The organism is Hallella mizrahii (assembly GCF_009695775.1).
GTDB lineage: Bacteria > Bacteroidota > Bacteroidia > Bacteroidales > Bacteroidaceae > Prevotella > Prevotella mizrahii.
Genome location: NZ_VUNG01000015.1, coordinates 1 through 57671, shown reverse-complemented (window position 1 = coordinate 57671; position 57671 = coordinate 1). Strand labels below are relative to the sequence as shown.

43 protein-coding genes and 3 pseudogenes (1 of these 46 running past the window's edge) are annotated in these 57671 nt (G+C 49.8%); 21 read left to right on the top strand and 25 right to left on the bottom strand.

Features of this window, described 5'->3' with window-relative positions; genetic code table 11:
* The 9 genes from FYJ73_RS07385 to FYJ73_RS07345 form a co-directional block, all read right to left on the bottom strand.
* On the bottom strand, positions 1–1491 hold the 5' portion of the coding sequence (locus FYJ73_RS07385; RefSeq protein ID WP_154534074.1) for a relaxase/mobilization nuclease domain-containing protein. 684 nt of this gene lie to the left of the window's left edge; 1491 of the gene's 2175 nt are visible here — the first part of the coding sequence; it begins with the start codon at positions 1489–1491; its stop codon lies beyond the left edge, outside the window.
* Positions 1492–1618: 127 nt separating this feature from the next.
* Positions 1619–2083 carry a plasmid mobilization relaxosome protein MobC gene (gene mobC / locus FYJ73_RS07380; RefSeq protein WP_154534073.1) on the bottom strand — a complete coding sequence of 155 codons (465 nt, stop codon included), beginning with the start codon at positions 2081–2083 and terminating at the stop codon, positions 1619–1621.
* Positions 2080–2340, bottom strand: a complete 261-nt coding sequence (locus tag FYJ73_RS07375; protein ID WP_154534072.1) for a hypothetical protein — start codon at positions 2338–2340, stop codon at positions 2080–2082. Before FYJ73_RS07375 ends, mobC begins: the two co-directional genes overlap by 4 nt.
* A complete protein-coding gene (locus tag FYJ73_RS07370; RefSeq protein WP_154534071.1) occupies positions 2333–3013 on the bottom strand; it encodes a DUF6371 domain-containing protein in 681 nt (226 codons plus the stop codon). Before FYJ73_RS07370 ends, FYJ73_RS07375 begins: the two co-directional genes overlap by 8 nt.
* A gap of 115 nt (positions 3014–3128) precedes the next feature.
* Positions 3129–4097, bottom strand: a complete 969-nt coding sequence (locus FYJ73_RS07365) for an AAA family ATPase (RefSeq protein WP_235899279.1) — start codon at positions 4095–4097, stop codon at positions 3129–3131.
* 5 nt (positions 4098–4102) lie between these two features.
* Entirely contained in the window at positions 4103–4432 is a 330-nt protein-coding gene (locus FYJ73_RS07360) for a helix-turn-helix domain-containing protein (protein WP_154534070.1), read from the bottom strand.
* A 194-nt stretch (positions 4433–4626) separates the two neighbouring features.
* A complete protein-coding gene (locus FYJ73_RS07355; protein WP_154534069.1) occupies positions 4627–5613 on the bottom strand; it encodes a hypothetical protein in 987 nt (328 codons plus the stop codon).
* A gap of 62 nt (positions 5614–5675) precedes the next feature.
* Positions 5676–7361 carry an RNA-binding domain-containing protein gene (locus FYJ73_RS07350; protein ID WP_154534068.1) on the bottom strand — a complete coding sequence of 562 codons (1686 nt, stop codon included), beginning with the start codon at positions 7359–7361 and terminating at the stop codon, positions 5676–5678.
* 47 nt (positions 7362–7408) lie between these two features.
* The gene (locus tag FYJ73_RS07345) at positions 7409–8590 is read right to left on the bottom strand and encodes a site-specific integrase (protein WP_154534067.1); all 1182 of its coding nucleotides are present in this window, start codon (positions 8588–8590) and stop codon (positions 7409–7411) included.
* 1026 nt (positions 8591–9616) lie between these two features.
* Here FYJ73_RS07345 and FYJ73_RS07340 point away from each other — a divergent pair.
* The 6 genes and pseudogenes from FYJ73_RS07340 to FYJ73_RS07315 all read left to right on the top strand — a co-directional run.
* Positions 9617–9838, top strand: a pseudogene (locus FYJ73_RS07340) (helix-turn-helix domain-containing protein); the annotation flags it as partial.
* A 311-nt stretch (positions 9839–10149) separates the two neighbouring features.
* On the top strand, positions 10150–10506 hold the full coding sequence (locus tag FYJ73_RS07335) for a hypothetical protein (protein WP_154534065.1): 357 nt from the start codon (positions 10150–10152) through the stop codon (positions 10504–10506).
* 286 nt (positions 10507–10792) lie between these two features.
* Complete coding sequence (locus FYJ73_RS07330) at positions 10793–12382, top strand: DUF5597 domain-containing protein (RefSeq protein WP_154534064.1); 1590 nt, start codon at positions 10793–10795, stop codon at positions 12380–12382.
* A 380-nt stretch (positions 12383–12762) separates the two neighbouring features.
* Positions 12763–13113, top strand: a pseudogene (locus FYJ73_RS07325) (transposase); the annotation flags it as partial.
* 102 nt (positions 13114–13215) lie between these two features.
* Positions 13216–13473 (top strand): hypothetical protein, encoded by a 258-nt coding sequence (locus tag FYJ73_RS07320; protein ID WP_154534062.1) that lies wholly within the window; start codon positions 13216–13218, stop codon positions 13471–13473.
* Between the two features lie 27 nt (positions 13474–13500).
* Positions 13501–15510: a helix-hairpin-helix domain-containing protein gene (locus FYJ73_RS07315; protein ID WP_235899277.1), complete on the top strand. Its 2010-nt coding sequence runs from the start codon at positions 13501–13503 to the stop codon at positions 15508–15510.
* 53 nt (positions 15511–15563) lie between these two features.
* Here FYJ73_RS07315 and ftsZ read toward each other — a convergent pair whose 3' ends face one another.
* A complete protein-coding gene (gene ftsZ / locus FYJ73_RS07310; protein ID WP_154534061.1) occupies positions 15564–16985 on the bottom strand; it encodes a cell division protein FtsZ in 1422 nt (473 codons plus the stop codon).
* A gap of 137 nt (positions 16986–17122) precedes the next feature.
* Here ftsZ and FYJ73_RS07305 point away from each other — a divergent pair, with 137 nt between their 5' ends.
* A complete protein-coding gene (locus FYJ73_RS07305) occupies positions 17123–17731 on the top strand; it encodes a hypothetical protein (protein WP_154534060.1) in 609 nt (202 codons plus the stop codon).
* A 113-nt stretch (positions 17732–17844) separates the two neighbouring features.
* Here the strand turns inward: FYJ73_RS07305 and FYJ73_RS07300 are convergent, their stop codons facing one another.
* The 7 genes from FYJ73_RS07300 to FYJ73_RS07270 form a co-directional block, all read right to left on the bottom strand.
* Positions 17845–20826, bottom strand: a complete 2982-nt coding sequence (locus FYJ73_RS07300; RefSeq protein ID WP_154534090.1) for an FAD-binding and (Fe-S)-binding domain-containing protein — start codon at positions 20824–20826, stop codon at positions 17845–17847.
* Positions 20827–21069: 243 nt separating this feature from the next.
* A complete protein-coding gene (locus tag FYJ73_RS07295) occupies positions 21070–22683 on the bottom strand; it encodes an energy transducer TonB (protein ID WP_154534059.1) in 1614 nt (537 codons plus the stop codon).
* Between the two features lie 13 nt (positions 22684–22696).
* Positions 22697–23056, bottom strand: a complete 360-nt coding sequence (locus tag FYJ73_RS07290; protein ID WP_154534058.1) for a BlaI/MecI/CopY family transcriptional regulator — start codon at positions 23054–23056, stop codon at positions 22697–22699.
* A 453-nt stretch (positions 23057–23509) separates the two neighbouring features.
* Entirely contained in the window at positions 23510–26500 is a 2991-nt protein-coding gene (locus tag FYJ73_RS07285; protein ID WP_206081724.1) for an alpha-L-rhamnosidase, read from the bottom strand.
* Positions 26501–26806: 306 nt separating this feature from the next.
* The gene (locus FYJ73_RS07280; RefSeq protein WP_154534056.1) at positions 26807–28393 is read right to left on the bottom strand and encodes an ATP-binding protein; all 1587 of its coding nucleotides are present in this window, start codon (positions 28391–28393) and stop codon (positions 26807–26809) included.
* A gap of 297 nt (positions 28394–28690) precedes the next feature.
* The gene (locus FYJ73_RS07275) at positions 28691–29143 is read right to left on the bottom strand and encodes a type II toxin-antitoxin system VapC family toxin (protein WP_206081723.1); all 453 of its coding nucleotides are present in this window, start codon (positions 29141–29143) and stop codon (positions 28691–28693) included.
* Positions 29136–29423, bottom strand: coding sequence for a hypothetical protein (locus tag FYJ73_RS07270; protein WP_154534054.1), 288 nt, complete (start codon positions 29421–29423; stop codon positions 29136–29138). Before FYJ73_RS07270 ends, FYJ73_RS07275 begins: the two co-directional genes overlap by 8 nt.
* 787 nt (positions 29424–30210) lie before the next feature.
* On the opposite strand from FYJ73_RS07270, the gene FYJ73_RS07265 reads away from it, so the two are divergent.
* A complete protein-coding gene (locus FYJ73_RS07265) occupies positions 30211–30738 on the top strand; it encodes a hypothetical protein (RefSeq protein ID WP_154534053.1) in 528 nt (175 codons plus the stop codon).
* A 537-nt stretch (positions 30739–31275) separates the two neighbouring features.
* On the top strand, positions 31276–32922 hold the full coding sequence (locus FYJ73_RS07260; RefSeq protein WP_154534052.1) for a glycoside hydrolase family 43 protein: 1647 nt from the start codon (positions 31276–31278) through the stop codon (positions 32920–32922).
* A 1010-nt stretch (positions 32923–33932) separates the two neighbouring features.
* Here the strand turns inward: FYJ73_RS07260 and FYJ73_RS07255 are convergent.
* Together FYJ73_RS07255 and FYJ73_RS07250 are read right to left on the bottom strand one after the other, a co-directional pair.
* Complete coding sequence (locus FYJ73_RS07255) at positions 33933–35003, bottom strand: FMN-binding protein (protein WP_154534051.1); 1071 nt, start codon at positions 35001–35003, stop codon at positions 33933–33935.
* 118 nt (positions 35004–35121) lie between these two features.
* On the bottom strand, positions 35122–35571 hold the full coding sequence (locus FYJ73_RS07250) for a T9SS type A sorting domain-containing protein (protein ID WP_154534050.1): 450 nt from the start codon (positions 35569–35571) through the stop codon (positions 35122–35124).
* A 279-nt stretch (positions 35572–35850) separates the two neighbouring features.
* Between FYJ73_RS07250 and FYJ73_RS07245 the strand changes: the two genes are divergently transcribed.
* Positions 35851–36891 (top strand): endonuclease, encoded by a 1041-nt coding sequence (locus tag FYJ73_RS07245; RefSeq protein ID WP_154534049.1) that lies wholly within the window; start codon positions 35851–35853, stop codon positions 36889–36891.
* Between the two features lie 4 nt (positions 36892–36895).
* Here FYJ73_RS07245 and FYJ73_RS07240 read toward each other — a convergent pair whose 3' ends face one another.
* Complete coding sequence (locus tag FYJ73_RS07240; RefSeq protein ID WP_154534048.1) at positions 36896–39916, bottom strand: PEP/pyruvate-binding domain-containing protein; 3021 nt, start codon at positions 39914–39916, stop codon at positions 36896–36898.
* Between the two features lie 76 nt (positions 39917–39992).
* Entirely contained in the window at positions 39993–40463 is a 471-nt protein-coding gene (locus FYJ73_RS07235; RefSeq protein WP_154534089.1) for a C-GCAxxG-C-C family protein, read from the bottom strand.
* Positions 40464–40756: 293 nt separating this feature from the next.
* On the opposite strand from FYJ73_RS07235, the gene hemN reads away from it, so the two are divergent.
* From hemN to FYJ73_RS07220, 3 genes are read left to right on the top strand one after another with little or no spacing between them, the layout of a single operon-like run.
* A complete protein-coding gene (hemN, locus tag FYJ73_RS07230; protein WP_154534047.1) occupies positions 40757–42121 on the top strand; it encodes an oxygen-independent coproporphyrinogen III oxidase in 1365 nt (454 codons plus the stop codon).
* A 1-nt stretch (position 42122) separates the two neighbouring features.
* Positions 42123–43484: a protoporphyrinogen oxidase gene (gene hemG / locus FYJ73_RS07225; RefSeq protein ID WP_154534046.1), complete on the top strand. Its 1362-nt coding sequence runs from the start codon at positions 42123–42125 to the stop codon at positions 43482–43484.
* A 1-nt stretch (position 43485) separates the two neighbouring features.
* Positions 43486–44292 (top strand): uroporphyrinogen-III synthase, encoded by an 807-nt coding sequence (locus FYJ73_RS07220; RefSeq protein ID WP_206081722.1) that lies wholly within the window; start codon positions 43486–43488, stop codon positions 44290–44292.
* Here FYJ73_RS07220 and FYJ73_RS07215 read toward each other — a convergent pair.
* Positions 44246–45520 (bottom strand): MFS transporter, encoded by a 1275-nt coding sequence (locus tag FYJ73_RS07215; protein ID WP_235899276.1) that lies wholly within the window; start codon positions 45518–45520, stop codon positions 44246–44248. The two genes, FYJ73_RS07220 and FYJ73_RS07215, sit on opposite strands and share 47 nt — an antisense overlap.
* Positions 45521–45551: 31 nt before the next feature.
* A complete protein-coding gene (locus tag FYJ73_RS07210; RefSeq protein WP_154534044.1) occupies positions 45552–47609 on the bottom strand; it encodes a TonB-dependent receptor in 2058 nt (685 codons plus the stop codon).
* 164 nt (positions 47610–47773) lie between these two features.
* On the opposite strand from FYJ73_RS07210, the gene hemE reads away from it, so the two are divergent.
* From hemE to FYJ73_RS07170, 8 genes are all read left to right on the top strand, one after another.
* Positions 47774–48808, top strand: coding sequence for a uroporphyrinogen decarboxylase (hemE, locus tag FYJ73_RS07205; protein ID WP_154534043.1), 1035 nt, complete (start codon positions 47774–47776; stop codon positions 48806–48808).
* A 106-nt stretch (positions 48809–48914) separates the two neighbouring features.
* Positions 48915–49070, top strand: a complete 156-nt coding sequence (locus tag FYJ73_RS07200) for a hypothetical protein (protein ID WP_154534042.1) — start codon at positions 48915–48917, stop codon at positions 49068–49070.
* A 400-nt stretch (positions 49071–49470) separates the two neighbouring features.
* A complete protein-coding gene (locus tag FYJ73_RS07195) occupies positions 49471–50460 on the top strand; it encodes a hypothetical protein (protein WP_154534041.1) in 990 nt (329 codons plus the stop codon).
* A 143-nt stretch (positions 50461–50603) separates the two neighbouring features.
* Positions 50604–50834, top strand: a complete 231-nt coding sequence (locus FYJ73_RS07190; protein WP_154534040.1) for a hypothetical protein — start codon at positions 50604–50606, stop codon at positions 50832–50834.
* A 398-nt stretch (positions 50835–51232) separates the two neighbouring features.
* Entirely contained in the window at positions 51233–52495 is a 1263-nt protein-coding gene (locus tag FYJ73_RS07185; RefSeq protein WP_154534039.1) for a dicarboxylate/amino acid:cation symporter, read from the top strand.
* 211 nt (positions 52496–52706) lie between these two features.
* Positions 52707–54044, top strand: coding sequence for an NADP-specific glutamate dehydrogenase (gdhA, locus tag FYJ73_RS07180; RefSeq protein WP_154534038.1), 1338 nt, complete (start codon positions 52707–52709; stop codon positions 54042–54044).
* A gap of 195 nt (positions 54045–54239) precedes the next feature.
* On the top strand, positions 54240–55136 hold the full coding sequence (locus tag FYJ73_RS07175) for an Rpn family recombination-promoting nuclease/putative transposase (RefSeq protein WP_154534037.1): 897 nt from the start codon (positions 54240–54242) through the stop codon (positions 55134–55136).
* Positions 55137–55597: 461 nt separating this feature from the next.
* Positions 55598–56542 carry a bile acid:sodium symporter family protein gene (locus FYJ73_RS07170; RefSeq protein WP_154534036.1) on the top strand — a complete coding sequence of 315 codons (945 nt, stop codon included), beginning with the start codon at positions 55598–55600 and terminating at the stop codon, positions 56540–56542.
* A 204-nt stretch (positions 56543–56746) separates the two neighbouring features.
* Here FYJ73_RS07170 and FYJ73_RS07165 read toward each other — a convergent pair whose 3' ends face one another.
* Entirely contained in the window at positions 56747–57424 is a 678-nt protein-coding gene (locus FYJ73_RS07165; protein WP_154534035.1) for a hypothetical protein, read from the bottom strand.
* Positions 57405–57671: pseudogene (locus FYJ73_RS15695) on the bottom strand (metallophosphoesterase); the annotation flags it as partial. The gene FYJ73_RS07165 and the pseudogene FYJ73_RS15695, both read right to left, overlap by 20 nt.

Genomic DNA, 57671 nt, shown 5'->3' with positions numbered 1-57671 from the left:
GAACATAGGGCGGTAAATGTCAAGTGTACTGTCGGAACTGTAGATGGTAGCCTTGACGGTCTCCTTAGGAGTCTCGTTTTCTTTGCTTGCAGGTGCCTGACTGCGGTTGTCGAATGACGGTCGTGTCGCAGTGCGGTTTTGACTTGTCCCCGTATCAGATGCACTCGTCTTTTTGACCCTGTCCGAATCTGAGTCATTGGCTCCAGAGTGTGGGTTTCTGTTGTTCCACAGATCAGCCCATTTCGGAATATCACTTTGCTCAACTCCCATATTTGACCATGTTGGCAACTTGACATTATCTGAAGGCTTAGCCTTAGAAACCGATGACATTTTATCCACACGCTTAGTTGTCTTTCGAATTGCTTTCGATTCCAGTGCAGCCTTCCACTCCGTGATGCCTATGATGTCTGCGAGTTTCATCACCTCACTGCCGTTGAGTGCCACCTTATTATTATGGTCAACGATCCCATAGCCTCGGACCACGCCGTTCTTGTCTTTCTGAAAATGGACAGCTATGCCGAACTTATTGCGGAGCTCGTCGATGAACCATTGCATCTGATACTGTTCCAGCTTGGAGAGCGGTTTGCCTTTGGCATCGGTCAGCTTCTTGACTTCTGGAAGAATCTTGATCTTCTTTCGTTTCATCAACTCCTTCTTGGTCTTGGCATGTTCTTCCTCTTTGCCTTCCGATTTCATTTTTTGGTCATCATCACTATAAGGGGCCTGCTTCAGACTCAACTCTCTGTACTTGATGATGATGGCCTTTAAGCGTTTGGCGGTCTCCTCCCGTCGTGCTATGTCGCGCTTGTCTGTCTTCACCTCGGCAATCCTTGCGTCAATGTCGCTGCACCGGACTCTGATGGCCTCGACACCGCCATGATAGAACGACAGCACACCGCTGTCCTCTTTCGACTCGCTGGTCTTATAGTGGAACCCACGGGCAATGTTCATCAGTTGTCCCTCGGTCGTAAAACTGTACCCGAACATCCGTCTGTTGTCATTCTGCTGGTCCTCGCAGACGACCCGGTTGAGTGCGGCATTGAGTCTGCGGTAGTCGTGATGGTCAGACAACAGCCGCCCTTTTTCGGTTATCCTTGTTGTGAGGATGTGCACGTGGTTGTTCTCTGTGTCATGGTGGAAGTAGATGAAGTACGGCTGACAGCCCATGCCGTATTCACGCATCATGGCGTGGGCTATGCTGACCAGCTGTTCCTTGTTCTTCTCCTGTCCCTTGCAGGATAGGGCAAGATGCAGCTGCCATTGCGTTGAGCGGGTGTTGCCATAGGTCTCGGAGCGGCCTTGCAGATACCGCTCCACCTCTTTGCTGCAGTCAATGCCCACGCCATGAAGCGTGCGCAAGGTATGCAGAAAGTTGCCGTCGATATTGGCATAGCCCGCGAGCTCAGCGACTCCTTCCAGAACCTTCTTCTCGTTGTAATCCGCCCCGGGGAATACGCCACCGTGGACAGACTGTAGTTTCTTGATAATCATAATCTATGTGTTATTGGTTTTGACTATTCGGTGGTCATGTGATGACCATACTGTGGTCAGACAATGACCAAACCATGGTCGGGGGATGACCAAAGTCCGGTCGTGTGATGACCATGCCGTGGTCAGGCTATGGTTGTTGTACTGTGGTAAAATAGTCTTTCACTCTCTTCCAGATGTTGGCGTTGACAGTTCGGGCAGAGTTCATCGCCTTCCGGATAACATCCAAGTTGTCCGCTGCCTGGCGTGTCACCGGTGTCGGACTGGACATTGCCTGCGCGTTGACATGGTAGGCTATCTGGTTGATGTTGTTGCCGATGCGGTTCAACTCCCGGTTCTGGTTGATGTAATCATCATGTACAGCTGCCAGCATTTTAAACGCGTCGTCACTAAGACGTGTAAAACTATTTCTTGAGCTATCGAACTCGACATTGCCACTGGTACCACTGAAGTTGCAGTGATAAAGTGAGTAGCGGAACATGTCGCTCATGTTTCCATCGAAATGTTCGTTGGCGATCTTCTTCGCCAAATCTTTCACTGTGGAGTCCACACGGAACTGTATGAACTCCGTTTTGTTTTTTGTGTTTTTCTTCATGTTATCATCAGGTTGGTTTTATATACAAAGTGATAAAGAGAGCGAGTTTCGAGCGAACTGGATCCCATCCCCTTAAGGGTGGGCAAGTTGCCGTTGTCATGACAAACGGCATAACTTGCCCCATCAATATTCCATTTGACATCTGTCACTTTAGTGATAAAGTGAGGAAACTTGCCTTTCTCTTCTTCCGCGCTTTCATAAGACCGGCAGGTTTCAAAGTATTGATTTTGTTTGTCAGAATTTATTCTATTACGCATTACAGCCTCCTTTCTTATTTATTCTGTTGATAAGATATCCGTTGATGTCTGTCTTTACAAATGACTTGTCTACTTTTACGTCTGCTCCGAACAGCAACTCCCATTCCTGGTCAACGGACTCGTCAGGGAACAGGATGACTTGTCTCCCATGGAGTTTGTCGATCATTTTCTTTGTCAGCTTTCTGCCATATCCCACCGCCAGCCAGTGGAGGGGATAGCCTGCAAGGGCTCCGATCAAGGCAGTCTTCTCCTCACGGACGACAGCAACGGGCATGAAGCTCATCGTATGCTCACCAAAGAACACATCGTCATTCTCATAGTAGTCATAGCAGTACCACGGATAGAGGTGGTCGGTAAGCTTACTGCTTTTCAGCACTGTGCCGTTACTGACATTGAAATGGATGATGCTTCCTCCGGCAATCCGCCCGCTCTTGTCTATCCGCGGCAGGACAGAGCCACGATGTTCGCCGACAGTCTCATTGATCGCACCGAGATGATAACGTTCTATAAGACGGTCAATAGCACTCATCATGTCCTTGTCATAGCCCACAACGGCATCGAGATAGTCGGTCACGGAAGAATAGTGGAGTCCGATGTCCTCTGGTTGTATCTCCTTTATCCCTCGCTGCTCTTTTGGAGCCTTTGTTGCAAGTATGCTTTTGAAATCGTACATGATACCTTCTTCGTTTAGTCCGCCTTATCCACTTTATTCATTTATGCAGCGTGAATCATCTGCATAAAATGAATAATCTGCATAAAATGAATGTGCGGAGTGGTGGAACATAGTGTTATGCCATTTGTGACTTTAGGATTCTCGACACCTTGCTTTGTGAGATATTGAGCCGGTCGGCAATCTGTTGCTGCGTATAGCCCTGCCCGTGGAGTGAAGCGACGCTTGACCTCAGCTCTCCTTGTCCGTTTTCCGTCTCCGTGGCAAGCAGCTCACGTTCCGAACCATAGTCACGGAAGGAGAAGCCGAGGTTTCCTACCTCGTCCTTTGTCCGCTCGTAGAGGGCCACATGGTCGGCATACAGTTCCATCTCACCGTTGCGCCACTTGCATTGCTTGACATAAACGACTGAGTGGTCCTTGCTTGAGACACCGAGCCCGATGGCGTCATCGACAAGTTGGTTCAGCTTTGCCGAGCCCTGTATCGCCTCCAACGACAGGGGTATGGAACCCGAGTAGCGTTTCGGTACATGGTTCAGTACGACGAGCGTCCAGCCATGCTCCTTCTTCAGTGCGTTGAGCGAGGACATTAGCGTTCCGGCTTCCATACCCTTGTCAAGTGACTGCCCAAGTGCGGTGATGTTGTCGATGAACAGCACCTCCGCATGGTTTTCCACGGCGGCACGCTCTATCTCTGTCAGCACGTTGTCCACGGCATTGTCGGTCCTAAGTTCGGCACGGAAGAAGGTTGGCGGGAAGTTTGGCGTGTTATACCGCAGGGCCAGCTGCCTCTCCGACATCTCGAAGTCGAGATACAGTACTCGTTTGCCCTTGTCGGCAATCTCTCGTGCCACCTGCATGGCAAAGATGGTCTTGCCGATGCCCGACTGTCCAAAGATGATGCATAGGTCGCCCTCCAGGACGATGTTGGGATAGAGCACCACTAAGGGCGGCAGCAGCTTCGCCTTTTCCAGATACTCGTTCATCGAGGCCACACGGAAGCTCTTCGTGTTGACGGCGCTCTTCTCCTGCAGCTGCCGGAAGGAGGACATGATGTCATCCATTTCTGCTTTGTTCTGTGTTTCCATAATGCTTAGGGTTTAAGGTTTTTCTTCATCAGATAGTTCATTGCCTCGCGGCTGATCTCGTCGTGGGTCTTCACCCGGTTGCCGAGCAACCAGGCGTCGAACTCGTCGCGCTCGAAGAAGATGAGCTTCCCCGATGGTTTGTAGTGGGGAATCTCACCCTTGCACGTGAGCTTGTAAAGGGTACTCTTGGAGATGCCTGAATAAAGGCAGGCTTCCTCCATATTCATCACTGGTTTGTTGGCCAGCATCTTGCGGGTCAACTCGTCGATCTGCAGCTTGTGCAGCGCAGTCTGTTTCTCAAGGCTTTCCACTTTGCTGATTAGAGTATGTTCCATAGTATAAATGGTTAATAGTTTATTGATAGACGGACACGACTGCCCGCCTTTGCATGTTTTGCGCTGCAAAGTTAAGTAAAGTATTAGAAATAAAAAAGTTAGCATGATTAGCACTATGGTAGCATACTAATCATGCTACCGATGCTAACCATGCTAACCGGCACTTTTTACTATAAAAGATGGGGTCGGATGCATTATTTCAGTCTGTGGAGCTGTCTGATTGTATCGATGTATTGATCCGTGACTTGTGCACCGTCAGGTGGAACCTCCACAGCTTTGTTGGCAGAAACTGAGAGGTTCTGCCGCGTGATGTATTTTTTCTTTGAGAAGGTGACGAGCAGATGATTCTGATAGATAGGTGCCTGCCATTGGGCAGCGATGAGCCTGTAGGCACTGAGGCTCTTGAACAAATAGGCGAATTCCTTGTTCTTGATGAGTACCAAAGATTGGCACTCTGGCTTGCTCACACTGTCGAGGAAGTCTTTCAGGTCTTCTGTCGTAATCTCTTCGTGCTCGGAAGTCTCAATGATGCCAAGCTTATTGATGCATTCCACCAACAGCTCTGTATCCTTGTCGGTAAGGACGGACTCAAAGCTTCGTCTATTGTCCTCAGTCTTTGATGGCTTAGATGTGGGACAGCAATTGCCAGAGGATGGCTTCTCCTTTGTCGTTTCTGACTTTCCCTCACCGATGGGTGCAATCTTGTTCAACTCACATAGCTCCTTGAATTTCTCCAAAGGCAACTCATGACCTTCATAATCCTGCGAGAAATATCTCTCTGCTTCTTCTCTGTGGTCGGTCAGCAACCGATGGACAAAGTTACGGTTGAGGGTATCCGTATGGTGCCTCATGTGTCTCCAATAGCGGTAGTGCTGTCGGTCGGGGTCGTTCTCTTCCATGAAATTTCCTACAAACGTGTCGTAGTCTATCATCTGTGATGCCACGCCCTGCCTATACCTGATATAAGCGTTGTTCATCATAAGGTAAAGGCTGTCCAGATGCTTGCGGCTCAGCCACCATGTTACAAGCAAGGCCACAATGATAATTGGGATTCCTATGTCAATGACCAGAAACAAATGGCTTGGTAACAAAAAGAGAACAAGGAGAACAGCCAGCAAGAATATGATGCAGGCAACGAGCAAAGGTCTCAGGCGCTTCTTGGGTGCGAGGTAGGTTTGCATGGAATAATGTGATTAATAACAAATGTGAGTCTTGGATAATGTGATAATAATATAATGTGAGTCTACTTCTGCTTTATCCGTTGCAGGACGGCCTTGCCGAGATCGGTAAGGTGGAGCGTCTGATTAGGGCTGCGCTTAGATAAGGAATGATCCCAATCTATCAATCCTAACTCAACGAGGAAATTAACATATTTCTTTCTGCTTGTATCGTTATATGGTATGGAAGCCTTTAAAAAGAGCTGCCTTGTTGAGAAATCGTTAACAAGCAATGCATCTAAAAGTCTAATAATTGATGTTGCTGTTGACGCAGCTTTTGACGCAGTTATTGACGCAGCTTTTGACGCAGCTAACTCGGTGTTATACTGCTTGTTAATAGCATTTATCGCCTTAGCTGCGTCATCTTCACCGACCCAGTTGTGACCAAGTTTAGTAACCCAGTCTTTGCCTACGACATTACCACTCTTATCGACAACGAGTTCATCTGTAACAAAGTCTTTGTGGCATGGAATAGAGATTATAAAGTATGTACGGTCAGGATCAGTCTCAATATAAGCATCAGGTGAGCCATTTTTCTTTAGCTCCCGGTGAATTGTCGGCAGGCCGGTTCCTCTGCCTTCGGTCAAGCCAAGCTCATGAAGAAAGTCTCCCAAGCGTCTGTTGCGATAACGACGGACATGCAGACGATTTCCGGAACGCAGCGCGTCAAGACTAAGGCTGCGGTCGGCACCGCCATAACTGATTATCTCTATCTGGTCGGGCATGACAGAGATCTCTACCGGCTCTCGCTCCTGATAGGAGCGATGGTACATGGAGTTGGTAACAGCTTCCTCTAGTGCTTGATACGGATAGTTGTATGTCCGAATAGCCTCCGCCTGCGTCGGCACCTTCTGCACACGCTGTTGTATAACCATCGTGCGCAGGAAGTCCAAAGCCTTTTGTATAATGATATTGACAGGTCCCTTTATAGGATCAATCTCTATGAAGTTGTCGGGATCATCATCCTTGCCCCTCGGATATATAACAATGTCTATCTGTGTGCCGGGGAAGAACTTCTCTGGATGGTACGAGAACATCATCAATGCGACGTTCTTCACTCGTTCACTTTCTATAGGTCCATCTAGCAAGCCCATTTGTTCAAGCACGTCATGAGGCTTGGCATCCTCTATGTCGTCAAGCAACTTGCTTTGTACTTGATTGAGGAACTCGCGGATAAGGAGCATGGAGACATCGCTGATCCTTGCCGTCAGATTTCCACGGTCATCGAATGGCACGCGGTTGGCAAGCTCTATCAGCTCCATTTCATTCTCCCCTTTCGCCTCGATAGTACTGGAGTTATAACGAATGAAGTATTTGGGAGTCTTGTGCTTTGCAGTAATATGCTCAGGAATCTTGTAAGGCCGACGGTCACCTGCCAAAGCCCAGATGACAATGACCTTCTTTCCATCAATGTCCTCAACGGACACCCGTGGCATATAGAATGGCTCGAAAAGGTTGTTGAATCCAACCATTTCTTTCTCTATCCTGTCAATGGTCTCAATAGGAACACCTCTGACAGGGCGGACGGGCCTGCCATTGTCTTCGTCCACACCCACTATAATATAGCCACTGCCGTTGTCCTCAAAGTCATTGGCAAAGGCACAGATGGTTCGGTAGATGGAATCGGGATTCCATCCACCCTTCAGTTCGATGCGATTATTCTCTACTGTGTTGCCGCCGAGCAACTTCTCTATATTTATAGGTATAGCCATAGGATGCTACAAAAGTACGATTATTTTTTCATTTCCCCAACGTTCCTTCAAAGTTTCAGCTCTGGCAGACTGTTGATGGCATCCTCTTTCAGCTTGTCAACGGCACGCGTGTACTTCTCCGTGTGTTTCAGGCCGCTGTGGCCGAGCAGACTGGCAACGGTCTTGATGTTGGCTCCATTGTTGAGGATGTTGACCGCGAAGGAGTGGCGGGCGCAGTGCCAGCTGATGTGTTTGTCTATGCCGGCACGCTTCACCCACCGCCTCACCGACTTACAGCAGCTCTCGTAAGTCGGGAGGTCAAAGATGAGGTCTTCCTTCCCCTTGCCGGAATCCTCGGGCTTACCGACAAGCGTCAGCAGTCCGTCGTTCAGCGGTATTGACACCCAACTGCGTGCGGAGTGACCCTTGGTCTTGTCCTGCTCAAACGACAGTAGTCTGTTGGCATAGTCGATGCTGCCATACCGCAGGTCTTTGACATCACAGAAACGCATGCCCGTATAGAGACAAAAGATGAAAGCGTTGCGGACATTTTCTTTCTCTCTTGGATAATGAGTCTCTATGAGCCGTTGAATCTCCTCCTGCGAGAGAATATCCTTCTTCAGCACCTGGTCGTCAACGATGCACTTGACACCCTCACAGGGATCTTTTGCCATCAGTCCCTGCGAGACACAGAAGCGGACGACCTTCTTGAACCGTTGCAGTATGCTCTTGGCACCCTCGCCGACACTGCGCGTCTGAAGATAGTCGGCAAACTTCACCATCATGTCGTGCGTGATGACATCGGGCTTGATATACTCAGCCATCAACGGATGATAGACTTTCAGAAAATCAACAAACCGGTTGTATGCAATACGCACCATCCGCAAGTCTTTCTTGTTGTAGTTCTCGAGGTAAGCCTGATAGAAGTCGAGGAAGTTTAGCGTCTTGTCCTTTTTCAAGCGGTAGCCCTCCTTGTTCTCTAAAAACTCCTGCTCCCGCTCGAAGCGAATCTTCTTCGCCAACTCAATGGTCTCCTTTACCTTTTGGCGCTCGCCGACTGTTCTTGGACTTGCCAAGACATAAAGCGAAAGCGTTTCCTTTTTGCGGATGGATGTACCGGTGTCGTGGTTATAGCCCATCTGGTACTCCAGATACAGACTATACTCCTTGCCCTGTTTGACGGGCTTTCTCAGAAGGCGGGGATTGCCGGCTTCAATGAGATTCTTGTTCTTGCCTCTTGTCTCTGCCATAGTGATTTTCCGTTGTTTTCCGATTGTTGTATGTTGACGCCGTAAAGGTACGAAGAATCCTCCATTTGGGGTGTTAATAAGGTGTTAATTTTAACACCCTAAGGGCAAAAAACGGAAAATTGGCAAAACATCGGAAAATACAATATAGTAGTAAACAACTGATAATCAATATATTTCTTTTCCTTTCTTATCAGTTAGCTGGTACGGTAACGTACCGAGTCTGGGTACAATATAAATCCCGTAAGTCCTTTTATATAAAGAGCTTATGGGATTTTTCATTCTCTCTTGAGAAACATTTGGGAAACATTTCGGGAAGAAGTCTGCCAAAAAGTGATAAGGATAAGACCCAGGCAGAGTCTTATTGAATAGCGTCTGATAAGAATGATTATTTCACCAACATCTTATAGCTCTTGCCGTCCACCTTTACGATGACCATCTGTAAACCTTTTGCTTCGAAGCTGATCTTGCCCGTATCGAGCAATTAGCTTGTAGTTGAATAGACTCTCACGAGCTCATTCTCCGGCACGTTGCTAAACGACAGCGTTCCGTTGTCCATGTTATGCCGATGTCGCCCTTGAGAACCGACTTGATGCCGGAAGCATTAAGGAGGATAATATTGCCAAAGTCTTCCCAATATTGGGTTCTTATATAGGATTAAAGTGTATTAAAACTAGAATCAGAAGAATTGAAATAGCTATATGCAGCGAGAGAATGTGTCATAGCTAAACAATGGAGTTGCTTCCCAATTGAAGGATTTTGAAATAAAGGTTAAGATGTATTATGCGGCTATGAGATACTGTAATTATTATCCTTTTGTGTAGTAGATGTTTGAAAATCTTGCCGCAAGTTCAAGATAGAACTGCAATTTTCGGTGTCAGATATAGACCTTAATAGTCTATACCTGAAAACACCGAGGGGTTAGGGGGCGAGCAGCCCCCATGCAACGTAAAAATTCAGATAGCAATACAAAAAAACAAGAAAGGGAGACCGCTGTCTCCCAAAGATTACTTACTTTTGTATTGCAATATGTACAAGCAAATAACCTCGGAGCAAAGGTACACAATTTCTATCTTACTCCAACAAGGAATGAAGAAAAAAGACATAGCAACTGTTATAAAGGTCAGTCCGTCCACCATATCGCACGAGCTCAAGCGAAACAGTGGGCGTAGAGGAGGCTATAACTGGGAGACAGCCCAGAAGAATGCTTTCTATCATAAGCATCGTTGCCCTGGCAACCGATCTGTCAGCACTTCTTCCATGAACCTACTAATACCTCTTCGAAGTTCCACTCCGTTGTAATATACTCGGATGAAAAGTTTAGCATGCCCACGCACAGACAAGACAGCAAGGAAGATCATGCCGATGGTGGGGGAACTCCCATTGGGATTAGGGAAAATCCACGGGTGTTTTAGGGATTTACCACGGTAGCGTCATCGCTTTTTAGAGTAACTTTGCAGCGTGATTCGATGAAGAAGATAACGCATGACCATTCCGCAGTAGCGAATCATCGTTCTCCGATCAGATCATGAGAAGTAGAACCATTAAAGAAAATGACAGTTATGAAAAAGATGATTTTCAGCCTTATCGCAGCCATGATGCTGCTTGGCTCAGTGAATAGCAATGCCCAGAACAACGTACGCAATGCCCGTCCCCGTCAGGAGATGAAACAGGAAGTGATGAGAAACACAGACCGCCGCTCGGTGCCTCAGAAGCCCGCCATAATCGTTGACCGCGTTTCCGACCGCACTACCGACCGCGTGTATGTGGTGAAAGACTATCCTCGTCCTGTGCAGGTGGTAGCCGCCCTGCCACCGCATGATCCCCGTCCGCGCCGCGTCGACATCACCTCCAACACCGTAGTGGCTGCAGCCGTGGGGGCAGCCGTGGGAGTACTCGTTAATGCCGTCACCCGATAGCCCCGCCACTTTCATATCTATACAAAGCCGCATGGTCAAGCACCGTGCGGCTTTGTTTCTAAGATTTAAAAGTAAGGAACGAATTGTTATCCTTATTTAAAAAGTTGAATAAGAAGCGCCTTCTACCGAGATTTTATGTGTATTTTTGCTTTGTCGTATTGATCAATTACTGCATTATTCGCGCCACAAAGCTAAAAGATTTTTTCGGCATGACCAATCCAAAGCAACCTTTTGTTGCTCAGAAGGTTGTAAAATACTAAAGACTAATAACAAAATCACTACTGTAATGAACAAACGCAATATTTTCCTTTCGCTAGCTTTAGCTGCCGTTTTGCAAGGACAAGCTGTCGTCAAACTCACTCATAAAGGCTCTGACTACCGGCTGACGGTAAACGATGAGCCAATGCTCATACTGGGAGGAGAACTATCCAACTCTGCCGCCACATCAGTAGCCGATATCGACAGCGTGATGCCAAGGATGCAGAAACTTGGCCTCAACACCGTCTTCGTGCCTGCTTACTGGGAGTTGCTCGAGCCCGTTGAAGGCACATTCGACTTCACGCTCGTAGACGAAATCATCCATCAGGCCCGACAGCACCACCTCAAAGTAGTGCTCCTGTGGTTTGGGGCATGGAAGAACTCCATGAGCTGCTATGCACCGGAGTGGTTCAAAAGAGACACCAAGCGCTTTCCACGAGCCATGACAGCAAACGGGAAACCGCTCGAGATTGCAACAGCTTTCTCGCCGAACGTACTTCAAGCCGACAAAAAAGCATACTCCAAACTGATGGAACATCTCGCAGAGACTGACAGCAAGGAGAATACTGTCATCATGATGCAGGTGGAAAACGAGATCGGGATGCTCGAAGCAGCCCGAGACCACTGCCCGCTTGCCGAGGCGGCATGGAAGAAAGAACACGCCAAGTCGGATGAGGAATTCCAGGCCCATGCCTATGCACGCTACGTGGAACAGATTGCCGGAGCCGGGAAGAAGATCCATCATATACCTGTCTACGTAAACGCTGCGCTCGACAGCCGCAACAGAAAACCGGGCGAATATCCGTCTGCCGGCCCGCTTGCAAAGCTGATAAACATATGGAAAGCTGAGGCACCGAGCATAGACATCTATGCACCAGACATCTACGATACCGGTTTCAAGAAATGGGTGGCACAATACAAGCGCAATGACAACCCTTTCTTCACACCCGAAACACGACTCAGCACCAACAGCGGGGTGCGGGCTCTCTACTGTTTCGGCGAGGTGGATGCCATGAGTTTCTCTTCTTTCGCCATCGACAAGGCTGACAGAGCAACAACGGCACCTGTGACCGCGGCTTACAAAATGATTGATGACCTCAAACCTATACTTCTAAAAAAGGACCTAACGCGCTGGGGGCTCCTCTTCTCTCAGCAGGACAGCGACGTGGAACGCATCATCCGCGACGGTGACAATATCCTGAAGGCTGACCACTACTATACGCTGCCATGGGACCCAAGAGCCAAGAACGGCACCCCTTGGCCGGAAGGAGGCGCTATCGTAGTACGCCTTGCCGCCGATGAATATCTCATCTCGGGCAGCGGAGTAGTGGTAGTATTCCAGACTTCATCTGAGGCGGCTCAAGCCAACGCCCAAGAGGTGCGGGGAGAGGATGGATTCATCGAGCAGGGCAAGGCTGGTAGCAAACCCGCCACTGTACAGAAGAAGTTCCAAGGACAGCGTCTCGGTATCGTATCGTGCGACGAAGTGAGCGTGCGCAAGGATGGAACTCTTTCCTATATCCGCCGCCTCAATGGCGACCAAGACCACCAGGGGCGCCACGTACGTATACCATGCGGCGAATTCAAGACTTTACACGTGAAGCTGTACAGGTATTAAAGTTCCAGTCACTTTAAGGGGGCGCTCCACGCGTGGCGCCCCAAAGACTCGGACACCCCTTGGCATCATTCTTTAAGCACTGTCGATAAGGAAGAAGTCTTACACGATGTCAGTGCTATACTGTTCTGAGGCTTGCGCAGTCATCATCTAAGTATTATTCATATTGACAATCCTTTTCACCTTTTGCAATGTTTTGCGAATCCTTCGCAACGACCATCCACACATCACGTACCGGTATGGATACTGACAGCACAAAAAATCAAAAATACCACAACTTGCTTTTCCCACGTACAGACAAACACGAACGTGGACTTTCACAATACCCACCGACAATTGCTAATAACGTTTTGGGTTTAGCAAATAAATCTTGACCTAAGGTCAACAATTCACCAGAAACCATCTACAAAAGATATTGCAAACACGGTGAGATGGAGCTATGGATAAAAGACGTCAAGTATTTCAAGACTGATCGTTTGTCATGCAACTCATATCGGGCCAACTATTTCCGTCTTTTCCTCTATGCCGCGGCTGTCGTCGTTGCCCACATGATGAAGCTTAAGCTCTTCAATGGCACTGCCATAGAGAACTTCACAATGGACAGCTTTATAAAACGCATCATGCTCAGTGCTGTATATATTGTGGAAAAGAAGACCTTCATACGTGTTAGTTTCTCACCGCATCATCGGCATCTCGAAAAACTGACCGTCGGCCATGAAAGGCTGACTGCTTAACGACACCAGACAATACGATTTCTTATACATGCCTGAACAAGGCATGAGATTCTGCATGCCCATAGGCCAAATTCGGGTGTAATTTAGAAACAGAAGACATCCATGAGCCAATGCTTGGAACATCAAAATGACGGTATCGGTTCGACAAAACTACAGATTCTTATCCAACAGCTTCGTTTTTATAAAAACGATATTCTACCATTTTACGCAGCCGCAAAGACGGCACTACTGGTATCCCTAAGAAAAAAGCAGTTACAAAGAAAAAATATCGCTCTAAAAGAACAAGGTAAGCGTATTTTTCTTATTTTTGCCGATGAAGACCTTGACAACCCGTATCGGCGAGTCATAGAAACCACATAATAAGAAACAATTACCAATACCAAGCCTATGAAAAGACTTGCCCGCATCTTCTTTCTACTGTTACTATGCCTCAATGCGTGCATCTCTATGTACGCACAAGCCGCCGTAGAGTCATGGCAGCAGTATTTCAGCGAGCTCAGCCAACGAGAGGATGCAGAGAACGAAGCGTGGCATGACACATATGAGATGCTCAACGAGCTGGCACGGGAGAAGATGGATCTAAACAGTTGCACACGCGAGGACTTGGAGCGCCTTCCCTTTCTTTCTGGCCAGCAAGTGATGGACATCATGGAGTACCGTGACCACGCCAAACGCTTCGAGAGTCTCGTGGAACTGCGCATGCTTCCCTCGTTTCGCAAACAGGATGCCGACATGCTGGAGCAGTTCGTCACTATCGGGCCGGAAAGGACATCGGACGCACTGCCTCCATTGGACAGCATCCTACACTCTGGACGGCAGGAAGTAGTGGCAACGCTGAAGATTCCTTTTTACGATAGAGAGGGAGATAAAAATGGATTTCTTGGATATAAATACAAACATTGGCTACGCTACACCTTTAATTATCGACAACGCGTCAGACTGGGTTTTGTGGCCTCGCAAGACGCCGGCGAGCCTTTCTTTGCAGGAAAGAACGCGTGCGGATATGACTATTACTCTCTCTATCTTCAACTCCGCAACACAGGCGTCATCCGTAACCTTGTCGTAGGACGCTATCGCCTGCGCTTCGGTATGGGACTAATCATGAACACGTCATTCGGACTTGGCAAACTCAACACGCTGGCCACCTTGGGCGCTTCCACCAACAATATCATCGGACACAGCAGCCGGTCGGAAGCCAACTACCTGCAAGGTGCGGCTGCATCCTTACGCCTCAACCGTCAGCTCACACTAACCGGCTTCGTCTCTTGGAGAAAGATCGACGCTACGCTCAATGACTCCACTGGCACAGTAACCACTATCCTAAAAACCGGCTATCACCGTACACCCAGCGAGATGGCACGAAGACGCAACACTGACGAGACACTCGTGGGCTCCAACCTCAGCTATTTCCATGATGGATTTCATGCGGGCGTCACAGCTTTCGCCACTGCCTTTAACCGTACGTTGGTGCCCAATACTACACAGCCATTCCGCAGATGGTATCCCCAAGGAAAGCACTTTTGGAACGCAAGTGTCGATTACGGATACGTCTCGGCAAAGCTCAACATCGCCGGCGAGACAGCCACAGGTAACTGCGGCACTGTGGCCACCATCAACACGCTCAGCTATTTGCTCACGCCATCACTGTCGGTGATGGCTCTGCAACGCTATTTTCCCTATCAATACTACTCGCTGTTCAGCCAGAGCTATGCCGATGGCAGCACGGTCAACGACGAGAGCGGATTCTATCTTGGCATGCAGTGGGCACCGTCGTCCGCTGCGTGCTTGATGGGATATGTCGACGCCGCTTACTTCGCATGGCCGAAATTCCAGGCATCTGCAGCCTCGCACAGCATCGACGCCCTGCTTCAGTTCAGTGGTAACCGACACGGATGGAGCTATCTGCTCAGAATGCGCATGAGAAAGCGGGAACGCAACGACAGTGAAAACAGCCGTCTGAGTTGGCGGGATGAGTACCGCTCGCGCGCCATGATCGGCTACACAGCGTCTTCCTGGCAATGGAGGATGCAAGGCGATCTCAGCCTTTGCCACCAGCAAACGACCAGCCGGGGATACATGGTCTCGCAATATGCCGCCTGTCACTATGCTTGGTTCCAGGCTTTCCTCAGTGCTAATTACTTCCACACCGATGACTACCTTTCACGTGTCTACAACTATGAGCGTGGACTACTCTACGACTTTTCCTTCCCTATGTTTTCCGGCGAGGGCGTCCGCTATGCCATCGCCGCCCGCGCAGACATCGGTCACAAATTGATGGTTCTGCTGAAGTTGGGCAACACCAACTATTTCCACAATGTATCATCATCCTCCGGGCCGGAGCATGTCAACGGTCACAGTCGCATGGAACTGGAGATGCAGGCAAAGTGGCGGTTCTGATATTACCGAACAATCAACGGCCTACAGCATTTTGCAATGACACAAGATCCGCTTCACTCGTCCATATCGCTGGTCAGTACCGTGAGACCTCTCTTCAAGTGTCCTTTGAGCTTATCAAGGAAAGAGGGAACCTTATGAGGGGCAACGTCTGTAGCATTCGGTGAATTTTCCTTTAGTTTCGCAGGTTCTGCCTCCAGACCATCAGCTTCCTGATCTGTTTCTTTCTTAGTCTCTTTAGTATCCGTCTCTTTACGAGTCATATCGAAAGAGATGGAGGGTGACATCTCTGCATCCCCATGATCTTCTGTCTTGTTTCCATTCAAGGGAGCATCAGGAGTCCGAGGAGTCTTCTCTGTTTCTTTCGGTACGTTCCCGGCTTTCTTCTTCGCTGCGCTTTGGGACAGCAGAGGTTCACGATAGAGTTTAGCAATGATCTGATTGTAATACTCCTCGTCGCTATCTTCATGCTTGTCATCGGGCAAGAAGCGGTTATCGATACCTGTGGCGAGGATAATCACCTTTGCATCTTCGCCAAGGGTGTTGTCGTCACTTGTACCCCAAATCACATCTATATTAGGATTCAAGCCATACATGAAAGCATCTATCTCACGCATCTCACTGACAAACAATGGTTTGTCTTCGCTCGTATAGATATTGAAGAGTATCTTCTTGGCATTGGAGATGTCATTGCCGTAGAGCAATGGCGACTCAAGCGCATTGACAATTGCCTTCTCCACACGTCTCTCACCGCGCGCTCTACCAATAGCCATGATGGCACCACCGCCTTCACGCATCGTTGTTTCCACATCGCGGAAGTCAAGATTAATGCTGCCCTCAATGGTAATCAGCTCCGATATGCTCTTTGCGGCATTGCACAGGATATTGTCCGCAGCTTTGAAAGCATCCTTGATAGAGAGCTCCGAGTCGGCATAGACGTCGCAGATGCTCTCATTATTAATAATAAGTAGCGAATCAACATTCTTCCGCATCTCCTCAACGCCCTTCAAGGCCTTCATGATCTTCCTGTTCTTCTCAAAATAGAACGGTATGGTCACGATGCCTATCGTCAATATTCCCATGCTCTTGGCCACAGAAGCGATGATGGGAGCGGCTCCTGTACCCGTACCGCCACCCATTCCTGCCGTGATGAAGCACATACGGGTGGAATCATTGAACAGTTGCTTCACGCGCTCCTTGGTCTTGATAGCCTCCTGCTTACCCAACTCAGGGTCGGCACCAGCTCCCAATCCGGACTCCCCCAGCAGCAACTTGACGGGGACCGGTGAGTTGGCAAGACTCTGACTATCGGTGTTGCAAACTGCAAAAGACACGTTGGCAATACCTTCGTTGAACATATTGTTGACGGCATTACATCCACCACCACCTACGCCAACCACCTTGATGATCTCCTTTGTGGTGTCTTCCACGGGACCAAAATCCAATGTATCGCGCTTCTTTTGATTATCGTCTTCCATGATATTATTATTTTTGCGCAAAGATAAGGTAAAAACATCAAACTGACAACAGAAAAACCATCGCAAGGCTTGCAGCCTTATTTTTATTCCCGCACACGAACTGCTCAATCATTTTTTTCGTTAACTTTGTAACCACAATGAACAACGACGATGAACGAGCACGGCTGATAGCCCGGCAAATACGTGAGCTGGTGAAGAAGTTGCAAGTCATGGGTAGAGACGACTTACTGCTTCAGGCTATCACTTTGCCTACTCTCGAACAGCTCAGAACGGAGGCCGCACGCGGTACGCTTCGCAGACTTATCGTTAAGCGTGACGGCAGATTCTTCCTTGAGGGCAACAAGAATATAGGCAATGGCAGCAACAATACAGTTGAAGTACAATTGTCACCGGTCCACCGTGCTGTCTACTTGCTGTTCTTGCGACATGAAGAAGGTATTGAGTTTAAGCGGCTCAGTGAATACCACGACGAGCTGCTGTCACTCTATGACCGCATCTGTCCCGAAGGAGATCAAGACAAAAAACGGGAGACCGTGGAACGACTTACCAATCCCCTTGACAATGCCATCAACGAGAAGTGCTCCAGAATAAAGTCTGTCTTCACGTCTCTTATGGACGACTACTCCGCCAGCTACTACATCATCAGCAGCCAGTCAAAACAGTTCGATCCTACATCACCGCGCCGCTGGTTTCGCCGTCTCAAAGTCATCACATTACCAAGGAATCTGGTGGTTTACGAGATGTAGAAGTTAAGAGTAGAAAGGCTTATTTATACTTTGATGTTGAATTGAAGAAATAACAAATCGGGGTGCTGCCTTTTAGCAGCACCCCGATTTGTTATGCTGGATCCATTTATCTTTTAGCTTCTTGGCTCCGTGCACTCGTTGACGAGATACACGATGCTCATGTAAGGGATGCCGGCATGGGCCTCCAGTCCGATCTCGCACGTCCGGCTGTTGGAATAACCGCGCTCGATATGATGCTCCGCTATCTGCCCGTGGAGCGAGCGCAAAGCCCAGTCATTGAGTTCCGGACGAGAGAAACCACGGTCACCGGCAAAGCCGCAACAGCCGATACCTTCGGGCACAAAGACGTTGTCGGTGCACATGCGTGCCACTTTTAACATTGTGTCACTGAGTCCCATCTCACGCGTGGAGCATGTCAGGTGAATGGCTACCGACCGGTGAGTAGGATGGAACGTGAGCCTGTCTTTAAGAAATGTGAGGATAAACTCCGCGGGCTCGTAGAGCTTGACACGGGTGACCATCTTCTTCAGTCGATGGAGACAAGGACTCTGGTCACAGAGCACCGGCCATCGTCCGCCCTCACTGGCCTCGAAGAGGGCCTGCTCGGTCTCAGCAGTCTTTCGGTCAGCAATATCTGTCATGCCCTTGCTTTCCCAGATCTGTCCACAGCAGAGGTTCTTCATATTCTTCGGGAAGATCACCTCGTAGCCGGCTTTGTGCAGCAGGGCGCACGTTTCTTTGACAAGCGGTCGCTTGACGGGAGCACCTTTCGTCAGTCCCATGGTCTGATTGATACAACTCGGCAGATAGACCACCTTCAGCTCAGACGGTTGCTGGTTAAGCATTGCCTGGGACGGGTTACGGATGGCACCCGGCATAGCCGTGGACCACTGCGGGATACCGAGCTGATGAAGTCCACCGCACACTTTCTTCATAGTCGCCGTACCGAGCACGTTCCTACCTAACGAGGCCGCTGTGAGCGCGCCACGCACCACATCTTTCATGGCACCGAGATGGTTGGCACCTATTTGCCCGATAGCCCGTTGCTCCGGATGCTGGTCCATGAAGAGTTGACGCAGCAGATGCGTGAGATCGCCCGTGTTGATCTTCATCGGGCAGGAGGTAGCGCAAAGGCCATCTGTGGCACACGTCTGTTCACCGAGATAGCGATAGGCTTTCTCCATCTCCGCGAGCCGTTTCGGATCCTCACCGGTCTGCCTGAGGCGAAGCATCTCCCGCTGAGAGGCGATACGCATCCTTGAGGAGAGCGTGAAGCCACACGACAGGCAGTTGATCTCACAGAATCCACATTCTATACAGCGGTTTGCTTTCTCAGCGCCTTGCCACATCTCGTCCATCGTTGAAGCCGCCAAATGGTTGTCTCCCTCTTCCTGACGTAGCTTGAGATCGTAGTGAAGTACGGGCAACGGCTTGAGATGCTCGATGAAACAGTCGGGATCATCATTGAAGATGACACCTGGGTTGAGGATATTGTCGGGGTCGAAGATACGCTTCAACTGCTTCATCACGCCATAGGCTTTCTCGCCCCACTCATACTTGACAAACGGTGCCATATTGCGGCCGGTTCCATGCTCTGCTTTTAAGGAACCGTCGTATTTGCCCACGACGAGCTTCACCACGTCCTCCATCATGCTGCGGTAGCGCTCCACCTCTTCCTTTGTGGCGAAACTCTGATTAAGGATGAAGTGATAATTTCCCTCAAAGGCATGGCCATAGATGCAGGCATCCTTGTATCCGTGGCGTGCGATGAGCTGCTGCAAATCCACAGTAGCATGCGGAAGGTCCTGGATATGGAACGCCACATCCTCGATAAGACAGGAAGAACCGACTGGCCGTTGGCCACCCACAGCAGGGAAGATACCGGAGCGGATAGACCAGTACTTTCCATAGACCTTCGGGTCATCGGTAAAGGCGGGCTCGCCATAGAGTTTAAATCTCGAGAGCGTATCCATGACCTCCTGAATATTTGCCTTCAGTCCTTCCGGCGTCAGGGCCTTGGTCTCGGTGAGGACAGCCGTGAGATTGTGGTAGTCGCCTTTGGCTACGCCGTCAATACGACCTGCATCCACATCCTTCTTATAGTTCAGATAGACGGGGTCGTCGACACTCTGCAACGACAGATAGTCGAGCATCTCCGCACTCTTTACCTTGAGATTCTCATAGGTCATCGCCATGTCGTCCTCGTCGGCTTTCAACTGTTTCAAAGCGACGATGGCCTTGCAGCTCTCCTCCATGGTCTGGAAATAAACCATAGCCGAAGCGCGGTAAGGATATTCGTGCAGCGTTCTAATGCGGACACCGGAGAGGAAGGCAAGCGTTCCCTCAGAACCCACTATACTGTGTGCAATGATGTCGAAGGGATCGTCGTAGTCGACAAGCGGCCGGATGTTGAGACCCGTGACGTTTTTGATGGAATACTTATACCTGATGCGCGCCGTGAGGTCAGCATCCTTCCGCACCTCATCACGCAGAGTCTCGATCTTCTTGATAAACTCGGGATGACTTTTCCGGAAAGCCTCACGGCTCTGCTCATCGCCGGTATCGAGAATGGTGCCATCGGTAAGAATGAGGCGGGCACTGAGCAACATGTGATCGCTGTTGGCATGCACGCCACAGTTCATGCCCGAGGCGTTGTTGACCACGATGCCACCGACCATTGCACTGCCCACCGAGGCCGGGTCAGGCGGGAACACACGCCCATAAGGCTTCAAAATCTTGTTCACACGTCCTCCCGTGATACCGGGCTGAAGGGTGATGGCATTCTTGTCATCATCCAAGTGGAACTGCTCCCAACCTTTGCCTGCCACGATGAGTACAGAGTCAGTACAGCTCTGTCCGGAGAGTGACGTGCCGGCAGCGCGGAGGGTAAAAGGAATTGCGTATTTCTTGCATGCCTTGAAGGCTGCCTGCACCTCCTGCTCGTTCTTTGTGCGGACGACGACTTGCGGGGTCATGCGATAGAAGCTGGCATCAGTACCCCAGGCATAAGTACGGAGGCTATCGGTGTATATCTGTCTCTCCGGAATAGCCTGCTTAACCTCGGAAAGAAACTGCTGCTTGATATATGGATCCATCATAATAACGTGACTTGTCTACTTCTGCAAAGGTAACTAATATTAGCAGCATTAACAAATAATAATCGTTATATTTTATAGGCTATTCGGGAAAAACAATAACGGATTCGTCACACAGACACTCCAAAAGGACATAGATGTAATATCGCAGCCCCATGCCGCGGTCGTAACGCACTAAATTGATCCGTGCGAAGACCTGCGTCATGGGGCTGTCACGATTCTTCTACTTTAAAAGGAATTATTCTACTTTGAAGGTGAAGTCAGCCTGAAAGATATTGGAATAGTATACTTCACATTGACGGGTTTCCCTTTCTGCTTGCCCGGTGTCCACGCCGGCATACTGCTTACCACGCGCAACGCCTCCTGAGCCAAGGCTTCCTTGGCTTCAGCCTCTTTCTTCTGATTTTCAGCAACATCAACGGCAGTCTCTTTCTTCTCGCCCGAAGCGGGATTCGTCTCTACGGCCACACTCTTGGTGCCATTGTTGACAACCTTAGGATCAGCAATGGAGCCGTCGGACTTGACAATAAAGCTGACGATGACACGCCCCTGCACATGACATTCCTGCGCTACAAGGGGATAATGGACATTCTGAGAAAGATACTGCATCATAGCCGTAGGTCCTCCATTGAACCGAGGCATTTCTTCGACAACTTCAAAGCCGCTTCTTTCCTCCCCTTCTACTGACGCTGCTTTCTTCGTTGTCACTACAATCACTCCATTGACCCCTTTCTTTCCGTACTGAGCCGTGTGAGCTTTGTCTTTATAGACGCTTATAGCCGAAATGGAAGAAGGGTCGAGACCCTCTAATGAGGAATAAGGTATCTCTTTACCGTCGACGACAACCAGGAGATCCTTGAGTTTAGTCGAGTCTTTCTGGGCGACTTCCTGCTCTACAATATCCTCTACCGAAGCTACCGGTACGTTTGTGGAGGCAGAACGCTGAACAGCAGCCGGCTGGGAAACAGACGGAGCAGTGCTGTCGGCAACCTTATAGTCGGTAACAGTCTTGGCCGTGGCACAAAGCGAGACGGCAACAATGGGAAGTACATACATGGCTTTGAGCCAGGAATATCGGTTTTGCTTATGAGTATTCATCATAGTAATGCGTTGTTTTAGGGTACTGTGATTGAAACCATTGACCACAGAGTACCCTGCCGCAGCCATGGCTTTTCTTACCAATAGATATTGATACTGGCGCGCTTCGACGCCACTTGAGAGAACCGCCGCATCAGCCTCATACTCGTGGATGGCGCGCAGATCTGAACGCAGCATCCATATAGCAGGATTGAACCACTGAAACGACGAGAGAACATCAACGAGCAGCACATCCCAAGAATGATGCCGGCGGATGTGCTCACGCTCGTGCATGAGGATGGCACTGTCGGGATGGGCGTAGTCGCTACGCGGCACCACGATAAAGTGCATCCAGGAGAATGGGGACACTTCCCCATCGGCCACGGCAATGACAGAGCCGTCGGCCTGCCGGTGCTTCTCGCATCGGCCAATAAGTATGCATACCTTCGATATCGAGAGAATTGTATATAATAATGTAAAAAAGACGCCTGACCAGTAGACAATTGGCAACGTGATATGCCACCAGGGCGTGGACGGAACCACGGACGCGCCGCCACCACCGACGACAGCCGTCTCTACTGTGGGCAGTGATGACAGTACCTCGGTGTGATGGATGGTGATGACACACAGAGGCAAGACAAAAGAAGCCAAAGCTGTGCCCAACAGCACCAAACGGTTGAGCTGATGGAAACTGTCACGAGACAGCAACAAACGGTAGAACATATAGAACACCGCTATCAATACCGCTACACGGAGATTATAATACAGAAAATCCATCATATATTCATTTTGGTTACTTGCCTTGCTCTATCTGCTCTATCAACTCACGAAGGTCGTCGACAGTAATCTTCTTTTCCTTGACAAAGGCACTCACAGCCGAAAGATAAGAGTCGTCAAAATAGTTCTTGATCACGCCGGCAAGGGTACTCTTGCCGTAGGCTTCTTCCGTGATGGCTGCCTGATAGCGATAACTGTTGCCCACAGCCTCGTGATTGACGTAGCCGTTGCTCTCCAAGATGCGTACCTGTGTGGAGACGGTATTGAAATGGGGTTTGGGCTCTGGATACAACTTCAGCATGTCCTTGACGAACATGGGACCATGCTGCCACAGCATATCCATAATTTCCTTTTCCTTTGCCGTTAGCTTTTTCATAATTGTATCGCTTTAATGTTTACAATGACAAAGTAACGAAAAAATATAGTTCGGTACAACTAATCGTTTTAGTTATTAGCCTTTATTAGCTCTTTCAACCCTATTTTAACAGCGTTTAAGGAGCATCAACTACAAAACAGTTCTACGAACCTATGGCGCATCGGACGTTCTCCATGGGTTCATGGCGAGAGGAAGTAGAAATTCTCTGAATGCTGTTTGAAGTGAAAGAGTAATTCCAATCCTCACCCCCAACCACAGCCTCCCCCCCAACCCCTCTCCTCTTGGAGAGGGGTTGGGGGGGAGGCTGTTATTTTTTTGCGTAGTTTTTTCTTCCCATCCGAATTAATGTCGTAATCACTTTAAAAAACAATAGCAAAATGAAAAAGATTCTACTCCTCGCAGATCGCAACCTTCAATACGACATATGGTGTCAAAGATCCCACGCACATTCCTTTATGATTTCCTCCAATATTGGGAAAAACGATAGGAGCCTGCCTTTAATATCTTAGACTTAGTCCCCGGCATGATCAGCGTAGCAGAGATGCCTTTAGGAATAGTCAGACAATAGATAACCTTATTCCCCTTTATCTCCCAACTGCTCTCTATCCGCCCATAGGCAGTGTTGTACCAACCTTTGGCGTAAGTAAGTTTTCCGGTAGAGTCTGCTTCCGGAGCCCATATAAAATGTTTAAAACCGGGATGATGGGGACTACGCTGTATGCCAAGAGAATGTGCCATCAGCCAATACCCAACAGCGCCAAAACTATAATGGTTGAAGGAATTCATGCGGTTGTTGCCGCCAAAGCCGTCTTCACTTGTATATGAATTGAGTCTTTCCCATATTGTGGTGGCTCCCTGAGTGACAGGATAAAGCCATGAAGGATACTGTCGTTGCGTAAGTAAACGATAAGCTTCGTCGGTATGTCCGCTGAGACTCAAGGCCCGGCTGATCCAACTTGTCCCGATGAACCCCGTCAAGAGAGAGTGCGGAGGGGCGGAGCGACCGTTGTCCATGCGGTTCTCGCGATTCATCACGCTAAGCAGATTGTCGGCGAGTCGAGAACGAAGGGATAGTGGAACAATGTCAAAAGCCAAGGGCAGCGCATAGCTCACCTCTGTGTCAACGAGGCTGCCCCTCTTCTCACCCATGAAGGCCGAGGCAATGGTACGTCCCGTTGTCTTGTCGAGATAAGTTTCGCAGAAGAAACGTCGCCGTTCACTGGCCGTTTTACCATATGTTGCAGCATCAAAAGTGTAGTTCAGTACCCTTGCCGCTTGCGCCATGATGTCGAGACAATGGATATAGTAGGCCTCCCATATCAGGCTCTTATCGTCTTGGGCGTAGACAGGACTCAGCCAGTCGGAAAGGTCTCCCCACGCATGTTCTTGAACCAACAGCCCTGTCTTAGCATCGAAGTAATGCGTCCGCACATATTCCATATATCCGTGCATGGCAGGGTAATGCTGCCGTAGGGTAAGAGTATCAGCCCACTGTTGATACATCTCCCATGGCACAGTGATGCTCGCTGATCCCCACAAGAACCCACCGAAGCCACCACCCAACGGAGCGATGTCGGGCATTCGTCCGTTATCATGTTGCACGTCACGCATTGATTGCAGGTAGCGCCGTAGCAGAGCCTGAGCATTCGTCAGATAGACAAGAGTCGGCGAGAACACAGAGAGATCGCCGGCCCATCCCAAACGCTCGTTTCGCTGTGGACAATCTGTAGGGATGCTGAGAAGGTTACCACGTGTGGACCATAATATATTTCTCCACAGATGATTGACGAGACTGTCAGAACACTCATAGTGTGCCTGTATGCAATGAGCAGAGCTGAGCACTACACCTTGTACCTGCTCTAAAGCCAGGGGGGTGTCTACACCTGTTATCTCCATATAGCGGAAGCCATGCGTGGTATAGCGTGGAGCAAAAGTTTCTTCCTTTCCTCCACGGGCAATGTAGATGTCTTGAGCCATGGCAGCACGAATGTTTTCGAGCATGAGCATTCCTTGCTTTCCGCTATATTCTGGCAAATTGGGGTAAAGAACTTCGGCATATCTTACCTTGACACGTTGTCCAGGCTTGAGGTTGTGGAAACATAGCCGCGGCACACCTACCATATTCTGCCCCATGTCGTAGACATAGACACCGCGACGCGGCTCCGTCATACCGATCGCCGTCAGCGTTGCGATGCTGTCTACGCTATCGTCGCTGCTGGTTTCCATGTATTGAAGCTGGCTATAGTCGTCGGGGGCAGGGCCATTGCCCCACCCTTCGTGACTGACATGTCCTTTTATTCCTATGACTTCACAGGGTTCCCACTCTTCCTCACCATTTTCTTTGCGAGCATCGTACACCTCACCCTGGAATAGGCTACCATAGACGACCGGCGACTGACTGGTATACTTCCAATCTTGCGGACCACTGACAAAGGTCTGTTTATGTCCATCATCATAGAGAATATCCAGCTGACACTTCATCGACATACGGTCACCGAAGTAGTTCCAGTTCTGTCCCTCGTAGGTTGCAGCTCCCATCCACCAGCCTTCGGCAAGCTGCACGTCCAGTTGATTGTTACCCTGGCGAAGGTCTTCCGTCACGTCATAACTTTGATAAGGCTGTGTGCGGTTGTACTGAGTGTAGCCTGGACAGAGATAGCTGTTGTTGACAGCTTTTCCATTCAGCTTCACGTCATAAATGCCGCGGGCCGTGATGCGAAGTTCTGCCTTCTTCACCGCGCCACGTGCGTTGAAATAACCTCTGAGGAGAGGCATGGAGTGCCTGCTGGGATCAATGATACGTGTCAAGCCGTCGTAAGTACCCTCGAGTTCTTTTATTCGGGCGATCCTACCGTAAGGTGAACGATAGTTGCCGACAGCGAACTCTCTGACCTCCGCTTTCTGACCTTCGCCCACAGCAAACCCCACCTTTCCAAGAACAGGGAAGGCAATGAAGTCGCCCCCGCGCCCAAGTGGATTCAGGTTGATAGTTCCCACGCTCACGGAGTCGACATATATCTTGCTGTCGCCAAGGCAAGAGGCGATGACAATGTGGTGAAAGCCGCGGGTGGCAGAAGTCGATTGCCTCGGAACCGGGAAGACTGCCAAAGGCTGCGCGTCATCGTCTGCAGGTGCATAGCCTTTACGATAAACGTTAACGGTGGCCGAGTCACCGATTTGCCGATAGACAAGTTTAACCCAGGTTTGCCCTTTCTCGTGACTCACCTCAAACGGATTCATGTCGGCAGACAATAGTCGTTCATCGTCCGCGCCCCACACGATGGAGGCTTCATCAGCATGGACGCCTAATCTGAACTGTATACTCAGTCTGAAAGCCGCCAGATAAGGGCTGTAAAGACATTGGTCATCATCGGAAGAGCCTATCCACTGGGCATCGGATGCCCAGCGAAAGGCTTGTGCTTGAAGGGTGAAAATAAATCCCAATAGGGACATTATCAATATTCTACGCATATATCAATTAGAAATAAGGAGTAAGTGCTTTCTCATCATCTGCACCATCGTGCGTTCTTTGTTTATTCTTTTGTAAACTTACGCAATTTATTTGGATTCTGCAACAAAGCAAGCGAATAAATGGTTCAGGTGCAAAATGAAAAAGATGCTACTTCTCGCAGATCACAACCTTCAATACTATATGGTGTCAAAGGTAAGACCCCTGGCTATGTCCACTTCTTTACTTACATGCCCGGGACCAACAAGTTTTTGTACACTTGGTGATTCCATCTTCTCATATCACTCCACCTCCCATTCATCCACGGTGTGCTTGTCTGCATCGAAGCGGATGCCGACCTTCACCACCCGCCGGCCGTCGGTGAGATAAGGCTTGGCATAGCCGCGAGCGTTGATTTGGTCAAGTGCATGGCGTGCCGTGTCGCCCACCTTCAGCTCCATGACGTAGATGGTGTCGGGCATGAAGATGACCATATCCACGCGGCCGCCCGCTACCTTCACCTGCGTGCGCACATAGACATTGAGCATGGAGAAGATCAGATAAAAGGTGTACTCGTAGAAGCCTTCCTTTGTCTTGGCCTCAGCGAGTTTCTGCTTAAAGCCCTCGACGTAGGGGATGCCGGCGAGGTAAGCCTGCATGTGGTTCATGGCAAGATTGATGTCGCCCAGCTTCAAGGCTCTCCAGAATTTTAAGGCAAAGCCTACTTGCACGTCACCGCTGTTCAAGCCTGTATAGGTGGGCAGCAAACCATTGACATAGCCTACGCGCACTTCCTGATTGGGAATGGACAAGAAGTAGGTCTCGCCTTCTGGATCGTAGTCCTTGATGGTGAGATATCCGCTCTGATAGAGTAACGGCAGAGCATCCTTCATGTTCTCTGTGGGCTGGTCGAAGGCCGATTCTGGCACATCGAGCGAATCGAGCGAGGTGATGTCTGTATGAAAATGCTGCATCTGCTTGATGAGGAATGTTGGCGTGCCGGAGGCAAACCAGTAGTTCTTCAGCAATCGGTCGCCTAAGGCGTTGAGCAGACTGAAAGGATTGAAAACGGCCTCAGCACCACCGGCAAAATGATAGCCGTCGTATTTGAACTTGATCTTGGCGTACATCTGCTCCGGTGTCAGTTTGAAGTCCTTAGCCATTTCGCAGATGTCCTCTTTGAAAACAGTCTGCACCTCATGTTCGGTAAATCCGCAGATGGTGGCAAACTTTGGCAGCAAGGACACATTCTTTAAGTTGTTGAGGGTGGAGGAGATGCTTAGTTGCGAAAACTTCGTGATGCCCGTGATGAAACAGAACTTAAGGTACTGTTCGTTAGCCTTGAGTGGCACATAGAACTCCTGCATGACCTTGCGCATGGCGTCAAGCGTGGTCTGGTCATGGAGCACGTCAAGTAAAGGGGCATCGTACTCGTCGATGATCACTGCCACCTGTTTGCCCGTTTTCTCCTGTGCCCGATGGATGAGGCCGGTGAGCAGCTTGCCCGGCGTGGTCTCATCGCTCTCGCGCCCAAAAACTTTTGCTAATGGTCCCATCATCCACATCAGCGTCTCGCGAAGTTCTTCTGCACTGTCCTGTCCTTTGGCAACGCTGAGGTCGAGATGTAGCACTGGATACTGCGTCCATTCCTTCTCAAGCTCCATGATCTTCAAGCCCTCAAACACCTCACGGTCGCCTTTGAAATACGATTCCAAAGTCGACGTGAGCAGCGACTTGCCAAAGCGGCGGGGACGGCTCATGAAAATAAATTTTGCATAATGTACCAGTTGCCATACCAAGTCGGTCTTATCAACGTAGATATAGCCTCCGTTTATGATTTTCGAGAAGGTCTGAATGCCTACCGGATATTTTCTCATCATCTGCTCCATAGCGCGTTCATTCTTTATTCTTTTGCAAACTTACGCAATTTATTTGGATTCTGCAACAATGCGAGCGAATAAATGCTGAGTATAAGGCCATAAGGAGGAAGGATGAAAGGAGCCAAGGCAAGCCTATAAAACTCTTAACAAAACCTCGTCAACATTTCCAGTCATTCTAGAGGGAAGCGTGAGGTGAAAGGAAAAGTCTATAGATGGCAGTCTGCCATTGATGGCCACTTCCAAACTATCGGAACCAGCGTATTGACCCAATAAATTACAAGGGACAAGAGGTGCTAACATGAAAGATTATGGATTTATTTCGGCAGAATCATTAGCTACTTCTTCTGCAAACGCATCTAAGAACTCTGATGGCATCATTACTCTTACCTCTCCATCTTTGGGGAAATCTTTCACATTCCTTGTAACAATAACGTTGCAACCAGCAGAACACGCGGAACAATATTGCAGATTATCTTCAAAGTCCTTGTCATCCATCATAAATGCCCTTGCGAGTTCTTCTTCATCCATTGGTGCTGTGTTCAGGAAGTCATGAAACAGTTTTAGCTTCTTCAAAGCTTCAGATTTTCCCAATTCCTTTCTTCCTATGTACAAAGCATTAACAAAAGAAAGAGCTGTAGCATACAATGTTATCGCCCCGCTATCAGCTAACTGAAAAATATTAGAGCTTTGCGCTAAGAACTTCTTACGTCCGAGCAGGACGTCTATCATAATATTAGTATCAATGAATACTTTATCCATTACCATATTTTCTTTCAAGACTATCCATACGTGCTTTTCTACCATTTATATCATCTTCCGCCTCCTTACTTACATGTCCGGAGCCAATAAGACTCTGCACTCTTGGTGAAAGCTCATCAAAAGACTTAAGCTTAAATTTCTTTGAAGAGTGCTTGTCACGGTTAATGGTATTTATGATGATATTTTCAACGAATGATTCAAGACTTACGTTATGCATTTTCGCATAGCGCATCGCCTCTTGATATATACTGTCTCTTAAGTTCACTATACCTGTAGCCATTGTTTCTACCTCCTATCAATATATTAATTATTCTCTATTGCAAAGATAGATTATTATTTTGAAAGTAGCAAGTTTTTGGGTCTATTTTCTAAACATAGCCGTGCGTATTCTATTATTCTATCTTTCATTTGACGGCACTTGTAACAACCAACTTCTTTTCCTTTTCATTTCACGCTCCCGCTCTCTAAGTCTAATTCACCTATGCGTCAGAACAAAACTCTTAACAAAACTCTGTCAACATTTTCCGTCATTCTAGAGAGGAACATGAGTTGAAAATCAGGAAAAACAAGGATGATGACACCAAAAATCGGCCGTTGCAAAGAAAAAACAGTGAGTTGACTTGGTCAAAAAGGCCTTTTCATGCGATCGAAAAGGTGAGATGACCGAGTCAAACTACCGAGATGACCAAAAATTCTCTAGAGAATTTTTGGTCAAAGTACCTTTTTGACAAAGAGTAAAAAACGCGATTTTTCATATCTTATTATATTTCAGCGCTTTATAAAAACATCTCAAAATTCGCAAAAATCGAAGAGAAAGACTGCTTGCTCGAAAAAAACGCCTTCTCAGTGCACGTTTATTGTCAGAAAAGCCAACAAACATGGAACTACGAGAATACGAAGGACACGAAGCTGCTACACAAAACAAAGGCTATGGTATACGTAACATCGAGACTTTATACGTTATATTAAAAAGAAAAAACGCATGAAACATACCGTTCTTTATCTTATCCTTCTGTCAATGCTGCAGTTTCCACTCAGCTCTTCAGCCAAAGCCACAGCAAAAGGAAATGCTGACCTTGCCCGATGGGAAGCAAACACCAAGCACTATCTCGAGAAACACTTATAAGGGCGATCCACACGATGCCTTCTGGTATTTCGATCGCGAGATGGCCGAGATGACGATGGCACGCTATCGCGAGAGTAGAGGTAAGCGCCGCCAATATGTTGGTGTCTGCCAAAATGGAAAGCTGCTGCCGTTGAACAGCAAAGTACAGTGCGGTATGCTCGCCCAATGGATACCAGACGCCGACGGCATCACGTTTCATCTGCAAGCAGCCTATTCTGACAGCACACACGTGAAGCGGACTGACGACCACGCCGCCAACCGGCCTCATATAGAAGTCATCAGCGGACCCGTGGAAAAGATTGATGACAACACATTCCGTATCACCAACTATGAGGCAGGATGGGACAAGCCCCGACGTTCCTTCTCGGTGTTGCTGGTTGCCGTCGGTGAACCCGACAAGCAATACCGCGGTTGCGTGCAACCCGTCATGCTGCAACTGCCCCATGACATCATGGACCGGTTGAAATGAGACAACGGCATACTGCCTTAGCCCTCCACGTCATCAAAAACGCAGAAAAGGCATAACTTGTTGTTGTTATCGCACACAGCCACTTGATATAGATTAAGAAAGACGGGGAAAAAGATACTTCTTTCAGAAAATATTCGAGGGTTCGAAGTATTCGTCGTACCTTTGCAGTGTCAAAAGATTAATAGATTGTTTAGGTTAGTAATAGATTTAGGTTTTTAGTTATTAGGTTTAAGATTGTAATCAGTAAGGTATTAGTAAAAGGTAAAGAACAAAGATTGTAGGATAACCAAAGAGAGCGAATCGTCGCTCTACATTGAAAATTACAAATTTCAGATACGAGACAGCTTGGAAGTGATTCCAGGCTGTCTTTTTTTTATAAGTATCCTCCAAGGTTCTTTCGTACTCTATTAAGGGCATATCGTTACCACTTTCTACGCGGAGGCTACACAATATCATGGAATGGCCATACGTTAAGTGAGTAAGCAAACGACTTCTGCAAGTTATCCTGTTTGATAAGAAACCCAAAAAGACAGACCAATGAAAAAGAAATCTCTTTTCCTCGCACTCCTGTTATGTGCCGGCATGGGACAGCTCCCAGCCTCAGCACAATACCACTCCAAGGTCTGGGATCCGGACTTGGGCAACGGCATGTATAAAAATCCCGTGCTCTTTGCCGACTATAGTGATCCTGACGCCATCGCTGTCGGCGAAGACTATTATCTGACGGCGAGCAGTTTTAACTGTATTCCCGGACTGCCCATCCTTCATTCCAAGGATCTCGTGAACTGGGAGATCATCGGTCATGCGCTCAACCGGCAACAGCCCGACTCGCTCTTCGGCAAGCCTCAGCACGGCAAAGGCGTATGGGCACCGTCGATCCGCTACCACAAAGGTGAATACTTCATTTACTGGGGTGATCCCGACCAGGGCATCATGCGCGTGAGTGCCCGGCAGCCTCAGGGGCCTTGGGGCCAACCGGAATGTGTCATTGCAGGGAAAGGCATGATAGACTCCTGCCCCCTGTGGGACGATGACGGGCACTGCTATCTCGTCAACGGCTGGGCAGGCAGCAGAGCTGGATTCAACAGCGTGCTCACGATGTGGGAACTTTCCGCCGACGGCAGTCACGCCATCAGCGCGCCACGCATCGTATACGATGGTGGACAGCTCAACCATACCACAGAGGGTCCAAAACTCTACAAACACAACGGATGGTACTGGATTCTCTGCCCTGCCGGTGGCGTAGAGCACGGCTGGCAACTGGCCATGCGAGCACGGTCGCCCTTCGGACCTTATGAGGCACGAACGGTAATGCGACAGGGGTACACCAACATCAACGGCCCTCACCAGGGAGCATGGGTGCATACGGCACTGGGCGAGGGCTGGTTTCTCCACTTCAACGACCGCAACGCCTATGGACGGGTCGTCTATTTGCAACCGATGGCATGGAAAGGAGGGTGGCCGGTGATCGGCAACGACAAGGACGGTGACGGATGCGGAGAGCCCTACGCTACCTACCGCAAACCCAAGAGCAACTCCAAGACAAGGGTCAATCCACAGGAAACCGATGAGTTCAACACTGGGGAACTCGGACTGCAATGGCAATGGCAGGCCAACTACAACCCATTGTGGGGTATGCCGACAGCCAATGGTACCATGAGACTCTACAATGCCGACGAACAGCCGGGCACCGGTCTATGGCAAGCTGGCAACCTGCTTTTGCAAAAGCTGCCAGCACCTACGCTCACCGCGACGGCAAAGATGCGCGTCACGGCCAAAAGCGACGGGCAGTATGGTGGCGTCGTGGTCATGGGCATGAACTATCAGGCTCTTGTATGCCGACGGAAGGGAAACAAGTTTGAACTGCTGCAAATCAACTGCAAGGATGCTGACCGACAAGGGAAAGAGACGGAGAAGATTCTGGCTACCTTGGAGCCTACCGAAGTAGACACCATCCCCTACTCACCCGCCATTCATGAAGACATCTATCTACGAATCCGCATTGACAAGGGTCAAGCCCGATTCTCGTACAGTCTTGACAACAAGCACTACCACTCTGCAGGAGACAGTTTCTCACTCAGAAAAGGCAAGTGGATCGGTGCTAAGATGGGTCTCGTCAGCATGCGACCCGGCACCACAGGCAACCGCGGATGGGTGGATGCGGACTGGTTCAGAGTGGAATAACATTTTCTGACTTCATCACATCTTTGGTTGGATGAAATGTCATCATTGATTATCAGTTAGTTATAAGCTTATTACAGCAATTGATGGTGACGCAATTACGAATTATGGAATGATATCCCTCCTTAACAGCCCGGCAGACAGTCAATGTCTTTGTCCTAACTCATATTGCCTTGCCATCTCCAAATGATACGAAAAAAGAAAATCATGTACAGGCTTACGCTCCATGAGAAGCTCTGAGTCTCAACCAGCGGGATAGCCTTACGAGCAAGCTCGACGGCTATCCCGCTGGTTGAGACTCACCCCTTTCGGGGTCAAAGCCTGTACATGAAGAAAATTGCCAAGGCATAAAATTGCGCATAGCGCATAAAATAAAGCGGCACAAGAGTTCGCTGGTAAGAAAAACATAAAACCGAGGTTATGAATGATTTCATTTCCTATAGCCTTTCTCCTAAACTTCGGCACATGGCCCCAAGCACAGATTGAGCATTATTATTACCACGACGATATCATCAGGGCTTTCTAAAATAAATGTGAGCGGATTTAGGGGGCACTGAATATTTTATGCGCTCTGCGCAATTTTACGCGATAGCGATTTTCGTCACGGGCAGGCTTTGTCCCCCGTTGGGGGTGGTGCTGAGGTGATGGGGGCAGCCGACGAGCTTGCTCGTAAGGGCTGTCCCCATCACCTCAGCACCATAGCTCCATGGGGAGCTAAAGTCTGTACGTGACTATTTTCCAAAAACTTATTCTCGATTCAGGGTGACGCATTGACGAAGTCAGGTGGAATAACATTTTCCTCACGCTGAGTCGAAAAGTACTTAACGCAAAGAGGGTTGACAACATAGATGTTCCGCATCTATGTTATTAACCCTTTCTAATATAGTCAAATGTATTTGCAGATTGAATTCTTTGCATTAGAGATGTTTCTTCTTCCCTTGAATGTAATTACTTCCCTTCCCCCGCGGAGAAGGGTAAGGGGAGAGTCTGCAGGGTAAAGGATTGAGACGGACTCATCCTACCATCTTGAACAGACTGCCCATCGGGCAGACGAAGCGGCAGTAGGGGCGCATGACAATGGCGGAGAGAAGGGCAAAGACCAAGGCAATGGCAATGACCAACCAAGAGGCGGACTCCACCATAAACGCGGAGAACGGCTCGTAGTTGACCCAATCAAACCACAGTCCTGTCCACAAGCATATCATAAGAGCACCCCACAACACCTTGCGGAAAGTGTCGAGACGCCTGATGGTCTTGCCACTGATCTTCACCTTGTAGTGAACGGTCTTGCCCATCAACTCCTGCAAACTTCCGTAGGGACAGACATGATTGCAGTAGTAGTTCTTCTTACCGAACATTGGGTAGATGAAAGCTATGACGAGCAGCACACAAGGCAACAGCAAGGAGACAACGTTCATGCCATTGGACATATAGCCAATAATCGCACTATAGGACACCATCGTGCCGCACCAAAAGCCCAGCACGACAATATTGAGTACTTGCTGCACCATGCGATAGCGGCGGTTCTTGACAAAGAGCGGAACGATAGCAGCCATCAGTGCCACAATGAGTCCTGCGATATTCTTCGCACTGAAATCGAACGGTATACTCGTCTGAGCCTTTGCACTGGCCTTATCGGCGTATTGCAGTCCGCGTTGCATATTGGCAATAATGGCCTTTGACGAATAAGTGGCTCCTGAAACGGCATCTACTTGTGTGGTCTCGGCTTCTTTCAGGCTCTTGCCCTTCCACTTATTGAACAATGTGCTCGCACGGCCAAAGAACTCCGGCGACTCGCCATTGGGCAAAGCCTTCACCTGGGAGATGACTCCTTTTTTGTCAATATAGATTTCCAAGGGCACCGCTCCGCCATAGCCAGAGATGTCTTTTCCCAGGTTGGTGGTGTTGATGACCATGGTGCCATCGGACTCTATGCGCAGGGTGTCGTTCTTCACGGAAGTCTCTGCCTTCTGTTTGGCTCGGAAATCATGTCCCAGCAACTTGCCGTCACGACGAAGGGAGACGGCAGCCACCATCAGCAAACAAACAATAAGACTAAGAATTTGTGACAGTTTCTTCTTCATTACTTCTCTCTTTTTATGGCCGCAAAGTTAGTCAATAAAAACAGAATATCGGTAAAAAAAAACATCTTTTAGCAGTACATTCCACAGCAACTGTTTCGCTATATGCTCAGGAGAAGCCCTATGCCTTGACGAACTTCATCACAAGACTCTGGCTCTTGAGCAAGTAGATGCCCGTGGAGAGACGACTCACGTCAACAGACAGAATAGGACTGTCGACCGTACGGGTGCCAAGGCAATTGCCCATCAAGTCATAAAGGGAATAGGTAGAGCCAAGCGTCAGCCCTTCTACACGCATTTTGGTGGTTTGTACGCCACTGACAGAAAGGATGCGTGCCTTGTCCACACATTCGTGACACGCAAGACTGATCATCACGTCGGCCAGTCGCCCACGCATCACGGTGTTGTCATTCCACCGCAGCGACATTGTGTTTCCTTCCATCTCTATAGACGTCACATGCTTACCCACCTCAAAGCCATTGACCTTGACAAAAGGCCTTTTCGCTTCGAGACTCCCCACTGCCATCAACAAACAAACGACAGCGACAGCAATTCTCCTCATGATGTCCATAGGCTTAGTTCTAAGAGATGTCCATATCAATTGCAAATATAACCGTTTTTCCTCTACGTTGTTATTTTGACCTAAAGGAATTAATTATTATTAAGATTCTTCCTTTTTTCTCTTTCTAATCGGAAAAAGACATGGCTTTTTTCCCCCCTTATTTTTTGTTCATTCCAATCTTTCTCACTACTTTTGCGAAATAGTTACCTACAACACTATAGCAGGCAGCCCTCCATATTTTCCCTTTCACTAAAAAGCATCCGTTTACACCAACAACAAGACAGAAACATGAGGAAATTATACCACACACTTATCATCGTAGCATCATTGTCGTTCTACAGCTTTGCGCTGTATGCCCAGGCCCCAGGTGGCAATTACTATCAGAATGCTGACGGAAAGAAAGGCCAAGCACTGAAGACCGCTCTCTTCCACATCATTGCCAACCACACCGCCGTGTCATATAAAGACATTTGGGCAGCCTACGAAACCACAGATATGCGCGACGACGGTTATGTCTACGACATCTATTCCAACGTCACTAACTACCGCTACAAGACTGACCAGGCTGGCAACTACAAAAAAGAGGGAGATGTCTACAACCGCGAACATACCATGCCTAAGAGTTGGTTCAACGACGCCACGCCAATGTATACCGACCTTTTCCACATCATGCCCAGCGACGGATACGTCAACAGCAAGCGCAGCAACTACCCCTTTGGCGAGACCAAGGGTGAAAATTACAAAAGCCAAAATGACTACAGCAAACTCGGAACGTGTACTACCACGGGATATTCAGGTATTGTCTTTGAGCCCAACGATGAGTATAAGGGTGACCTGGCCCGTAACTATTTCTATATGGCCACAGCCTATGAAGACAAGATCGGCTCATGGAACTCCAACACCGGCGGGGCAGGCACGAACATCTTCTCCGGCAACAGCTACACCGCGTACGTTGACTGGCAGCTTGACATGCTACTGCGATGGGCGGAAAAAGACCCGGTGAGCGAGAAGGAGACAAAGCCCAATAATGCTGTCTTCGCCATCCAACACAACCGCAACCCATACATCGACTATCCCGGACTGGAGCAATATGTCTGGGGCGGCATGACTGATGTAGCCTTTTCGTACGACCACTACGACACAAATATCCGGTGGAGAGAAACCAATACCACTGCCATCAGGCAGGTACAAGCCACCAATGGGATATGGATTACCATCTATGCCCTCGACGGCCATGTGGTACTGAGCCACACGCGCATGGAAGAAGCCATGAAGCAATTGCCACGCGGCATCTACATTGCCAACAAGCGCAAGTTCGTCGTGTGGTAATTCATCATTCAACATTCAACATTGTTATCGCTCCTTCTTGCTTGGTTCCGTCCATAAGTATTCTCAGAGGACGCTTGAAGCGGACGTGACGCACATACTGTGTTTCCTCCACGGCAGGCATGGCATCGAGAAGATCCTTGCGCACCATCCCACCCTGATCCGCACTCTGGTTGGTGTCGATCGTGAAATAGCCCACGCCAAACGAGGTGAGATTCTGGAAGAAATGAGTACCCTGGCTGGGATCCACACGATAGTTTTTCAGTGCCACCTCCACGATCACCTTGGCCGCAGAGATATGCGGCCACTTCACAGGCACGCCGAGCCACGGGTCGCTGGAGCCCCACCGTCCGGGACCAATAAGCACATAGCCACGCCCCTCATCGATCATCTGCCGGTTGATGCGCTCTATATCAGCGGCCACAGCCGGATTGTTCATCGCCGTGAAATGGTTGTCGTATTTCACGTAGACCACGTCACTTACATCGTCGACGATACCGTGACCCAGTGAGCGATGGCTGCGCAACAGGCATTCATCATCGGGCAATGCCGCCACATCCTCCACGAGTGTTTGCTTACTGTCGACGATGGGGCGTATCTGCAACAGGTAGAAGTCGCCCGTGCGGTCAGCGTTGAGATTGCAGGCAAATTCTATCTCCACAGGGCGCCGCATGGCCTCAGCACCATACCGCATCGACATCTGCATGATTTCGGGCAGGGGAAACACATCCTGCTGGAGTACGCCGCAAAACGAGATTACCTTGCGCCCGCCCTCATAGACACCGTCGCGGATGATTTGATCATAGGGGTCGTAGGTCGACGCGATATATCGCAGCGTACCGTCCTTCTCGGCTTCCTTGACACGCAGGTTGAGGATATTGAATCCGTCGTCCACCTTGAAGTCACTGCCAACATCCCGTTTCATATCAAGTGCATAAAAACGCGTCTGGGTCTCGCGAAGTGCTGTCTCCATCTCGGAAAGTTGCATGATCTGATGGGGATGCCAGGGCGAGACTCGCAAGGTCTGCCCGCCGTCGACGATATACTTGCCCAAGCCGAGAGCCAGCGAGGCTATACCTTCCTCGGCTTTCTCCTCACCCACTGGATAATAGTTGAGCGAGCGGAGTACACCCGACATGGTGGGATAGTAGCGGTCGCCGTGGTTCTGTCCTACTACCTCCTGCAACACCACGGCCATCTTCTCTTGGTCAATGACATTAGAGGTCGCGGTCATGTAAGCTTTAGAGTCGCGGTAATAAACCGAAGCATATACACTCTTAATGGCAGCGGCCAGCATACGCAGCATCTCGTACTTGTCGTCGAGGTTAGGTATCATATAGGTGGAGTAGATACCGGCAAAAGGCTGGTAGTGGCTATCCTCAAGCAAAGAGCTGGAGCGGATGGCGATAGGGCTGTGCGTAGCCTCAAAAAAGGTGAAGAAGTCGGCAATATAGCTGTCAGGCAACTGCGCCTCGAGGAAGTGGTGAAGGATGACTTCGTCGGGCGCGTCACTGAGGGCGATGTCATAGAGATTGTTTTGTTCCATGAACTGATCGAAGACATCGGTGCAGAGTACCACCGTCTTGGGTATCTGTACGGTAGCCCCACCGAAACGGTTGAAGTCGGGATGGGTCTTGATGATGTTGTCGAGAAAGGCCAGACCACGTCCTTTGCCACCAAGCGAGCCGTCGCCGATGCGTGCAAAGTGGGCGTAGCGGTCGAACTTGCCACGGTCGAAGACAGCTACGACGCCGAGGTTTTTCATGTGGCGATACTGTACGATGGCGTCGAAGATGATCTGTCGGTGAGCATCCACATCCTGAAGTTTATGCCACGTGACGTGCTTGAGGAAGTTGCTCACGGGGAAGATGGCACGGGCACAAAGCCAACGGCTGATATGATTGCGCGAGACATGGTAAAGCATGGAGTCGGCCGGTATCTTGAAGATGTTGTCTTGCAACTCCTTAAGGGTATGGATGCGCACAATCTCCTGATGGGTCTTCGGGTCGCGGAAAATGAAGTCACCAAAGCCCATATGCTCCTCCATGAGGTGGCGCAGGTCCACGCTGAGCATCTTGGAATTCTTGTCGACGAACTTAAAGCCTTCTCTTTCGGCCCGCTCACGGTTGGCCGACTCGGCGCTCTCCATGATAAGCGGCACATACTCGTCCTCGCGTCGGATGGCCTCCAAGAGCTTGAAACCAGCCTCAGGATCTTTCTCCTCCTTGTTGCCGCCCATAGCTCCCTGATGTTCGGGATGGGCATGGATGGGAAAGCGCACGTCGCTGATGACACCCAAGCAGTTGTCCTTGTATTTCTCATAGAGCTGTATGGCTTCATCATAGGTACGGGCAAGCAACACTTTTGGGCGGCCGCGCATACGCAGCGTGGCGGCATGGCGGTTGAGTGCCTCAGTGGCGAAGTTCTGACTCTGTTGCAGGATATAGTTGTAGAGGTTGGGCAGGATGCTGGAGTAGAAGCGTATGGAATCTTCTACAAGCAAGATCATCTGCACGCCGGCAGCCTGAATATCGTGGTCGATATTCATGCGGTCCTCGATGAGCTTGACAATGGAGAGGATAAGATTGGTGTTGCCCAACCAGCAAAAGACATAATCGAAGATGCTCAGGTCTTCGTTCTCCATACGCTTGCTGATGCCGTGAGAGAAAGGCGTGAGCACCACGCAGTGAATGTCGGGGAACTTCTGCTTGATGCTTCGTGCCACGGTGAAAGCATCGTTGTCGGCGTTGCCGGGCATACAGATGACAAGATCGATCTTTGTGGAATTGAGAATTTTCTCGGCTTCCTCGATGGTCGACACCTGGGTGAAGGTGGGCGGATAGCGCAGTCCGAGCTGCGCATACTCGTTATAGATCTTTTCCTCCACGCGCCCATCGTCTTCAAGCATGAAGGCGTCGTAAGGGTTGGCAACGATGAGCACATTATATATATGTCGCATCATCAGGTTGACAAAGGTCACATCCTTAAGGATGAACCGCGTCCACTCCTGTGGTATCTGTGTTGGCATAAGCTTTCGGTCTTTAGTCTACTGCAAACTTACGCAATTTTTCCGAGAAGAAGAAAAATCGCAAGTACAAAATGTTTTATTCGTTATTCTCCTTCGCCATCAAGTACGTTGCAAAGATCTTTGCGGCACACTCTACCTTTGCCGCACACGGACGGGTCTTGTAATACTCGGCGGTGCGGGGAGAGGCTACATAACTGGTCATCGTCTTATCATGGCCTTTCAGTCCTAACAGCTCAGCGCAGATAACAGATCCGTTCTGCTCCTTGAACTCTGCCAACAACCGCTGCACCACTTGATAGCAATGCGACTTGCCCATGCGGTCGCTGCCTTCAGCTTGTCCACAGTCCAGGCCTACCAGCATGACAATTCCCGACACGGCTCCGCACATCATTCGCAACCGCCCTACTCCACCGCCAAAACCGGCAGCCACACGCTTGGCCATCGTGTCGTCCAAGCCATAGAGGTCAGCAAAAGCTGCCACCACGCTCTGGCAACAGCCATAGCCCTGCATGAAGTTATCCACCGCACATTGCACACGAGCGTTCATTTCCTGCTCATCAATTTTCTTCTCCATACTGCGTATCTCTTACGTTGTTTTTATTTACAAAGTTACAATACTTCTACGATAACGACAGCAGCTTTAACCAGAGTTAACGCAAAATAGCAGCAACATAACTGCTCAGCTTAAAAGCCGGATATACCATCCAACAGACATAGACAGCAGTATCCTAAAAAATAAGGATTGCAAAGAAAAAAGAAAAGCCGTAACTTTGTACTACGAAAATAAACAGGGAGGCATTCCTGTCAACGAACTGCCTTCCCGTTAACACACTTTATCCAATGGACAAAGAATTGATAGAAAAGTACAACGTGTCTGTACCACGCTACACGAGTTATCCGCCCGCCAACTATTTCACGACTTTTGACCAGGAAATGTATTTGGAGGCAATAGCAGAAAGCAACCGGGCCCGACAGAACAACATTTCATTCTACATCCACATGCCATTCTGCCGACAGCTGTGCCACTATTGCGGCTGCAACTCGTATCCCATGCAGCGAGATGAGCAGGTGAATACATATATCGAAGCCCTGCATCACGAGATAGACCTTGTGGCCACACATATCGACAGCCACCGCAAGATCTCACAGATACACTATGGTGGCGGAAGTCCTACTGCCATGCCGGTGAAAGTGTTGCACGAGCTGAACGACCATTTGCTCTCCCTGTTCCCCACAATAGACAAACCCGAGATTGCCATCGAATGCCATCCTGGATACCTGTCGCACCGGGACTGGGAAGGACTGGTGAAGGCTGGCTTCAACCGCTTCAGCCTGGGCATACAAGACTTCGATGAGACGGTGCTGAAAGTGGTCAACCGGGTGCCTGCCATGCTGCCGATAGAAGAGATTATGGCTATCCTGCGGGAAGCCGGTGCCAACATCAACATGGACTTCCTCTTCGGTCTGCCCCGGCAAACCCCAGACAGTTTCAACCAGTCCATCGAACGGGCTGCAGCACTTCGTCCTGACCGTGTAACTACATTCAGCTACGGACATTGTCCCTGGATCTTCAAGCGTCAGTTCATTCTCGAAAAGGCTGGACTGCCCACACCGGAAGACAAGGCACTCATGTTCCAAAACGCTAAGCAGACTTTGCATGAGGCCGGATATGTCAGTGTGGGACTTGACCACTTCGTGCTCCCGGGCGACGAACTGGCCACAGCACTCACGGCTCATCAACTGCATCGCAACTTTCAAGGATACTGCACTCGCCGCACCACAGGTCAGGTCTACGCCTTCGGTGTCACAGGCATCAGCCAACTCGACACGGCCTACGCCCAAAACACGAAATCGATCGAGGAGTATGTGTCGACCATAGCTCAAGGACGGCTACCCGTAAGCAGGGGCTACAGGCTGTCGCATCAGGAGCGTGTGGTGCGCGAGGTCATCGAGATGCTGATGTGCAACTATCGCATTGATTGGAACGTGCTTGCCGCAGAGCTGAAGATGAATGCTGAAGAGATAAAGCAAACCGTACGCTACGACGAGGCAATACTGGCTGACATGCAGGCCGACGGCGTGCTACACTACACTGCCGACAGCATCGTCATGACCGGCGAGGGCAATCCTTTCGTGCGCAACGTGGCGGCAGCTCTCGACCCGCTGATGTCACACACTACAAAGAAATTCTCAAAACCAATATAGTATGCAACGAAATCGAGAGGTCATCGTCATTGGCGGTGGACTGACGGGACTGACCTGTGCCTGGCAACTAAAGAAAAATGGGCACGACGTGGAGATTCTGGAACGCGACAACCGCATTGGCGGACTCATGCAGACGGTAGAGGCCGACGGCTTCATCATGGAACAGGGGCCAAGTACGGGCACAGTGAAATATCCAGAGGTGGCCGAACTGTTCGACGACCTCCGCGGTCACTGCGAGACGGAAGAAGCAGCCGAGGCAAGCAAGTGCCGCCTTATCTGGAAGGGCTCTCGCTTCCACGCACTGCCGGCCGGCCCGCTGAGCGCACTGACGACACCTTTGTTCACAATGTCAGACAAGCTACGCATTCTCTTCGAACCGTTTCGCAAACGAGGCTCCAACCCCAACGAGACCATAGGAGAACTGGCCGAGCGACGCCTCGGGAAGTCGTTTGTTGACTATGCCGTAGACCCTTTTCTATCGGGAGTGTATGCCGGAGATCCCTACCGGCTGCCTACCCGACTGGCCCTGCCGAAACTCTATCAGCTCGAACAACGCTATGGCAGTTTCATACGGGGCTCGCTGGCTCTGGCCCGCAAACCAAAGACTGACAGGGAGCGACGCGCCACCAAGGCCGTGTTCTCGGTGAAAGGAGGTTTCGGTCAACTCATAGAAGCTTTAGGAACGTGCATCGGCACCGAACGTATCACCCTTGGATGCCACAACATACGTGTGGAGCCGATGGCAGGCAAATGGAAGGTCAGCTGGGGAACAAACGAGATCATTGCCAACCATGTGGTGACAACATGTCCTGCCTATGCGCTTCCGTCGCTACTGTCCTTTCTCCCGGACAAGCAGCTGAAGACACTCTCCAATCTCTACTACGCACCGGTAGTAGAAATCGCAGTAGGACTCCGCGACACCGGCGGCGTACAATGGAATGCCTTTGGCGGTTTGATACCTTCGTTGGAGCACAAAGATCTGCTCGGCATCCTCATGCCGTCGGCCTGCTTTACCGGCCGTGCACCACAGGGAGGCTCTCTTTTCGCTTGTTTCTTAGGGGGCGTTCGCCATCCGGAAATCATACAGAAGACCGATGAGGAACTGACCGAGATTGCCAATAAAGCCCTCCATGACATGCTGAAATTCCCAAAAGGCAAACAAGCAGACCTCATCCGCATCTTCCGACATCCGCATGCCATCCCCCAATACATGGAAAATACCGACGACCGTCTGACCGCCATTGATACTGTTCAAGCACAATATCCCACACTGCATATTGCCGGCAATATCAAGGATGGCATCGGCATGGGCGACAGAATCAAGCAAGCGGTCGATGTTGCCAACGCCATCTGCCAGAAATAGCATGAAGAAAAAGATACTGATAACAGCACCCGAAGGGTATGCCCGCCGCTTTCGCGACGCACTGCTGACCATGTCGGGGCCGACGGGGCCAAGTTTCTCCCCTGTCTCCGCGCCCCTGATAAAGACAGAACTTGACACGGCAGCCGAGGCACACAAGAGTTTGCCGACCATAGGCGATGACGACATAGTGGTCTTTACGAGCAGAAAAGCTATAGAAGCCACTGCGCTGTGGCGCCAAAGGCAGGGCCTCGTACTCCCGCCGGCTGCCACATACGTAGCCATCGGCAAAGACGCGTCATGGATGTCAGCGTTGTTGAGCCTGCCACAAGGACTCTCAGGCTGTGAGCCGAGTCTGATGGGTATCGTTAAGGCACTGGGAGAGAGGCCCGATGCCGACAAGAAGCGGGTGTGGGTTCTTGGCCCCCGCGTAGTAGGGATGCGCGAGCCCCCTACCGTACCCGACTTTCTTACGGCCTTAGGCAACCGTGTCGGCGAAGTGTGCTACGTGCCGGCCTATACCACACGCCCTGCCGACAGCGCAACACGGCAAACCGTGTACACACTGATCCGGCAGGGCGTAGACTGTGTGGCACTAACCAGTGGTGGCGAGGCCCAGGTGCTCAGAAAAGTTGTAGAGACCTCACCCGAAGGCATGGCTCTTATTAGCTCCACGCCAATAGCCTGCTTCGGTCCCTACACAGCCAAGTGTGCGAAAAGCGAAGGACTACCGGTCGATATCATCTCTGACCGTTATCACTCATTCACAGAGTTTGCCGCATATCTGAAAGACCATCTTTCTTGGGTCTGAACAGTATCAGGACATAGAAGAAACTAAGCAAGGCGATAGCGGTCTCGGTCACGTACACTCCCTGATAGTCGAAATATTTGCCGATACTGCCAGAAGCAACAGCAATGAGCAGTCCGCTGAGATGGGTGATAACCACCTGTATAGTGAAGTCGGTGCCCTCACGTCCCGGGCGTACCATCTGCATGGCAGAGGTATAGACCACCACCGTGGCCAGTCCGTAACAGGCCTTGACATAAAGCATACCGATGACATATACTACGATATTAAACGGCAGAAAACTGGTGACAAGAAAGTAGAGAGGGCCAAAGACAATGAGGGCCGCAATCGTCAGACGCACTTTTGCAATCCCTACCCTGCGCACCAACACGCCGGAGAACCAGGCCATGACAAAAGAAACCGAAGTGCCCAGAATGCCCGTGAGGAAACCGATCTCCTTCATATCGTAGCCCTGGTCAACAAGAAAGGGACGGACAGTAGAGAGTATGCCGATGATTCCCATATAGAAAAGCAGAAGAAAGCCTAGTTGCGGCAGAATGCTGCGACGGGAGAAAAACCATATAAAGTCCGAAGGACGTGCACGCTCCTTGGTCTTTTGTCCTTCCTCTATCCTGATATGCTTGTTGAGCACCAACGGGATGAGCATACAGACAACAAACATGCCCAGACAGGGCACCACCACATGCCAGCCATAATGGTGCAGCACCATCAGCAGCAGACCGCCACCAACCAGCGTGCCGCCAAAGCTTCCCATCGACTGCATACTGTTGACCAAGCTCTGATCCCGTCTTTTGAATGAGAGGATAGCCAGTGCGTCGGTAGCAATGTCTTGCGTGGCCGACGCCATCATAGAGATGAAGACGAGAACAAGGACGAGCATCAGATTTGTCTTCACATCGAAAAAGCCTGCGCAGACCAGCGCGAGGGCATATACCAGTTCGGTGGAGATGATGGTCTTCTTGTAGTCGGCCACCGTCAGACAGTGACGGTCGATATAGGGCGACCATAGAAACTTGAGCAGCCAGGGCAGCCTCACTAAGTGGAGCAGGCCGATGGTCTGCAGATCATAATGCCCTTGCCGCATGGTGACTTGCAAAGTTGTCATGAGGAACGACTGTGGTACGAACTGGGAAATATACAGACACAGGAACGTAGAGAGATTGAGCGTTCTGGCATCAGATCCTTTGGCCGGTGCCATCGTACAGACAGTTTGGTCTTCTATATGTTTCATGTGAGATAAGCGAAGAAAAGTCTGTGTTTGATTAGAAATTGACGCTGACCGACGTGCCGAAAGTCAGTGGCTTACCCTTTTGAGCATAGTTGCCCTTTGAAGACTTGAAGCCGTAGGCCATATAACGGGTATCGGTGAGGTTTTTCCCCCAGAAGTCCCAAGTGACGATACCCTTTGTGAGACTCACCTTAGCATTGACCGTGGCGTAGAAGTTCTGGCTCACCACATTGTCGTCGGCCCAGTAGATGCGTCCCAATCCCGTCATGCCGGCACTGATTGTCACTCTGTCGAGACATCCAGCCGGCTCCAGTGTATAACTGCCATTTGCGGCCAGTGTGTGGCTGGGCACCATGGGCAGCCGGTTGCCGGTGTAGTCTTGCTTCTCACTTTTCTTATAGTCGAGGTATGTGGCGTAGGTGTAGCCATAGTTCAGGTTGAACAGCAATCCCTTCAGCGGCCGATAGGCCACCGCCAGTTCCGCGCCCTTGCTGTTGGCATGCGCCGCGTTGGTGATGAGGTTGCCCTGTCCCAGAATGGTATAGGTAGCCTGCATGTCACGCCAGTCGATATAGAAGATGTCAAACTCAGCCGTCAGCCGTCCATTGAGAAAAACGGTACGTGCGCCAACCTCATAGTTCCAGCTGTACTCCGGATCATAGGAACGCTCATTAGCTTCCTTGGCACTCTCGTTGAATCCACCGGGCTTGTAGCCGCGTGTGATGCTTGCATAGTAGAGAAAGCGATGGGTTGTGAGGTATTGCAAGGTGAATTTCGGGGTGAACTGCCGGAAGTTGGCGGTGCTGTGAAAATCGAGCATCGGTGAGGAAGCACCTGTGCCGAGGTTGAGTTTCTCGCGGTGATAGTCCGACTTGGAGTGTTCATAATCAAAACGCACGCCGGCAGTGGCCGACAGTCCCCGCCAAATGTTATAAGAGCTCTGGTGGTAGAATGCCAGCGATGATTTGGGATTGACATTGTCGGTGGGAGTGGCGGTGCCGGCCGAGAAGGCATTGTTCTGTATGAACTGGTCGACCTGCATCGTCATGCCAAAAAGGCCAGTAATCCACTGGTAACGGGAGTCGTTGTTAGACTTCAATGTGAACTCCTGCGAATACATGCGCTCGTGATAGTTGTTCTCGACAAATGACTTATCCTCGATGGTGAAGTCCTGATCGATAGCCTGGTGCGACTTGATATATTGGAAACAGCTTTGGCTGTTGAAGCTGATACGGTCGTTGGTGTAGCGCGCGTTGAATCCCGTGGAAGAGATGAGTCGCCGGAAGAGGCTGTAACGGTTGTAGTTGATATCCTCCAGTCTGTTTCTCTCCACGTTGTAAGGAGCGTATGGGTATCCGCCCTGATCGCTATACGACAGCGTACTGTTCAGTCGGAGGTACCAACGGTCAGTCGGTTTCCAGTAAAGGCCGATGCGTCCTTCTCCCTCGTCTATGTCGTCAGCCTTATCTTTAAGGTATGCGTTGTAGAACATGCCGTCGTTGTGATGGTACGATCCAGCTACGCTGAAGCCGAAATGAGGATTCAATTTCGTATAGTTGGACATCTGCGCGGTCACGTCGTTGTACTTGCCGTATCCCACTTTGACGCGTGTGTTCTGGTATTCGAGTGGATTGTGGGTATATACGTTGATGATGCCGGCTATGGCGTTGCGTCCGTAGAGTGTGCCTTGAGGGCCGCGGAGCACGTCAATGGCGGCAATGTCGCTCAGGTCTATATCGAAAGCTGACGACTCATAGTGCGGCACGCCATCCACATAGAAGCCTACAGCAGAGCCTTTTGACTTGGCACCGATGCCTCGGATATAGACAGGTGTGTTGGCACGCGAGCCATAATCGGGCATAAAGAAGTTGGGCACGACAGCCGACAGTTCCTTGATACTGACCACCTGCTGGTCTTGCAGCAGCCGGCTGTCAACGCGCGACATGGCTGTCATCGTGAGGTTTCTGCGGTTTTGCTTGTAATCTGTGACCACTACCTCGCCCAGATCCACCTTTTTATATGTAGTGGTGTCTACCGGCGTGTCGGGTGTAGCATTTAGTGAAAGTGATAATAAAAGTATCTCGTTGAACATCGTGTATGGTTTTGTTAGTTCATTTCGTTGTGTGGCTGCAAAGATACTTGAAAGATATTTCCCATACAATCCTAATTTATAAGGAAATTGCAAGACAGTCAGTATGAAAATCCTTATAAGTGAGGATTGTATGTCTCCAGGGAAGTCATTATTTTTGTGGTTCGATGGAAAAACTAAGAAATACACTATTGCTCGACACGCTTTGCGGTCGGGAGGTGTCGCGTCCGCCCGTGTGGCTCATGCGACAAGCAGGACGTGTGCTGCCCCGCTACCGGGAGCTTTCAGCCCAGTACGGATTTAAGAAACTCATGGCTAATGCCGACTTGGCCGCCACGGTGACACTACTGCCCGTAGACACGTGGGGAGTGGATGCTGCTATTCTTTTCAGCGACATACTGATAGTCCCCATGGCAATGGGCTTGCAAGTAGAATGGACGAGACAAGGGCCACAGATGCCTCGCCCATTGCTAAGCTACGACGACCCTTGCAGCAGGTTAAAAACCGACACCTCTATATTGGAGCAGTCGTTCCGCACCATAGACAGCTTCCAGAAAAAGCGGCACGGGGTGGTGCCCCTCATCGGTTTCTGCGGAGGTCCGCTCACCTGCCTTTGCTACATGCTTCAGGGTAATGGCAGCAAAGACGGATTTACGGAGGCCGTGAAATATTTCTATACCCATCGCCGGACTACCGAGCTCCTTGTGGATGCTTTCACCGAGATGAGCATCATCTACGCCACAGGTCAGGTTCAGCATGGCATAGAAGTCTTCCAACTCTTCGAGTCTTTTGCCGGAGTAGTGCCCGACAATCTCTATCGCGAACTCTTCCTTCCCTCGGTCAGACGTATTCTGTCGGCTGTCCGCTCATTAGGAGTGCCCACCATTTTCTTTCCCAAAGGCATTGGTGCCGGTCTGCCGATGATCACTCCCGATGTCTGCGATACCGTCAGCATAGACTGGCAGACATCCCTCGACGAGGCCTGCTCCCTGCTCCATCCCTCCATGGGCTTGCAGGGCAACATGGATCCACGTCTGCTGCACGCGTCCAAACCTGTCATAGCCCGTCACCTCGAACAATACATTTCCTTTTTCCGCCGGCATCCACGCTGGATATTCAATCTCGGACATGGACTGACAAAGGACATTCCAGCGGAGAACGTGGCGTTTGTCGTCAATTGGGTCAAACAGGCCCATTGGTGACAAACCGCCATGCGGCTTTGGCATCACATGATGCTTCTGGATGCTTACTCATAAATATCTCCTGCTCCTCTTATGTCGTTTTTGATTACAAAGTTGCGATACTTCAATGGTTATAGCCTGTGACCTGACCACCGTTAACGTTTCAAAATACAGACAGCGTGATTTCGCGATTATCCGTGGCGGTCGCTACGGTTATCTGTGGCGGTCGCTCTGCATATCCTCGGCATTCGCCACGTATAACCAAAACGACCGTCACGGATAATAAGAGAAGCCTTCTCGCGTCAACAAGTCTCTTTTTTAAGCATATCACTTTTGTTTCTCACCAAGTTTGATTATCTTTGCGCCAAATAATCGTCAAAGATACAAATGGAAATCAATTACGAGATACACACTATTGCCAACTCCCAAGGTACCGGCCAGGAAAGAGCTTACATACAACTAAGAAGCAAGGCGGCAATGACTGCCGAGCAACTGGAGAAAGAGATCCAAAGCCCTTGCCCAGCATCGTTACATCACGCGCCAGACGATGTGCACCCTGTTCGGCCTGAGCGAGTACAAAACCAAGTAATGGATAACGCAGTTTCTGGGGGGAAGGCAGACTCGTCAAGGAGGGTACTGAGCGTCATCCGCTGTACCTCCCCGCATAATTAAGGAAGAGCAAAATGGCATCACGCAATGAATATTCAGATTGCCGGAAAACGATTATCATCCGCTATGTACTCGCCCTCGCAGTCATCTCGGTAATGGGAGTCGCCGCCACGTCGCTTCAAGACCGCGCGGTGATCTATCCGTCTGCCGCAGCGCTGGCATTAGGGTTGATCGTCAAGAAACAGCGTCCTTGGCACGTGTCGCTTTGGCTGATACCAGGGCTGCTGGCCTTGTCGGCTCTCATGGGCACATTGCTATTCACATGGCTGAGCGCCTACCCCGTCACTGTGCTCTCGCTGGGTTTTCTCTTCACCGGTGCGCTTTTGCTATTGACCCGTGCCACGCTATTTCCCAGTCTTGCCACTTGTCTGTTGCCCATCGTACTGCACACCACGTCGTGGAACTATCCCTTGAGCGTGCTGATGCTGTCGCTTGTCGTCACACTGCTCTCTTCCCTCATAAACCGTGAAAAATGGAGATGTCCTTCGGCGCCCCTACCTTCTTCCCACCACAGTTTCTCCATCGGCCGCGCACGTCACTGGCTGCTGATGTGGATGGGAGCGTTGCCGCTGCTGGCCTTGGCTGAATCTCTCCACAAGAGCACGCTTATCGCTCCTCCCCTACTCGTCGTCTTCGTTTCGCTCTGCCAGCCCGGTGACCGCCTGCACCGCCATCCCCGTCGTGTGCTCACCACCATCATTCTCTCAGCATGCTGTGGCGTTTTTGGTCGCATAGTTCTGTCCGACTATGCGGGTCTGCCGCTCTTCATTGTCTTACCGCTGACACTACTGCTGTCACTCTTTGTCATGAGCCGCCTGCATATTATCATGCCACCCATCGCCGCCATCAGCCTGCTGCCTTTTGTCATACCCGGCAACGTGCTGCTTTTTCCCGTCTTTGCCTCGACCGGCGCCGCTTACCTGCTGATCTGCGCAAGAACCGATGTCAGGCACTTCCTCGTGCACCGCATGGCACTGCTGTGGCAAAGAACGCCATTCAGATAAAGATCTCCATTTCATATCAAGCATTTGAAAAGATGGGCGAACAAGAATGAATTGTTGTGATGAAAAAAAGATGAACAAGAATGTGATGCATTGAAAAATATTTCTTATCTTTGCAACAACTATATAATATAAGGAGAACGCTTATGCCGCAACAAGTTATAAAATTCAATCAAGCTCAGCGCGACGTACTAAACGTTGTGTCCTTGCTCAAATCCGACGAAGACGTCAAGGCCTTGCGCAAAGTTCTGATCGATTTCGTCAACAATCGCCTACAACAGGAATTGGACAAATTATGGGATTCCGGCGAATGGAGCGAGGAGAAACTTCAGCAGATGAGCAAAGAAAATCTACGAACTCATTACGAAAAACCATGAGCCAAAGAAATATTGTTCTGGATACAAATTGCTACAAGAACAACTACTAAACAAACTTCTCCCCTAATGCTTATTGATACAAAGACAAAGTCTCATGTAACTCTCGCAGGAGAGTCATGCAGTCAAGAATGAACTCACTTCGCTTCTCTCTGCTTTCTTTTCTCTTCCTTCTTGTCCTGAATGTGGAAGTATAGTGTCCAAGCTCCTATCATCGCCAACACGGCAAGCAAAAATAAATCAGTCCCTACCATAATATTCTACTTTTCATTCTACGTTTTCCTTTTGTTATTCATATTGCAAAGATAAGGAAATATCAGTTACCAAGCAACATAATTAAGGTTTTGTTTATAAAATATTTCCTATCCCTCTGCGTTAGCATAGCAAAAAGGGATTTCTCTATGAATAAAGTAAATCAAGATAACGCACCAGCCACTCAGAACATCGTAAAGAACCGACGACAGCTCGTGCTGTGGATAGGAGCCCTCGCCGTGGGCGCTGTGCTCGGCACACTGGGCCTGCACGGATTAGACGCCTTGATGACGTTCGTCGCTACTGTCTACACCCGCCTGTTCCAGTTCCTCGCCGTGCCCACCATCGTGCTGGCAATCACCACCACACTGGCCTCCATCGGCACACAGAAAGATACGGGACGCATCTTCCGCCACGCCGTGACCTATACACTGCTCACCACCTTTGCCGCCGCTGCCGTAGGTCTCATCCTCTACCTGCTCATCCGACCAGGTAACCTGCCTGCGCAGATGGTGGCAGGAGGACAAGGAGCCATCCCGAAGACATTGGGCGGAGAAACCTACTACGACCATATTCTCGCTGTGGTTCCCAACAATCTCGTACAGCCTTTCCTTGAAGCCAACGTGCTCTCACTGCTCCTTGTAGCCGCCGCTGTAGGCATCGCCCTGGCCAAGATGCCGGTGAGCCCACGCCGCGACACGGTGATGAACCTGCTGCTTGGTTTGCAGGACATCCTCTTCATGCTCATCCGCGCACTTATCTGGGCTCTGCCGCTGGGCATCCTCGCCTTTGCCGCACAGCTCAGCGCACAAGTGTCGGCCGGTGTTGTCGCCGACTCTCTGGGCCGTTATATCGCTGTCATCCTTGGCGGCAACGTGTTGCAGTTCTTCGTTGTACTACCTCTCTTCCTATTGGCCCGCGGCATCAATCCCGTGCGCCATTTAGGCCGTATGCTGCCCGCCGTGCTCATGGCGTTCTTCACGAAGAGTTCGGCTGCCACACTGCCCGTGACCATGGACACAGCGGAGAAGCGTGCCGGCGTTGCGCCAAAGGTCTCGCGCTTCGTATTGCCCATCTGCACCACCATCAACATGAACGGCTGTGCGGCGTTTATCCTTGTCACCTCGCTCTTTGTCATGCAGAACGGCGGCACTCACTTCACCCTTCCGATGATGCTGCTGTGGCTCGTCATCGCCGTGATCTCCGCCATCGGCAATGCCGGTGTGCCCATGGGCTGCTATTTCCTCACCCTCTCGCTGATGACCGGCCAGGGTGCTCCCGTCGGCATCATGGGCATCATCCTGCCTATCTATACCATCATCGACATGGTGGAGACTGCCGAGAATGTATGGTCAGACTCCTGCGTAGCAGCCATGACGGACAAAGACATGAAAGGAGAGCTACACCGATGAAAGCTTCTATTACCAAGAACATGACAACTGACGTTTGCGCACACGCTCCAAGCAACTAAGCAAAACGATACTTTTTAAGCAAAATTATCCCTGTTTTCCTTTGCCGTTTACAAAATAAATCCTATATTTGCACCGTCAGAATGACACAATGAAACAACACCGGGAGTATCCAACCCGATTAACCTTTAAGACTAAAAACAAGTTTACTACTATGGAAGTTGAACAAGTATTGAAAGGACTCATGTGGAAGCATTCCGCTGAACCGGAGTTTCTGCAGGCTGTGAAAGAAGTGCTGATCTCTATTCATGATGTCTACAATCAGCATCCTGAGTTTGAGAAGGCCAAGATTATCGAGCGCCTCGTTGAGCCGGAGCGCGTGATCATGTTCCGCGTGCCTTGGACCGACGATCAGGGCGAGGTGCACGTCAATACGGGCTACCGTGTGCAGTTCAACAGCGCCATTGGTCCTTATAAGGGCGGACTGCGTTTCCATCCTTCCGTGACATTAAGCATCATGAAGTTCCTCGGCTTTGAGCAGACCTTCAAAAACGCGCTCACCACGCTGCCTATGGGCGGTGCCAAGGGCGGTGCCGACTTCTCAATCCGCGGCCGCTCCGACGCTGAGGTGATGCGCTTCTGCCAAAGCTTCGTGCAGGAACTCTACCACTATATCGGTCCCGACGAGGACGTTCCGGCCGGCGACATCGGCGTGGGCGGTCGCGAGATCGGCTATCTCTTCGGCGAATACAAGAAGCTCACTCATCAGTTCCAAGGCGTGCTCACCGGCAAGGGCATGGAATGGGGAGGCAGCATTCTGCGCCCGGAGGCCACTGGCTTCGGCGCACTCTACTTCGTCAACCAGATGCTTCAGACCCACGACATCGACATCAAGGGCAAGACGGTCGCCGTCTCGGGCTTTGGCAACGTGGCCTGGGGTGCCGTGAAGAAAGCTACACAGCTCGGCGCCAAGGTGATCACCATCAGCGGACCCGATGGATATATCTATGATCCCGAAGGCATCTGCGGCGAGAAGAACGACTACATGCTCGAGCTGCGCGCCAGCGGCGAGGACATCTGCGAGCCATACGCTGAGCAGTTCAAGAGCGCACAGTTCTTCGCCGGCAAGAAGCCGTGGGAGCAGAAAGCCGACATCTATCTCACCTGCGCCACACAGAACGAGCTCGACGGCAACGATGCTGACCGCATCCTGGCCAGCCATCCGGTTTGCGTCGCCGAGGTGAGCAACATGGGTTGCACGGCCGAGGCTGTGGAGAAGTTCGTCAAGGCTCATCAGCTCTTCGCACCGGGCAAGGCTGTCAACGCCGGTGGCGTGGCGACCTCAGGACTGGAGATGACCCAAAACTCCATGCGTCTGCACTGGAGTGCCCAGGAGGTTGACGATAAACTCCACTATATCATGCACTCCATCCACGAGCAGTGTGTCAAGTACGGCACCATGCCCGACGGATACATCGACTATGTGCGGGGTGCCAATGTGGCCGGATTCATGAAGGTCGCCAACGCCATGATGGCTCAGGGCATCGTATAAAAGTCATAAAAAGCAATCGACATAAAAAGCGAATCATATAGTCTGCTACACATCTGATCGTGTATAGCAGACTTTTTTGTTTGAAGATAACACTATGGCCTATCACGACTAATACGCCAAGACATCAATAAAAAGAGAGCATTTCCATCCTCATATCATTTTTTTTTCGTAAGTTTGCCACAAAAAGACAACGACATGGAAGACGACAACAAATTCATCCGTTTTGACTGGGCAGCCAAACGAATGCTGCGCGACAAAGCAAACTTTGGGGTATTCGAAGGACTGATTACCGTTCTTCTCAACGAGCCTGTCCACATCATCGAAATTCTGGAAAGTGAAAGCAATCAAGAGGAATCCGACGACAAATTCAATCGCGTGGATATTAAAGCGCGTGACAGTAAAGACGAGATCATTCTTGTCGAGATACAACAGGCTCGTGAGTTGTACTATCTGGAGCGAGTCCTCTATGGTGTAGCCAAAACTATTACCGAGCATATTTCTTTAGGTGACAAATACGACAAAGTCAAGAAAGTGTATTCCATTAGCATCTTATATTTTGACCTTGGGCAAGGTGCTGATTATCTTTATCATGGACAGACATCATTGATCGGGGTACACACAAAAGATACTCTGAAGATCAACACACGAGACAAAGGACTCATAAAGATTAAGACACCCGATGAGATTTTCCCAGAATATTTCATCATCAGAGTCAATGAGTTCAACAAAGTAGCAAAGACACCTCTCGAGGAATGGATAGACTATCTCAAAAATGGTCATATCAAAGAAGACACAACTGCCCCCGGTCTTCAAGAAGCACGACAAAAACTTCAATATTTGAAGATGGATAAAGCTGAGCGAAAAGCATATGACCGCCATATTGACAACATCATGGTTCAAAACGATGTACTGGATACCGCAAAAATGGAAGGAAGAGCAGAAGGAAGAGCAGAAGGAAGAGCGGAAGGAAGAGCAGAAGGAAGAGCGGAAGGAAAGCAATCCGTTGCCCAACGACTTAAAGAGATGGGGGTGGATATCCAAACAATAGCCCAAGCGACAGGATTATCCACAGAGGAAATTACCCGCTTGTAATCATACTTTTCTCCAATTCAAAAGAGGCTTATGCCCTGATAGCTCAGTACAACACTATCATTAAGAGCATCGAATAAAAATGATTGGTCAAGAATATAACTTCAAGTCTGCTAAGCATCACATGCATAGCAGACTTGCTTTTTTGAATATGGTGAACAACCGCAAGCATTCTATTGTATGAGAACTTGCTATTTACATCATGATTCCATTCGGCTTATAGGAGGCTCCACAGCCATGTAGGAATTAATCTTGGCGACAGCATTGTTTCATAGCTTTACCCTATAACGTAATTCAACGAAGAAGAAATGATATTTTCTCCGAAAAAGTTCGTATTTTTGCAATGTCCTTAAGAAAGCATAGTTAATTTTGGGAGACAGAGTGGAAGAAATAGAGAAAGCATTACCATCGAATAAAGAATGATGCGAAGTCCCCCACGTAAATCAATATTTAGACAAGGCACAATGTTAAGCAAAATCTGTAATTACATTTCAAAGTACATGGCACTGATCGTCATCGTGGTTGCCGCGATAGCTCTTACCGTGCCGTCTTCATTCCATTGGATATCCACATCCTGGATCACCCCACTGCTCGGTCTGGTGATGTTCGGCATGGGATTGACTTTGGATCCGCATGACTTCAAAGTTGTCTTTACCCGGCCGAAAGACATCATCATCGGCAGCCTGGCTCAGTTCATCATCATGCCCTTGACTGCCTTTCTGTTGTCACACGCCTTCGGGCTCAGCGACGAGTTGGCCATCGGTGTCATCCTCGTAGGCTGTTGCCCCGGCGGCACAGCCTCAAACGTGATGACCTATCTGGCAAAAGGCGACCTGGCACTGTCGGTGGGCATGACCACGGTCAGCACAGTGTTGGCACCAATTCTCACGCCATTGCTCACGCTTCTCTATGCCGGCGAGCGCGTGCATGTCGATGCCATCGGCATGTTTCTCAGTATCATCGAAGTGGTCATCCTGCCGATCATCCTTGGCTTTGTCTTTAAGAAGCTTTTCCCCAATCAAACCCAACGAATGGCGGGATTCCTTCCGGCCTTCTCTTCAGTAATGATAGCACTGATTGTAGGCATCATCGTCAGTGCCAACGCACCGAAGCTGCTCACCGGCGGCATGCTCATCGTGTTGGTGGTGATGCTGCACAACATCTGTGGTCTGAGTATGGGCTATCTTGTCGGACGACTGCTACACCTGCCCCATAGCAAGTGCTCCGCCATCTCCATAGAGGTGGGTATGCAGAATTCTGGTCTGGCCAGCTCACTGGCTACCGTCCACTTTGCCATGTATCCCATGGCCACCGTCCCCGGCGCAGTCTTTTCTGTGTGGCACAACGTCAGCGGTGCCGTCGTTGCCAAGATATACGCCCGTAAGCAGGAGGTAGGTACGGGAAAGTAAACAATGATGCAGAAATGGCAAGTATGAACGACCGGCCTGCAGGCCGGCATGATTCACCAATACTCGCTCCGGAAATCGCATCAGCCCCATACTATCTGTAGCAATGTACATGATGTTTGCGTGGTTACAACCGAAGACATAACAGGACGCGAAGACTTACTCACCGAGACCGTATATACTATAAGAACAGCGCATCGGAGGGTTTTATAGCATCTCCAGTTTTATGCCTAATGATAGCCCGAGTATATCCCAAAAAGAAATGTCAGTCCCCATGAAAAGCGAACGGATATAAAGGTCGCACGAGCCGATTTCATAGAACAGCTTAACACGCTTAAAATAGGTTTTCTCCGGATTGAAACTGAATGTTAATTGCTGCCCTACAGCCACGTTCAGACGGAATTTGGTGGATAGGGCTTCGTAATATTTATCGGGATAGCGCCCGGGCTGACTTCGCCAAAACTCATGTCCATAGACTGTATTAAGATAGACGCTGGACAGAAGCGGCTCCAGCGATACAACGTTGTTGAAGCTCACACTCCAAGGTATATAGTTTTGTTTCAACGTATTAGTCAGATGGACATGCGAACTGCTGTATCGGGGAATAAATCCCCATAGTATCTGTGTCTCCCACTGACTCCTTTTGCCATACGACCAACCTACTCCAGCAGATACCAAACCCATATTGCCAGCGTTTTGAATAACAAACTGCGTGGGTATCAGACTTGCCCAATAATGACGCATACGGTTCACCCGGCGGTCGTAGCTGCTTATAGAGATACTGTCCTGTCCGCTCGTCGTAGCCGGCATGCCACAAAACAACAGCAACAAAAGCCACAAGAAGATCTTTCTTCTTTCATTTATCTTAATAATACACTGTCTCATAGCGGTAGCCGTTAGGGGTGAAGGTGAAAATCTGATAATTACGGTGTACGGCTGCATCAATGCCATACCACATGACACCATCATGGAAAAGGTCAGCAGCAGTCTGGGAATGATCATGACCATAGATGCAACATTGTAATCCCGGAAAAAGTTTAATGACATAGTCAAACATCCCTTTTACATTATTATTGAACTGATCACTGCCGGGACAGGCATGCATGACAAACACAGTCCGGTCAAAAGCAAG

What these genes read in the sequence shown, in the direction of transcription:
- mobC (WP_154534073.1), bottom strand. Translation starts at nt 2,083, where the DNA reads ATGAAGAAAAACACAAAAAACAAAACGGAGTTCATACAGTTCCGTGTG.
- FYJ73_RS07375 (WP_154534072.1), bottom strand. Translation starts at nt 2,340, where the DNA reads ATGCGTAATAGAATAAATTCTGACAAACAAAATCAATACTTTGAAACC.
- FYJ73_RS07370 (WP_154534071.1), bottom strand. Translation starts at nt 3,013, where the DNA reads ATGTACGATTTCAAAAGCATACTTGCAACAAAGGCTCCAAAAGAGCAG.
- FYJ73_RS07365 (WP_235899279.1), bottom strand. Translation starts at nt 4,097, where the DNA reads ATGGAAACACAGAACAAAGCAGAAATGGATGACATCATGTCCTCCTTC.
- FYJ73_RS07360 (WP_154534070.1), bottom strand. Translation starts at nt 4,432, where the DNA reads ATGGAACATACTCTAATCAGCAAAGTGGAAAGCCTTGAGAAACAGACT.
- FYJ73_RS07355 (WP_154534069.1), bottom strand. Translation starts at nt 5,613, where the DNA reads ATGCAAACCTACCTCGCACCCAAGAAGCGCCTGAGACCTTTGCTCGTT.
- FYJ73_RS07350 (WP_154534068.1), bottom strand. Translation starts at nt 7,361, where the DNA reads ATGGCTATACCTATAAATATAGAGAAGTTGCTCGGCGGCAACACAGTA.
- FYJ73_RS07345 (WP_154534067.1), bottom strand. Translation starts at nt 8,590, where the DNA reads ATGGCAGAGACAAGAGGCAAGAACAAGAATCTCATTGAAGCCGGCAAT.
- FYJ73_RS07335 (WP_154534065.1), top strand. Translation starts at nt 10,150, where the DNA reads ATGAAAAAGATGATTTTCAGCCTTATCGCAGCCATGATGCTGCTTGGC.
- FYJ73_RS07330 (WP_154534064.1), top strand. Translation starts at nt 10,793, where the DNA reads ATGAACAAACGCAATATTTTCCTTTCGCTAGCTTTAGCTGCCGTTTTG.
- FYJ73_RS07320 (WP_154534062.1), top strand. Translation starts at nt 13,216, where the DNA reads ATGAGCCAATGCTTGGAACATCAAAATGACGGTATCGGTTCGACAAAA.
- FYJ73_RS07315 (WP_235899277.1), top strand. Translation starts at nt 13,501, where the DNA reads ATGAAAAGACTTGCCCGCATCTTCTTTCTACTGTTACTATGCCTCAAT.
- ftsZ (WP_154534061.1), bottom strand. Translation starts at nt 16,985, where the DNA reads ATGGAAGACGATAATCAAAAGAAGCGCGATACATTGGATTTTGGTCCC.
- FYJ73_RS07305 (WP_154534060.1), top strand. Translation starts at nt 17,123, where the DNA reads ATGAACAACGACGATGAACGAGCACGGCTGATAGCCCGGCAAATACGT.
- FYJ73_RS07300 (WP_154534090.1), bottom strand. Translation starts at nt 20,826, where the DNA reads ATGGATCCATATATCAAGCAGCAGTTTCTTTCCGAGGTTAAGCAGGCT.
- FYJ73_RS07295 (WP_154534059.1), bottom strand. Translation starts at nt 22,683, where the DNA reads ATGATGGATTTTCTGTATTATAATCTCCGTGTAGCGGTATTGATAGCG.
- FYJ73_RS07290 (WP_154534058.1), bottom strand. Translation starts at nt 23,056, where the DNA reads ATGAAAAAGCTAACGGCAAAGGAAAAGGAAATTATGGATATGCTGTGG.
- FYJ73_RS07280 (WP_154534056.1), bottom strand. Translation starts at nt 28,393, where the DNA reads ATGGAGCAGATGATGAGAAAATATCCGGTAGGCATTCAGACCTTCTCG.
- FYJ73_RS07275 (WP_206081723.1), bottom strand. Translation starts at nt 29,143, where the DNA reads ATGGATAAAGTATTCATTGATACTAATATTATGATAGACGTCCTGCTC.
- FYJ73_RS07270 (WP_154534054.1), bottom strand. Translation starts at nt 29,423, where the DNA reads ATGGCTACAGGTATAGTGAACTTAAGAGACAGTATATATCAAGAGGCG.
- FYJ73_RS07265 (WP_154534053.1), top strand. Translation starts at nt 30,211, where the DNA reads ATGCTGACCTTGCCCGATGGGAAGCAAACACCAAGCACTATCTCGAGA.
- FYJ73_RS07260 (WP_154534052.1), top strand. Translation starts at nt 31,276, where the DNA reads ATGAAAAAGAAATCTCTTTTCCTCGCACTCCTGTTATGTGCCGGCATG.
- FYJ73_RS07255 (WP_154534051.1), bottom strand. Translation starts at nt 35,003, where the DNA reads ATGAAGAAGAAACTGTCACAAATTCTTAGTCTTATTGTTTGTTTGCTG.
- FYJ73_RS07250 (WP_154534050.1), bottom strand. Translation starts at nt 35,571, where the DNA reads ATGGACATCATGAGGAGAATTGCTGTCGCTGTCGTTTGTTTGTTGATG.
- FYJ73_RS07245 (WP_154534049.1), top strand. Translation starts at nt 35,851, where the DNA reads ATGAGGAAATTATACCACACACTTATCATCGTAGCATCATTGTCGTTC.
- FYJ73_RS07240 (WP_154534048.1), bottom strand. Translation starts at nt 39,916, where the DNA reads ATGCCAACACAGATACCACAGGAGTGGACGCGGTTCATCCTTAAGGAT.
- FYJ73_RS07235 (WP_154534089.1), bottom strand. Translation starts at nt 40,463, where the DNA reads ATGAACGCTCGTGTGCAATGTGCGGTGGATAACTTCATGCAGGGCTAT.
- hemN (WP_154534047.1), top strand. Translation starts at nt 40,757, where the DNA reads ATGGACAAAGAATTGATAGAAAAGTACAACGTGTCTGTACCACGCTAC.
- hemG (WP_154534046.1), top strand. Translation starts at nt 42,123, where the DNA reads ATGCAACGAAATCGAGAGGTCATCGTCATTGGCGGTGGACTGACGGGA.
- FYJ73_RS07220 (WP_206081722.1), top strand. Translation starts at nt 43,486, where the DNA reads ATGAAGAAAAAGATACTGATAACAGCACCCGAAGGGTATGCCCGCCGC.
- FYJ73_RS07215 (WP_235899276.1), bottom strand. Translation starts at nt 45,520, where the DNA reads ATGAAACATATAGAAGACCAAACTGTCTGTACGATGGCACCGGCCAAA.
- FYJ73_RS07210 (WP_154534044.1), bottom strand. Translation starts at nt 47,609, where the DNA reads ATGTTCAACGAGATACTTTTATTATCACTTTCACTAAATGCTACACCC.
- hemE (WP_154534043.1), top strand. Translation starts at nt 47,774, where the DNA reads ATGGAAAAACTAAGAAATACACTATTGCTCGACACGCTTTGCGGTCGG.
- FYJ73_RS07200 (WP_154534042.1), top strand. Translation starts at nt 48,915, where the DNA reads ATGGTTATAGCCTGTGACCTGACCACCGTTAACGTTTCAAAATACAGA.
- FYJ73_RS07195 (WP_154534041.1), top strand. Translation starts at nt 49,471, where the DNA reads ATGGCATCACGCAATGAATATTCAGATTGCCGGAAAACGATTATCATC.
- FYJ73_RS07190 (WP_154534040.1), top strand. Translation starts at nt 50,604, where the DNA reads ATGCCGCAACAAGTTATAAAATTCAATCAAGCTCAGCGCGACGTACTA.
- FYJ73_RS07185 (WP_154534039.1), top strand. Translation starts at nt 51,233, where the DNA reads ATGAATAAAGTAAATCAAGATAACGCACCAGCCACTCAGAACATCGTA.
- gdhA (WP_154534038.1), top strand. Translation starts at nt 52,707, where the DNA reads ATGGAAGTTGAACAAGTATTGAAAGGACTCATGTGGAAGCATTCCGCT.
- FYJ73_RS07175 (WP_154534037.1), top strand. Translation starts at nt 54,240, where the DNA reads ATGGAAGACGACAACAAATTCATCCGTTTTGACTGGGCAGCCAAACGA.
- FYJ73_RS07170 (WP_154534036.1), top strand. Translation starts at nt 55,598, where the DNA reads ATGTTAAGCAAAATCTGTAATTACATTTCAAAGTACATGGCACTGATC.
- FYJ73_RS07165 (WP_154534035.1), bottom strand. Translation starts at nt 57,424, where the DNA reads ATGAGACAGTGTATTATTAAGATAAATGAAAGAAGAAAGATCTTCTTG.